Origin of the sequence: Streptomyces sp. NPDC051569, from assembly GCF_044454085.1 — a bacterium.
In the GTDB taxonomy this organism is placed as follows: domain Bacteria; phylum Actinomycetota; class Actinomycetes; order Streptomycetales; family Streptomycetaceae; genus Streptomyces.
Window position 1 is genome coordinate 1 of the sequence record NZ_JBITDJ010000031.1, and the last position, 46040, is coordinate 46040.

Genomic DNA, 46040 nt, shown 5'->3' on the forward strand with positions numbered 1-46040 from the left:
GAGCTGTCGGCGCGTCACACCGGCGTTCTACCGTGATCCGTCCCGGCACGGCAGCGGAACGCAGATATTGATCACGACCTCACACAGGCCCTAGGTTGGCGCCGTACGGCGTGTCCGGCCGAGTGGCGCGGAACGTCCCCGACGTAGCGCGGTCCGTCCGGGGCCCGCCGGCAGGCAAGACTTCCAGAACCCGCCCAGGGAGCCCAGAGATGGCCTGCGATCCCGAGGAAGCCCGACAAGAGCTGCGCCAGGTGCTGGCCCGCTCGCGGCTCATGACAGAGGCCGGCGCCGCTCTCGCCAGCAGCCTTGAGGGCGAAGAGGGACTGCGCCGGCTCGCCCACCTGGTCGTCCCGCAATTGGGCGACGCGTGCGTCGTGGACATCCGCGAGGACGACCGGGTGCGGCGGGTGGCAGTCACTCATGCCATGGCGTCCCGCCGTGCCGCCGCCACATTCTCGGAGACGGCGTTTCCCCTCCCGGAGCTGTCCTCGTCCATCCTCGGCCGTGTCCTGCGGGGAGCGGGCCCTCAGCTGGTCCATGACGTCTCGCCGGTCACCGAACCGGTTGGGGAGCAGCGCCGCCTCTACCGTGAGCTGGGCGCGGGGCAGGTGCTCGTCGTACCTCTTCAGGCGCGCCGGCAGGTGCTGGGAGCGCTCAGCTTCCTGCGTCCGGCCGCAGGGCCCCTCTTCGACGAGGGGGAGCGGGCGCTGGCCGCCGAACTCGGCCACCGCGCGGCCCTGACCCTGGACAACACCCGCTTGTACCGTCTGCAGCGGCGTACGGCCGAGGAACTGCAGCGCTCCCTCCTGCCCGACCTCGGAGGCGGTGGTCCCTGGCAGCTGACCGCCCGGTACGTGCCGGCTCGGGAGCGTGCGGAGGTCGGCGGTGACTGGTACGACGCCTTCCGGCTCCGCGACGGTTCGACGACGCTGGCGATCGGTGACGTGATCGGCCACGACCTGACGGCGGCGGTACGGATGTCGGAGCTGCGCAACATGCTCCGGGCTCTCGCCTACGACAGCGATGACACGCCGGCCGCCGTGATGAGCCGCCTGGACCGGGTCATGCAGGGGCTGACGGACATCGAGCTGGTGACGGCCGTGGTCGGCAGGATCCGCGAACTGCCGGGTCGGGGGTGCGAGATGCGGTGGGCCAACGCGGGCCACCCGCCTCCGCTGCTCGTCCCCCGTGACGGTGAGGCGCGGTTGCTGGAACACGACCCCGATCCGGTGCTGGGGACGGATCTGCGTATCCCGCGCGTGGACCGCGTCGACGTGCTGCCTCCCGGGTCGACCCTGCTTCTCTACACCGACGGGCTCATCGAAAGGCCGGGCGAGGACATCGGCAGAGGTTTCGTCCGGCTGCGTCAGCAGGCTGACGCCTTGGCCCGGGAGCCGCTCGAAACGTTCTTCGATGAGCTGCTCGCCCGCATGCTGAGCGACTACCAGGACGACGTCGCGCTGCTCGCCCTCAGGGTTCCGCTGATGTGAAGGGGTGCCGGTCCGCTTCGGCGCCCGGCTCGTCCGGCCCGGAGCGTGGCGGGCGGCCGCCGGGGCGGGGAAGGCGTGGCCCGGAGCGGTCGAGGCCCGGTCCGCCCTTGCCCTCCGGCAGCGGCGGAGGCGCGATGTCGCCCTTCCGACCGGATCGCGACACGCGCGACGTTCGGCGCGGTCCGTCAGGCTTCGACGCAAGGCCGGGTGTCGCCCGCCCGAAGCCACGGAGAGCCGTCACGTCCTCGGCCGCAGCGCCTGACAACCCGGCCGGGCACGCGTGAACGTGCCGCCGCGCCGACCGCCGGAGTGCCGGATCAGCCACCCCCGGTCGTCCTCGGACCCGAACCTCACGCCTGCTCAGCGGCTCCCGCGATCGCCTGACCAGCACGAATGGGCGACTGCGCGAACACGGGAATCCAGTTCGTCGGGAGAAACCGTTGATCAGTCAACTGCCTTACTCTAAGGTCGCGTTCATCGAACGACCGCCCCCGGTCGGGAGTGCACCACCAGGAACCCAGCCGTCCCCGGGCGGCGCGGAACGAGGGAGATCCATCATGGTCAAGCACTACGTCAAGTACGCGTTCAGCACGCTCACCGCGGCGATGTTCGCCAGCATGGTCTGACGCTCGCTCCCGGCCTGGACCGGGAAGACAACCCGGTCCAGGCATCAGGAGATCCCTTGTTCGGCACCGCCCTCAGTCAGCTCCGCTACGGCACGGCGATCCTGCGCAACCGTCGCATCCGCCCGCAGGACCTGGAACGCATAGCCCGCGACCTGATCGCGACCCTGGCCGAGTTCGGCGAGCCCGGGGCGGACTCGGCTCTGCTCCCCGGTCAGGCAGGGGCCATCGACCCCGCCGTACGACGGACCGTCACGGAGCGCAGCCTGCGGGCCACGGCACGGGCCGCCGCCCAGCACACGGCCCACTACCGGCGGACCTTCGATGTCCTGGGACTCGACCCGGGCACCCTCACCCCGGAGACCTGGGACCGCATACCGGTCACACCCAAAGAGGCCCTGCGCGGTCTGCCGGCCGCCTTCGTGTCCGCCGCCTCCACTCCCGCGCTGATGGCACTCACCACAGGGACCAGCGGCACCCCCACCACCGTCTGGTACTCCAGGGCCGAGGTGGAGATCGCGGTTGCCATGAGTACCGTCTCGGCCGTGCTCGGCATGGGCCTGCGGCCCCGCCACACCATGGCGTACGCGGGCTGCTCCCGGGCGACCCTGCCGCTGCTCAACGTGGAGGAGTCGGTGACCCGGATCGGTGCCTCGTTCGTCCAGATCGGCACCGTGGACCCGGCCGTGGCGCTGGACCGGCTGGCCACCCCGCTCGGTCTGCGGGGCAAGGCCCCGCAGATCACCCATCTGACGGTCTCCGCGTCCTACCTCTCCGCCCTCGTCGAAGAGGCGGAGAGAAGCGGCTGGCACGCGTCGGACTTCGGCCTGGAATCCATCGGTGTCGGCGGTGAAGTGCTCTCCGACCCGCTGAGGGAGCGGGCCGCAGCGGCCCTGGGCGCCCGGATCTCCACGGCGTACATGATGACCGAGACCGTCCCCTCGGGCGGTACGCCGTGCACCGAGGGACATCTGCACCACACCACCGAGTTCGGGCACATGGAGATACTCGACCCCGTGACACACGAACCGACGCCACCGGGCTCCGTCGGCATCATCGTGCAGACGCCGTACGTCCCCTACCGGGACTGCACCCTGCTGCTGCGCTACGCGACCGGCGACCTGGTCGGGCGCCCCGAGGCCGAGCCCACGTGCGAGCTGGCCCATCTGCCCGCGACCTCGCCCATACTCGGCCGCTGGTCGGGTCCGCGGAGCATCGCGGTACCCACCCGGTCGGTGCTGAACCTGCTGGAGGCCGAGCCGGACATCCCGCTGCCGGCGCGCTACGCCCTGGTCGACCGGCCCGGGGGCCCTGTCCTCCACGTCCTGGTCCGCCGACTGCCCGCCGTCGCCCTGCTCGGCAGGCTGCAGGAGCGGGCCACAGCGGCCGGCCTCGCGCTGGACGGCATCGTGCTGCACGACGATCCGGCCACGCTGCCGCCGACCGGCCCGGTCCGCGCCGATCTGCGCGAGCACACCTTCGAGTCGGCCCGCCCCGCCGCCGTACGCGTGGCGAGCCCGGCATGAGTACCGCCCTCGCCCTCGTGGGCCTCAACTGCGCCGTCGCCGCGATCACGGTGGCAGGTGCCGGCTACTTCGCGCGGGTCCGGATGCCCCGCCCCCCGGTCGGCAGGTACGAACTGCCCGACGTCGCCGTGATGACCGCCGTCGTGGTGGCGGCTCCCCTGGTGTATCTGGCACTGCCCCGGACCGTGGTGGCCGTCGTCTTCGGCCTGGTCCTCTGCGCGGCGCTCCAGTTCACCCTCGCGCCGCTGATCGGCGGGGGGCGGGCCTGGTCTGCCGCGGCGCTCTCCGTGGCCGCCACCGCCGGATGCGCGTTCGCGGACCTGCCGGTCGCCGTGACGGTTCTGACGGACGTCCTGCTCGCCATCGCCGTGGTGGGAGTGGCCAACATGTGGGCGCAGAGCGGGATGCGCTCCGTCCACGCGGCGTGGTTCGCGGGCGTGCTCTGCTGCTACGACCTGGTGGCGACCGGACTCACCTCCGTCATGGACCGGTTCGCCGCCCAGGTCATGGGACTGCCGTTCGCGCCACTGCTGGCAGTCACCCAGGGCAGACCGCCGGTGGCGCTGGGACTGGGCGACCTGCTGCTCCTGGTGCTCTTCCCGCTGGTGGCCCTCAAGGCCTTCGGGCGGGCCGCCGGTCTTCTCGCGGCCGGGGTCGGACTGGCGGTGTCGGCGAGCGTCAGCCTGCTGTTCGGCCTGGGATCGCTGACGGGGGCCTTCCCGCTCCTGACGGCACTGGGACCGCTGATCGTGCTGCAGCACGTGCTGTGGTCACGGGCCAGGTCGGGCGAGCGGACCACCGCCGAGTGGCGCGCGGGAACACCGCGCGCGGCGGCGGCCGACACTCCCACGGACCCCGACCCGGCGCTGCTCCAGGCCCTCGAACCGACCGGCGTGGACGCGCTGCGGGCGGAGGTGTCCCGGGGCGACTGGCTCGCGGTCGTCGACGGCCGGGCGGTGGGCAGCGGGAAGTCGCCTGGTCAGGCACGCAGGGACGCCCGGCTCCGCGGCTGTGAATCGGTGCCTGTGGTACGCCAGAACTGAGCCGGGCTCGCGCTGGGGCGACGACGCGACGCGCCCGCCACCCCACCCCGGCCGGGGGCGGTCCGTCCGGGCGCGCGAGCGGCGCCATCGTCCCGGCCGGGCTCGGTGCCCCCGTTCCCGGCGGGCAGCGCCAGGCCCTGCGCGTGCCTGCCTGTCGTGCTGTACTGGCCAGATGAAGCGCAAGCACACGCGGGCGTTCGTCACGCGCGCCGGGCGGCTCGGCAAGGCGGCTTCCGATACGGTCCCCGCCGAGCGGGCCGACGAGGTGCGCACCAGGGTGCGGCTCATGATCGAGATCACCGCGCGGGCCGGATCGTACCGGAAAGGCCTGGTCAAAGCCGCCGGACGCCTCAGTCCTGAGGAAGCGGTGATTCTGTCCGATCTGGAGCGGCACGGACTGCAGGTACCGCAGTTGCGGGACGTGCTGCGCGGCGGCCATGTGCTGGTGGACGATCCGCAGTTGTACGGGAAGTGGCGGTCCGCCAAGGGCAGCCATCCCCGGCTGTCCAGCCACCACCGCGACATCGACAAGACGGTGTATCCCGACATCGGGATGCGCGGACAGGTCGTACGGGAGAAACTGCACGGCCGCACGGCGCAGGGCACCTGGGTGCAGCTGGAGAAGACCCCGGCGGCGTTCGGTGGGCCCAAACTGCCCCGTCCGAGCGACCTGCGGCACCTGGTGGACTACGTGGTGTACAAGTTCACCGACAGCAACGTCGGGCCTTGGGGGCTGTCGCGGATGACCGAGCGGCGCCCGCTGTATCTCTCGCCGGTTCTGGCGGTGCCCACGTCCCTGACGCCGCCGATCGCGCGGTCCCTGACCCAGGCGCTGCACCGGATCGAGGCGAACGACGACGTCACGGCCGTGTCCCAGGAACTGGCGGCCCGGTTCCCGCCGCCGGATCGGCCGGATCTGTCCGGCGAGCTGGGCCAGGCGCTGTCCGGCGAGGCCGGCCGGGGCCTGTTCGGCAACTCCGACGTATGGGTGACGCAGACCCCGTCCCGTACCGCCGCCGCGGTTCTCCGTGAGAGTCGCGCGACGCCCGCCGTGGGCGGGTGGCCGACAGGAGGTTCGTCATGAGCGACGATCAGCGCGGCACTCCTCCGGCGTCATCGCCGGGGCCGGGCGAGGCGTCCGTTCCCGAAGGGCTGGTCACGGCCGTGGTGGATCTGGTGGACACCGGGCCGGTGCTGCTCGGTGCGTACACCATCGCCGAACTCACCGCCGTGGACGCGATCGTGGACTTCCTGGAGGCCCGGCCGTCGGAGGACGAACTCGCCGAGGCCGTCCGCTCGTTGGCCGCACGCCAGCTGCTCATGGCGGGCTCCTCGGGCGAGGAGGTCCACGTACGGGGAGACCTGGGCATCGCGGTGGCGTTCCAGCAGCGGGCCAGGAAGGTGCTCGACGCCCGTACGACCGGAACGGCTCCGGGCGAGCCGTGGCGGATCCTGCTGCTCCCCCAGCCCGAGCGGATCTGCCTGATGGTCCGCATCGACGCGCTCGGCGTCCACCAGGTCGGCCTGTACAAGCTCGAAGAGGCGCTCCGTACGCTCACCGAGTGGCTCCCCCGGGGCCCGTCGGCGGATACCGATCCGTCGATGGACGCCGATGCCGTGCTCACCGGGTCGGAGCGTTCCGCGCTGGTCACCGTCACCCAGTACACCGCGCAGGGATCGGCCGAGACGGCGGGCACCAGCACCGACCTGATCCTGGCCCGTGACGAAGGGCGGCTGCACGTCCTTTCCCGGGACCCGCGGGACCGGGACAAGCTGGTCCCGGCGGGTGGCGGGGACGGTGTCCGCGACAGGCTGGCGGACCTCCTGGCCGCATAACCGCTCTCCGGGGCGGCCAGGGATCGCCACACATCCTTATCCATTGATCCGAAACGATAGGGGTTTTGGTTAATGGGAGTGACACTTCCCGCGCCGGTCGGAAAACGTGAACGGGGCAGGGGAAATTTGTTCCAGAAGATGTTCGAGCAGATCTCGCCGACGAGGGTGGCGGTGAGGAATTGGATGACGGTCAGGTCGTAGCGTTCTCCGTCATCTCCGGCCTCGTCGTTGATCATGATGGTGCGGTTATCGGTGTTGTCGTCGGGGCGCACGAGCCGGAAGAGGCATTCGGCGTTCTCCGTGGCACCCCGGAACCTCCTGCGGTTTCCCTCCTGTTCTCTCGGTGGGCTTTTCGGTGAATTCCCACAGCGACTGGCCGACCTCGTCCCGCTGACGGGCGACGCGCAGCCGGTCGAAGACATCGTCGACATCGCCGGGGCAGCCGGGTGCAAGCAGTCGCATGACAGGCGTCCGTACCGCCGCCGTAGGGCGGTCCTTGGCAGCTCCGGGGCCATGCGGCGTTCCCGCCGTACGGCCCCGTCCGGAAGCTCTGATGGCCACACTCTTCCATGCTCACGCCAAGGGGAACGGGTGTGTTCGCGTAGCCAGGCATGCATGGTGACGCAATTGCGGCGTCTCTTGTCGGAACCACCGATCATTGCGCGAACAGGCGGGCTCCGCCGTGACCGATGTCGGATTCCCGGCGGGGTCGACTTCCGGGGCGGTTTCGCCACCGGGCATCTCCTTGGTGATGGCTGCATTGGTGATGGTGGCGTTCGAATTCGCAGCGCGATGCGCTGGTGACGAAAACCGGCGTCGCCGGTAAACTCCGAGGACGACCAGATGATTTCCCTACGGAAGGGGAAAGTCGGGACTGTCCGCCCGGTGAAAAGGGGAGAGTTCGAGGGCCGCCCGGACATCAAAGGCACGGGTGGTGACGGCGACGCCGAAGGGGCTGTCGCGGATCTCGCGGGCCGGGACGGCGACGGCGACGCATGGCGAGGAGGTTGACGTACTTGGTGGGCTTCCCGAGCCGCTTGTCGACAGCGGGCAGACAGGCGTTCCCGATCAGCGGCCGACGACCTGGCAAGCGGCCACAAGAGGGAATCGGCCTACGGCTTGCTCTGGTGGTATGTCGCATGCGGTGCCACTCGGCCGGATTCGATCGATACTGGGAACGGACGGCAACCCGCCGCGCCAGACCTCCCCACAGAGAACTGACCATGTGTCAGAAAAGTCGGCATCGGGTCGGCGTCAGTACCGTCGGCCCCGCTTCGAACCGCCGGGCAACGCCGGGATCACAACGTGCCCACATGTGATCTGACCTGCAAAACGCTGGTCAGAGGCACAGCTGCTACCCCACCTAGGAGACAGCGTTGAAGATGCTCATCAATGTGCCGGAGACCGTGGTCGCGGACGCCCTGCGGGGGATGGCCGCAGCGTATCCCGGGCTTTCCGTCGACGTGGAGAACCGGGTGGTGGTACGGGGTGACGCCCCCGTCGCCGGGAAGGTGGGGCTCGTTTCCGGGGGTGGTTCCGGGCATGAGCCGCTGCACGGGGGCTTCGTGGGGCCCGGCATGCTGTCCGCCGCGTGCCCGGGCGAGGTCTTCACCTCCCCCGTGCCCGACCAGATGGTGCGGGCCGCCGCCGCGGTCGACAGCGGGGCCGGGGTGCTCTTCGTCGTCAAGAACTACACGGGCGACGTCCTGAACTTCGACATGGCCGCCGAGCTGGCCGAGGACGAGGGCATCCAGGTCGCGAAGGTGCTGGTCAACGACGACGTGGCGGTGACCGACAGCCTCTTCACCGCCGGGCGGCGCGGTACGGGCGCCACGCTGTTCGTCGAGAAGCTGGCCGGCGCGGCGGCCGAGGAGGGGGCGCCGCTGGAGCGGGTCGAGGCCATCGGGCGGCGGGTGAACGAGAGCTCGCGCAGTTTCGGTGTCGCTCTCAGCGCCGTCACCACGCCCGCGAAGGGCACCCCCACCTTCGATCTGCCCGCGGGTGAGCTGGAGCTGGGCATCGGGATCCACGGCGAGCCGGGGCGCGAACGGCGCGCGATGATGACCTCACGCGAGATCGCCGACTTCGCCGTGAACGCGGTACTGGAGGACCTGCGGCCCTCGGGACCGGTGCTCGCGCTGGTGAACGGCATGGGAGGGACGCCGCTGCTGGAGCTGTACGGTTTCAACGCCGAGGTGCAGCGGGTGCTGGCCGAACGCGGGGTCGTGGTGGCCCGTACGCTCGTCGGCAATTATGTGACCTCGCTGGACATGGCAGGCTGCTCGGTGACTCTCTGCCAGGTCGACGAGGAGTTGCTGCGGCTGTGGGACGCGCCGGTGGAGACCGCCGCGCTCCGCTGGGGCCGCTGAGCCGCTGACAACGGCCGGCAGGGACGGTATGGAACGACCCACGTCGCGAGGAGCGCACATGCCCGACGAGCGGATACTCGACGCCGATTTCTTCCGCCGCTGGCTGACGGCCATGGCCGCCGCCGTGGAACGCGAGGCGGACCGGCTCACAGAACTGGACTCGGCCATCGGCGACGCCGACCACGGCAGCAATCTGCAGCGCGGTTTCCGGGCCGTCACGAGCGCTCTGGACGACGACCCGCCGGCCGGGCCGGGTGCGGTGCTGACCCTGGCGGGACGGAAACTGATCTCCACGGTGGGCGGCGCGTCCGGACCGTTGTACGGGACGCTGCTCCGCCGTACCGGAAAGGCACTCGGTGACGGCACCGAGGTGACACCCGCGGAGCTCGCCGAGGCGCTGCGGGAGGGGGTGGCGGCGGTGGCCCAGCTGGGCGGTGCCAAGGCCGGGGACAAGACGATGCTCGACGCGCTGGAACCGGCGGTCGAGGCGCTCGGCACGTCGTTCGCGGCGGGCGCGGAAGCGGCGGACGCGGGCGCGCTGGCGACCGTACCTCTGCAGGCGCGCAAGGGCAGGGCCAGCTACCTCGGTGAGCGGAGCATCGGGCACCAGGATCCGGGCGCCACATCCGCCGCGCTGCTGATCACGGCCCTGGCCCGGACCGCGGAGGCGACCGCATGAGCCTGGAGAACCCGGTCGGCATCGTGCTGGTGTCGCACAGCGGACCGGTCGCGGAGGCCGTCGCCGCCCTCGCCCAGGGGCTGGCGGCGGGCGGGACGACCGCGCCCGTGGCGGCGGCCGGGGGCACCCCGGACGGCGGGCTCGGGACCAGTTCCGAGCTGATCGCGGCCGCGGCCGCCGAGGTCGACCGGGGCGCGGGCATCGCGATCCTGGTGGATCTGGGCAGCGCCGTACTGACGGTGAAATCGATGCTCGCCGAGGGCGACGAACTGCCCGAGGGAACGCGTCTGGTGGACGCGCCCTTCGTGGAGGGCGCGGTGGCAGCACTGGTCACCGCCTCCGCGGGCGGGGGTCTGGACGCGGTGGAGGCCGCCGCGGCCGAGGCGTACACCTACCGCAAGATCTGAGCCCGGGCGGGACGGCTTCCCGGGCGACGGCCACGCCAGGGAAGCCGTCCCGCCCGCCGTCCCGCCCGCCGTCCCGCCCGCCGTCCCGCCTCCGCATCGCCCGCGTCCGTATCGCCCGCGCGGGCGTCTCCCCCGCTCGGTCGGGGCAGGGCCCGGCGGCGCCCATCCGAAGGGCCATCCGAAGGGCGCGACGATCCCGGAAAACGGCGCGCGGCCACCGCCGTCCGGGCATCCTGTCACCGGGAACCGAACCGCCGCGGACGGGTGGCGGTGGCCCGGAGGGGGACGAGCATGGTCGACTCGGCAGGCCCGGACAACGGCGCACCCGACAGGTGCGCGGACACGGACGTGAACAGAGGCGGGGGCGAGGAGGGGGACGGTGCGGACCGCTCCCACGGCCGCCGGACGCGGCATGCCGTCGTCGTCGGCGGGAGTCTCGCCGGCCTGCTGGTGGCCCATGTGCTCACCGGTCACGCGGACCGGGTGACCATCGTCGAGCGCGACCGCTTACCCGACGGGCCCGAGCCACGCGCGGGTGTCCCCCAGAGCCGCCACACCCATGTCCTGCTGGAGGGCGGCCAGCGGGCGCTGGACGCCCTGCTCCCGGGGATCGTCGCCGAACTGCGTGAGCACGGCGCGCCCCGGCTCGGGATGCCCAGCGACCTCATTCAGTGGCAGGCGCGGCGCTTCTACCGGCGCACCCCCGCCCACGTCCATATCCTCACCGGTTCCCGGCCTCAGCTGGAGTGGCTGGTGCGGCGCCGGGTGGTCGCCGATCCGCGGATCACGGTGGTGGAGGGTACGGAGGTCGTGGGGCTGCTCGGCGACCGGGCCCAGGTCCGGGGCGTACGGCTCCGTGAGCGCGGCACGCGGACCCGCCAGGAGACGCGGCCGCTCACCGCCGATCTGGTGGTGGACGCGTCGGGTCGCGGCTCACGGGCACCCGAGTGGCTGTCCGCGATCGGCGCGGAACCGCCCCGCGAGGAGACGCTCGACACCGGTCTCGCCTACGCGACCCGCCTCTACCGGGCCCCGGCGGACGCCGAAGAGCAGCGGGGCCTCGGCTATTACTTCGTCGCGGGCCGCGACCACATCTACGGCGGGGTGGCCCTGCCCACCGAAAACGGCCACTGCCTCGTGACACTCTCCGGGCTGCGCGGCAGTGAACCGCCCTCGGACGAGGCCGGGTTCACGGATTTCGCGGCCAGGCTCCCCCATCCGGTGCTGCACGAATGGCTGTTGAAGGCGGAGCCGCTGTCGCCCGTCCACGCGTTCCGCGCCACGGCGAACGTCCGCCGCCGGTACGACCGGCCGGGACGCCGCCCGGCCGGCTTCCTCGCCACGGGCGACGCGCTGTGCGCCGTCAACCCGGTCTACGGGCAGGGCATGGCGGTCGCCGCGCTCGGGGCGCTCGCGCTGCGGGACGCGCTCGCCGACCGGCGCCGCGAGCCGACGACCCGACGCCTGCAGCGGGCGATGCTCGGTGCGGCGCGGCAGGCGTGGGGCATCGCCTCCGGGGCGGACCGGGAGCTGCCGGGCGCGCGGGGTGACGCGGCAAGGTCGCGCGCGGCGGACCGGATCGTGGCCCGGTATCTCGCGCGGGTGCTGGAGCGCGCTCCCGGTGATCCGGTCGTCGGTGCGGCGTTCCGTTCCGTGTTCACTCTGACGGCCCCGGTCTCCGTGCTTTTCGCGCCGCGGATCGTGCGTGCCGTGCTGTTCGGTCCGGTCCTCCCGTCGCCGCCCGGACCGCCGATGCGGCCGGAGAGCACGGAGACCGCCTAGAGAACGGCGTCGGCTCGGGCGCGGCTCGGGCGTCGGCTCGGGCGTCGTACCGCCGACGTACCGCCGCCGCGTTGCCGCGCGTCCGTTCCGGGGCCAGGCTCGGCCTGGAGACCCCCGCACGAACCCGCCCCGCCCGACACGACCGAGGAGAGGCGTATGACGACGGACATCGACGGCAGTGGGCTGCGCTGTCTGGTGACCGGGGCCACCGGCTACATCGGCGGCCGACTGGTGCCCGAGCTGCTGGACGCGGGCCACACGGTGCGCTGCCTCGCCCGGAATCCTGACAAGCTGCGCGACTACCCGTGGGTCGGCGGTACGGAGGTCGTCCGCGGTGATGTCACCGACGCCGAGTCGCTCGGCGCGGCGATGGAAGGCATCGACGTGGCGTACTACCTGGTGCACGCGCTGGGCACCGGGCGGGACTTCGCGGCCACGGACCGCCGGGCGGCCAGGACCTTCGCCGAGCGGGCGAAGGCCGCCGGCATCCGGCGCGTCGTGTACCTGGGCGGCCTCACCCCGGCCGGGGTCGCCGAGCGTGAGCTGTCGCCGCATCTGCGCTCGCGCGCCGAGGTGGGCCGTATCCTCCTGGACTCGGGTGTCCCCACGGTGATGCTGCGGGCGGCGGTCATCATCGGCTCGGGCTCGGCGTCCTTCGAGATGCTGCGCTATCTCACGGAGCGACTGCCGGTGATGGTGACGCCGAGCTGGGTGCGTACGTCCATCCAGCCGATCGCGGTCCGGGACGTGCTGCGGTACCTCGTGGGCTGCGCGCGGCTGCCCGACGACGTCAACCGGTCCTTCGACATCGGCGGCCCCGAGGTGCTGACGTACCGGGACATGATGCAGCGGTACGCGGCGGTGGCCGGGCTGCCCCGGCGGGTCATCCTCCCGGTGCCCGTCCTGACCCCGACCCTCTCCAGTCACTGGATCGGGTTGGTGACCCCGGTCCCGCGCTCGATCGCCCGGCCGCTGGCCGAGTCGCTGCGCCACGAGGTCATCTGCCACGAGCACGACATCGCCCGCTACGTTCCCGATCCGCCGGACGGCTCCCTCACCTTCGACTGCTCGGTCGGGCTGGCGCTGCGGCGTATCCAGGACGCGGAGGTGACCACCCGCTGGTCGTCCGCGTCGGTGCCCGGGGCACCGAGCGATCCGCTGCCCACCGACCCCGACTGGGCCGGCGGCAGTCTCTACACCGACCGGCGCGAGATGGTCGTGAACGCCTCGCCCGCGTCGCTGTGGCGGGTCATCGAGGGCATCGGCGGGGTGAACGGCTGGTACTCCTTCCCGCTGGCCTGGGCGGTACGGGGGTGGCTCGACCGGATGGTCGGCGGGGTGGGGCTGCGCCGGGGCAGGCGGGACGCGCAGCGGCTGCGCGTCGGCGACTCACTGGACTTCTGGCGGGTGGAGGCGATCGAACCGGGCCGGCTGCTGCGGCTGCGCGCCGAGATGCGGCTGCCGGGGCTCGCCTGGCTCGAACTGCGCGCGGACCAGGACGGCGGGGACCGGACGGTGTTCCGGCAGCGGGCGCTGTTCCATCCCCAGGGGCTGCTGGGGCACGCGTACTGGTGGAGCGTCTGGCCGTTCCACTCGGCGGTCTTCGGCGGGATGGCACGCAACATCGCGCAGGCCGCGGGAGGCGCCGTCGCCGAGCCGGCCGCACGGGCCTGACCGCTGGGCCTGGCCGCTGAGACGGATCGCCGGGACGGATCGCCGGGACAGTCGCTCGGACGGATCACGCGGACCGGATCCACGCGGGCCTCCACGCGGGCCTGGCCGCACGGACCGGCCTCAGAGCTGGGCGGCGGCCTTCAGGGCCAGGAAGAGCGTGACCGTCGCGTTCGCCGAGGACAGGGCCGAGCCGAGGGTCCCGGCGGCCGCGGCCCAGGCCGCCAGGCCCACCGCGGTGCTCACCGGCGGCCAGCTGACAGCCGGGGGCGCGGGGTCGAGCAGGGCGGCCACCCGTCGCGGTACCGGTCCCGGGGCCGCGAAGCCGGCCGGCGCCGGGGTGGGGGCGGACGTGCCCCGGGAGACCAGCGCGGCCTTGCCGATGGCCCGGGCCAGCACCACCCGCTCCCCGGTCGCCCGGGCCGCGTCCTCGTCCGCCCAGCGCTCCGTCGTGTACGCCACCGCCGAGCGCAGCGGGCGCAGCAGCGGGTTGGCCCGCGCTGCGAGCCGTACGGCCAGCAGGAAGCGGTGGTGGCGCCGGCTGAGGTGGGCGTGCTCGTGGGCGATCAGCGCCTCGCGCTCCCGGGCGTCGAGGCACGCGAGCATGGCCGTCGACACCACGATCCGCCCGCGCGCGCCCCTGCCCTGGCCCGGCAGGGCGTAGGCGTACGGCGCGTCATCGGTCAGCACGGCGAGTTCGCCGTCGGGCAGACCGGCCAGGGCGGCGTGGGCGCGGCGGCCCGTCCGGCGATGGCGCAGGGCGGTCACCGTACAGCTGAGGGCGACCACGGCGAGCGCGACGATGGCCCCCTTGCCCGCGATCTCGTCGTACGGGACGGCCTTGCGGACCTCCGGGTCCGACCAGGCGTCGGGCAGGGGGTTGCCGGGCAGCTGGGCCGTCCCGACCACCACGAGCAGCCCCAGACACAGCGTGCTGCACACCGCGAGGACGGCGGCCAGCGCCGACAGCAGCCGGGTCGCGGTGCGCGGATGGAGGTGCGGTTCGGCCAGGCGCGCGATGGGCAGGGCGGTCAGTGGCAGAACGAGCGGCAGAAAGACGAACATTCCCATCCCGTCAGTCCTCCGGCCCTGCGGGCTCGCCGTCGGCGGGCAGGCCGAGCAGTTCGCGCAGCAGCCGCTCGTCGTCCGGGGAGAGCGCGGTCACGAAGCGGGCCAGTACGGCCTCACGGTCCGTCTCCCGGTCCAGTACCTTGCGCATCCGCAGGGCTGCCAGCCCCGCCTCGTCCGAGGCGGCGCGCCATTCGAAGGAGCGTCCCGCCCGCTCGCGGGTGACCGCCCGCTTGGCCTGGAGCCTGGTCAGGATGGTCATCACCGTCGTGTACGCGAGATCTCCGCCGAGCCGGCCTTGCACCCAGGCGGCCGTGACGGGCCCGGGCGCCTGCCGGAGCGCGGCGAGCACCTGGGCCTCCAGCTCGCCCTGGCCGCGCCGGCGGGGACGCTCGTCAGGACCGTCGCAGCCCTGACCGCCGTACTCCCTCACGATGTCTCCCTCCAGCAGCGCCGCCTCACCAGGGGGCAAGCCGTACATGCTACTGAGCCCACAGGTCCGCCGCCGCCGGGGATGCGGCAGGGGGGCGACAGGGCGCGGCGGAAACGCGGCAGGGGCACAGGACGCGGGCCGCGCGTCCTGTGCCCCTTGCGGAGATCCGTGCCCCTGGTGCGGGGGCGTTCCGCCGGTTTCAGCCGTGGCTGGGCGCCGTGTCGGGCGTTCCGGCCGCGGTCACGTCCGCGGCGGTCGCGTCCGTGCCGGTCGGTCCCAGGGGCGCGGCGGACCCGGAGGGGGGCGTGGGCCCACCGAGGAAACGCTTGGCCAGGGGTTCCGTCCAGCGGGCGGCCAGCGGGCCGATGATCACGAGGATGAGGACGTATGCGGTGGCCAGCGGGCCGATCCGCGGCTCCACGGCGACCGCCAGTCCGGCGATGACGATGGAGAATTCGCCGCGCGCCACGAGCGTGCCGCCGGTGCGCCAGCGGCCCGCCTTCCCGACTCCGGCACGCCGTGCCGCGTAGTAGCCGGTGCCGATCTTCGTCGCGGTGGTGATCAGCGCCAGGATCAGGGCCGGGACCAGCACCGGCGGAATCGCGCCCGGGTCGGTGTTCAGCCCGAAGAAGACGAAGAAGACGGCGGCGAACAGGTCCCGCATCGGGGACAGGAGTCTGTGCGCGCCTTCGGCGACCTCACCCGAGAGCGCGATGCCGACCAGGAACGCGCCGACGGCGGCGGAGACCTGGAGCTGCTGGGCGACACCCGCGACCAGCACGGTGAGACCGAGGACGACCAGGAGCAGCATCTCCGGGTTGTCGGAGGAGACCGCGCGGCTGATCAGCCGGCCGTGGCGCAGGGCCAGGTAGAGCACGGCGCCCACGGTGCCGAGGGAGATCAGCAGGGTGATACTGCCGCCGGCGATGCTCAGCCCGGCGAGGAGGGCTGTGAGCAGGGGCAGATAGACGGCCATGGCGAGGTCTTCGATGACCAGGACGCCCAGGATGACCGGTGTTTCGCGGTTGCCGAGTCTGCCCAGGTCGCCGAGGACCTTCGCGATGACACCGGAGGAGGAGATCCAGGTCACACCTGCCAGCGCGACCGCGCCGACCGGTCCCCAGCCGAGGACCAGCGCGGCGACGGCGCCCGGCACGGCGTTCAGCAGGAAGTCGACGATGCCGGAGGGGTACTGGGTCTTGAGGTTGGTGACCAGTTCGGAGGCGCTGTACTCAAGGCCCAGCAGGAGCAACAGCAGGATGACGCCGATCTCGGCGCCGGTGGCGACGAACTCCTCGCTCGCGTCGAGCGGCAGCAGACCGCCGTGGCCGAAGGCGAGCCCGGCGAGCAGGTAGATCGGGATCGGGGAGAACCCCACGCGGCCGGCCAGCCGGCCGAGTATGCCCAGGCCCAGGATGATGGCGCCGAGTTCGATGAGCAGTGCTGTGGTTTCGTGCACGGGCCTATCCTCCGGAGATCAGGTCGGCGACGGCGTCCACGCCCTCCCGGGTCCCGACGACGACGAGGGTGTCCCCGATCGCGAGGCGGAAGTCCGGGGTGGGCGAGGGCACGGCGTCCGTGCGGCGCAGGACGGCCACGATGGAGGCGCCGGTGCGCGAGCGCGCATGGGTGGCACCGAGTGTCCTGCCCGCGTAGGGGGACCTCTTGGTGATCGGGATGTGCTCGGTGACCAGGTCGATCTCCAGGTGCTGCTGGAGATGCGCGACCGGGTCCGGCGTCAGGAGCTTGGAGAGGGCGGTGGCCTCGTACGGGGCGAGGGAGGCCGCGTCCGCGCAGTTGTCGTCGTCCTCCGGGTCGTGGAAGGCGATGATGCGCCGCCCGTCCTGGTGCACGACGAGGGACAGGTGCTTGCCCGCCTCGGTGTTCAGGTCGTAACGGGTACCGACCCCGGGGAGGGCGGTTTTGCTGACATGAGCTGTGGGCTCCATCGGAAACGCTCCATGGCGGCGTGCTGAGACGGTGGGTGGACAGCGGCGCCGGGTCCGGCACCGGATTGGATGTTTAAACGACCTCCGAACAGGAATTCTGCATCATTCGTCCCGGTAACCCGCAGGGTGGGCATCTCGGCGGGAGTCCACGGCTCTCCGGTTGGGCAGAGAAGTGGGTGGCGCTGGGACCGGCACGCCGTGCCGCATACCCCCGTACGGGACCGGCACCGGACCCGTACGGGGGTATGCGGCACGGGGCAGCGGACAGCACCGCGCACGGCACCGCACAGGACACCGCATCCCTACGAGCGGAACGAGGCGAGGCATGAACCCGAGCACCGACTGGGAGTTCACGGACGACCGCGGCCACCTGACCACGGCGGGCCACCACCCGATCCGGGTGGTGGCCTACATACAGGCGGGCGCGACGCTGTGGGACCACGGTCTGCGTCCAATGGGAGTCTTCGGTTCACACCATGACGGCGACACTCCCGACCCGGCGAAGGGTGGCGATCTGCCCCTCGCCGATCTGCGTTCCTTCGGCGCGGGCAGCGCGCTGGACCTGGACGCCCTCTTCGCGGCCGAGCCGGATCTGGTCGTCGCCGTCAGTTACGGCGGCGGACAGATGTACGGCATCGACCCGGGCGCGGCCGCATACCTGGAGGAGCGGGTGCCGGTGGTCGTCCTCGACGTGGGGAAGGACCGCCCGCTGGACGTCATCAGAGACCGGTTCACCGCCCTGGCCCGCTCGCTGCGCACGCCGTTCGAGCCCGCGATGGCGGACCTGGCGCGCGCGGAGGCCCGGCTGCGCGCGCTGACGGCGCCGCCCGGCGGCCCCCGGGTGCTGGCGCTGTCGGCCGCCGGTGCGGAGACGGCGTATCTGGCCCGGCCGCTGACCTGGCCCGATCTGAAGGTGCTCGCCGGGCTGGGGGTGGAGCTGATCGACCCTGACGAGGGCTCGGGGGGCAACTGGCGCACGGTCGGCTGGGCCGAGGCCGCCGCGCTGGAGCCGGACATCGTGCTCGCCGATGTGCGGGCGAACGCGGCGACGCCCGAAGAGCTGCGGGACAGCGAGCCCTGGCGTGCCATCGAGGCGCGGGCGCGGCTGGTGCCGTGGAACCCGGAGGCCCCGTCCAGCCATCGCGCGCACGCCGCGTTCCTCCACACGGTCGCGGACGCGGTGGAGAACACGGCCGAGAACACGGTCGCGGACGCGGGATAGGCGGCTGCCGCGCGCACCGCGGAGCCGCTCAGCGTCCACCTCGGCTCGCCCTCCGCGTCCCCGCCGCCGACGTCTGCTCCGCCTCGGTCTCAGCCGCTGTCCGGTTCGAACTCGCACCAGACCGCCTTGCCGTCCCCCCTCGGCTCGACCCCCCAGCGCGTGGCCACGGCGTCCACCAGCATCAGCCCTCGTCCTGAGGTCGCCGATTCGCCGGGAGTGCGGCGGCGGGGCCACACGCTGGAGCGGTCCTTGACCCAGAGCCGTACGCGCCGCACCGGCTCGGGGATGACCTCCAGCGTGAGCACCGCGCCGGCCTCGGTGTGCAGGAGGACGTTCACCAGCAGCTCGCCGGCGGCCAGCTCCACATCGTCCACGAGTTCGGCCAGGTCCCAGTCCTTCAGCGCCTGGCGCAGCACGGCGCGGGTCTCCACGAGGTCTTCGGGGTCGGCCTGGTGGACGTACTGGTGCACGCGGGGCGCGTAGTCCGTCCCCGGATCGGGCCGGCGGCGGAACACCAGCAGGGCCACGTCGTCGCCGGTACCCCAGCGCTCCCATAGGCGGTCCGAGAGGTGGTCGGCGAGCGCACTCGCGCGCTGGGGCCCGTTCCGTACGGTCGCGGCGAGCGCGTCCATCCCGGCGGAGATGTCGGCTCCGGGCTCCTCGACCAGTCCGTCGGTGCAGAGCACCAGGGTCTCCCCCGGTACGAGGTCCAGCAGGGTTTCCGGGAAATCCTCCTGCCCGAACGCGGACGCGTATCCGAGCGGGAGTCCGCCGCGCAGGTGGGGCCAGGAGGCTCTGCCGTCGGTGTGCCGGACGAGTGGTCCGAGATGCCCGGCGCGGACGGCGCGTATCTCTCCGGTGCCCAGGTCGACCTGGGCGTAGGTGCAGGTGGCGAAGCGCTCGGTGTCGAGTTCGGCGAGGAAGCGCGAGGCGCGCGCCAGTACGGTCGCGGGGGCGTGGCCCTCGCCGGCGAAGGCGCGCAGGGCGATGCGCAGCTGGCCCATGATGGCGGCGGCGTGGGTGTCGTGTCCCTGGACGTCGCCGACGACGATGCCGACCCGGTCGCGGGGCAGCGCGATGACGTCGTACCAGTCGCCGCCGACCTCTCGGCCGTTCCACGCCGCGTGGTAGCGCACCGCGATCTCCGCGCCCGGGAACTCGGGGATGTCGCGGGGCAGCATGGAGGCCTGCAGACCGGTGGCGAACTCGCGGTCCTGGTCGAAGAGGATGGCACGCTGCAGGGCCTGGGCGACGATGCCTGCCAGGCCGAGGCAGACATTGCGGTCCTGGGCCGAGAAGTCCCGGGGTTCCCGGTAGAAGAGCCCGAGGCCGCCGACGGAGCGGGCCTGGGCGACCAGCGGAAGGTAGGCCGCCGACGCGAAGTCGAGGTGCGGGACGTACGGACCGATCAGGGGATAGCGTTCGGCGAGTTCCGCCATGGAGGCGACGAAGCGCGGCTGCTGGTTGCGGACCGCGTCGCCGAGCGGCAGGGAGCCGTCCATCCGGTGCAGCTGGAGGTCGTCGAGTACGTGCATGGTGTCACCGGCGAGCACGATGAGCCGCAGGGCGCCGCCCTCCACCAGACCGAGGACCAGCCCGTCCGCGCCGAAGCGTTCGAGCCCACCCGCTCCCCTCAGCACCGCGGTGACGTCGTCCACGGTGACGGCTCCGGCCAGGGCCTCGGTGGTGCCCTGGACGAGGGAGGTCAGCCGGCGGCGGCCCGCCTCGGCGGGGCTGACGACACTGAACTCGGTGAGCTCCGCCGTCGCGTTGCGCACGATGCCGACGACGCGGTACGGGTTCCCCCGCTCGTCGCGCAGGATGCGACCGCGCACATGGGTCCACTGCCGACCGCCGCCACGGCGGGTCAGCTGGAAGTACGAGCCGTAGGACGGGCGGCCGCTGCGAACGGCCGCGTCGACCACCGCGTCCAGCCGTACGGCCTCCTCGGGGGAGATCCGCGAGCCGAGGGACTCCGCCCGGCCGTCGTACTCGCCGGGCGCCAGATCGAACACGGCGAGCCCGGCCGGGTCGAGTTCGAGTGTTCCGCTCTCCACGTCCCAGTCGAAGCTGCCCATGCGGTTGAGGGCGAGCTTTTCGTGCGTGCTGATCGGTGGCCGGTCCCGGTTCCCCTCACGTCCTGCCATGCGCCCGCTCCGGATGTGGGCCGGGATCCCGGTCGGGACGGCCGGGATCGGCGTGGTCCGTGACCCGGCCTCCGCCTCCGGCGGTCCGCTGTTCACGGCGTGCGTCCTCTCGCTGATCACAGAGATCGAACGAATGAATCCTACCTTTTGGTAGGAAGTACCGCATTTTGACGAACCGCTCTTGGCTTCGGGGCCGGATTCCGGGGTCGGGTTCCGGGGTCGGGTTCCCGGGGTCGGATTCCCGAGCCGGATTCCCGCCGGAGGCTCAGCAGGCGAGGACCGCCTGGACGGTCTTACCCGCGCCCGGTCCGCCGAGCACGGCGAACCGGTAGGAGAGCTCGCGGACCATCGCGATCCCCCTGCCGCTCTCGGCCAGCGCGTCCGGCGGACGCAGCTGCGGCCGTACCGGGCTGCTGTCGTGGACCTCGACGGTGACCTGCCCCCGGCCGACACTCAGTTGAAGCCGGCAGCCGCTGTGCCCGTGGCGCGTGGCATTGGTGACCAGTTCCGAGACGATGAGCCTGGCGTCGTCCACCTGATCCGCGGAAACCCTCTCGCCGCACCCGTGGCTGAGGTAGGCGGTCGTCAGATGCCGGGCCCAGCGGGCGGAGGTCTCCGACTGCGGCAGGATGTACATGGCGCGCGCGGCACGCCGTCGGCCCTGCCCGGACGCACGCATGACGTTCACTTCCCTTCGTCAGGGACCGGCGCCTGCCCCGAACAGGGCGCCGTCGGCGGATTCGCGCCGCGGCCGGTCCGTATCTCTGCGGGTGCCCTGTTGCGCGATCGCCAATCATGTGCATGCTCAGCCCCGCCGCCGCGCGCCCGCTGCCCGCTCGGTGCACCACGAGCGCGACCGCGACCGGAACGGCGGGATGCCTGCGGTGCGGATCATCACGGCACATCCCCCAACCTCGTCTTGTCATGCACCTGGACACGGCGAGGGGGGCGTGCTGTTATGCCAACCGAAGCTTTTTCAACGTTGTACAGCCTGGTTCGGCACGGATGGGAGTCCCCGATCATGCTCGACCGACGACGTTTCCTGCACACCGGCGCACTCGCACTCGGCGGCGCCGGCCTCCTCGGTCCTCTCGCGCCGCCGGCCGCCGCCGAGGTCCGGGCGAGCGCCTCCGTACCCGCGCCCGCCGGTCCCGCGCCCGGCCCCGGGACCGGCGGCTGGTACACGCCGAACGCCGCACCCCTCGCCCCCGCCGCCTTCCAGAAGCTGCCCCTGGGCAGCGTCACCGCCCGCGGCTGGCTCGCCGGCCAGCTGCGGCTGCTCCAGGACGGCCTGTTCGGCCGCTACGCCGAGATCTCGCACTTCCTGCGGTTCGACGACTCGGGCTGGGTCCATCCGGAGAAGGCCGGCTGGGAGGAGGTCACGTACTGGCTGCGCGGATACGTCGAGCTCGCCGCCCTCACCGGCGACGCGAGCGCCCTCGCGGCCGGCCGCCGCTGGATCGACGCGATCCTCGCCACCCAGCAGCCCGACGGCTTCTTCGGCCCCACCCGGCTCCGCACCGCCCTCAATGGCGGACCCGACTTCTGGCCCTATCTCCCGCTGCTCCAGGCGCTGCGGTCGCACGAGGAGTTCACCGGCGACCAGCGGATCATGCCCTTCCTGGTGCCCTTCCTGCGCTACATGAACGCGCAGGGACCCGGCGCGTTCAACTCCAGCTGGGTGTCGAAGCGTTGGGGGGACGGACTGGACATCGTCTTCTGGGTCCACAACCGCACCGGCGAGTCGTTCCTCCTCGACCTCGCGGACACCATGCACACGCACGGCGCGAACTGGGTCGACAGCTTCCCCGACCTCCACAACGTCAACGTCGCGCAGGGCTTCCGCGAGCCCGCCCAGTACGCGCTGCGCTCGGGCTCCGCCGATCTGACCCAGGCCACCTACCGCGCCTACGCGAGCGTCATGGGCGCGTACGGGCAGTTCCCCGGCGGTGGTTTCGCCGGGGACGAGAACGCCCGCCCCGGCTTCGGCGGGCCCCGGCAGGGCTTCGAGACCTGCGGCATCGTCGAGTTCATGGCCAGCCATGAACTGCTCACGCGCATCACCGGCGATCCGGTATGGGCCGACCGCTGCGAGGAACTGGCCTTCAACATGCTGCCGGCCGCCACCGATCCGGGCGGCAGAGGCGTCCACTACATCACCGCCGCGAACAGCGTCGACCTCGACAACACCCCCAAGACGCAAGGGCAGTTCCAGAACGGCTTCGCCATGCAGTCGTTCCAGCCGGGGGTCGACCAGTACCGCTGCTGTCCGCACAACTACGGCATGGGCTGGCCGTACTTCACCGGGGAACTGTGGCTCGCCACCCCCGACAACGGGCTGGCGGCCGCGATGTACGCGGCGAGCCAGGTGCGCGCGAAAGTCGCCGACGGTACGGAGATCACCGTCACCGAGGACACCGACTATCCCTTCAAGGAGACGGTGACCCTCACCGTCTCGACGCCGCGTGCGCTCCGGTTCCCGCTGTATCTGCGGATCCCCGGCTGGTGCTCCGGGCCGGAGCTGGCGGTCAACGGAGAGCGGGCGGCCGCCCCGGCCGGCCCCTCCTTCGCCACGGTCGACCGCGTCTGGAACGACGGGGACCGGGTGACCCTGCGGCTGCCCCAGCGCACCACCGTACTGACGTGGGACGCCGACCACCGCGCCGTCAGCATCGACCACGGCCCGCTGACCTACTCCTTGCGGATCGGGGAGCGCTACGAGCGGTACGCGGGGACCGACGACTTCCCCGAGCTCGCCGTACACCCGGCCGGGCCGTGGAACTACGGTCTCGCCCCCGACCCGGCGGCGGATCTGGAATTCTCGGCGGACACCGGACCGCTGACCGCCGATCCCTTCACCCAGGAGGGCAGCCCGGTCCGGATCACCGTACCGGCGCGCCGCATCCCGGAATGGATCGCGGATGACCAGCAGGTGGTCGCTCCCCTCCAGGACGGCCCCGCCCGCAGCACCGCCGCGCTGGAGCGGGTGACGCTGATCCCGATGGGCGCGGCGCGGCTCCGGATCACCGCCTTCCCGACCGCGGACCCCGGTGGCCGGCCGTGGACACCGGAGCCCCCGTACCGCCGTATCCAGAACAAGCACAGCGGGAAGGTGCTGGCCGTGGACGGGATGTCTCTGGCCGACAGCGCGCGGGTGGTGCAGTTCACCAGCACGGGTACGGCCGACCACGCCTGGCAGCTGGCCGACGCGGGCGGCGGCTGGTACCTGATCCGGAACGGGAACAGCGGCAAGGTACTGGGGGTCGACGGGATGTCCACCGCCGACAGCGCCCAGGTCGTGCAATTCACCGACAACGGCACCGATGACCATCTGTGGCAGCTGGTGGACAGCGGCGACGGCTGGTACCGCGTCCGCAACAAGCACAGCGGCAAGGTACTGGGCGTCGACGGGATGTCCACCGCCGACAGCGCCCAGGTCGTGCAATTCACCGACAACGGCACGGACGACCATCTGTGGAAGCCGCTCTGACCGGGGGCCCTGGAGGCGCGCCGACCGCCGGGTCCGTGGAGGAGCGCCGGCGCCTCGGGAAGCGACCGGCGCCGTAGGAGGACGCCAGGGCCGTACCGCTGTGCACGCGTACGCGATAGCAACGCTACGGCCCGGTTGATAGCATCCTTCCATGACCACGCGCGCGCGCATTCTGGAGGTGGCCGCCGATCTGCTGGCGAAGTCGCCGAACGGCGACATCTCCACGCGGGCGGTCTGCGAGGGCGCTCAGGTCGGCGCGCCGGCGCTCTACCGGCAGTTCGGCGACAAGGAAGGGCTGCTCTCCGCTGTCGTGGACCGCGGCTTCGACACCTATCTGGAGACCAAGCGGTCGCACGAGCCGGGGGCCGACCCGATCGAGGATCTGCGCGAGGGCTGGGACAGTCACGTCGCGTTCGCGGTGGCGAATCGGAATCTGTACCGGCTGATGAACTCGCCGGCGATGCGCAAGCCGCCCGCCTCGGCCGTGGAGTCCCATCAGATCCTCACCCGCGATCTGGAGCGGGCGGCGGCGCGGGGAAAGCTGCGGATCTCCCCCGACCTCGCCGCCCAGATGGTCATGGCGGCCAATATCGGCGTGGCGCTGACGCTCGCCGCCCGCCCGGCCGCCGCGGGCGACGGCGACGTGTCACGGCGGGTGCGGGACGCGGTGCACGCGGCGGTCTTCACCCCAGAGGCGATGTACGGCACGGCCGGGGCGGTCGACACGGTGACGTCCGGCGGTCCCGGCGAGGAGACTCCGGCGGCCGCGGCCCGTCTGGGGGCGCTGCTGCGGCGGTCGCCGACGACGGCGCTGAGCGCGGCCGAGGGCGCGCTGCTGACCGAATGGCTGGAGCGGGTGTCGGACGCGCCGGGGGCCGCGGCCTCCTCGTAACCGCGGGCTCGGCCGGCTCCGGTGACAGCACGCGGGGCCCCGGCGACGGCACGCCGGCGCGGCGGTGCCGGGAACGGTACGCCGGGCCCCGGCGGTCAGATGATGCCGCCGTTGATCCGCAGGATCTGACCGTTGACCCAGCGCGCGGGACCGGCCAGGAAGGCGACGACCTCGGCGATGTCCTCCGGGGTACCCAGGCGCTCCAGCGGCGGCTGGGCCGCCATCCGGGCGATGGTCTCCTCGTCCTTGCCGTCCAGGAACAGGGCGGTGGCGGTCGGCCCCGGTGCCACCGCGTTCACGGTGATGTCCCGTCCGCGCATCTCACGGGCCAGGATCAGGGTCATCGCCTCGACCGCGCCCTTGGTGGCGGCGTAGGCGGAATAGCCGGGGAGGGCGAGGGCGAGCACGGAGGAGGAGAAGTTGATGATGGCGCCGCCGTCGCGGAGCCGGCGGGCAGCCTGCTGGTCGACGACGAAGGTGCCGCGGATGTTGGTGCGGTGCATCCGGTCGAGGGCGTCCAGGTCGGTGTCGACCAGCGGCGCGAGGGTCATGGTGCCCGCGGCGTGGACGACCACGTCGACTCCGCCGTACGTCTCCGTGGCGGTGTCGAAGACGGCGGCGACGGCCGTCTCGTCGGCCACGTCCGCCTGGGCCGCGATGGCCTGGCCTCCGGCGGCGCTGATGGCCTCGACGGCGGCGTCGGCCTCCGCCTTGTTCCCCGCGTAGACGACGACCACCGCGAATCCGTCGGCCGCCAGCCGTTCGGCGCTCTGCCGGCCGATGCCCCGGGAGCCGCCCGTGACGATGGCGACCCGGCGTCCGGCGGTCGTGTTCTCCGTGCTGCTCGGCGTCATGCCCTTGCTCCGTTCCGGTGAGGGCGCTCTCCGCACCCGTTGGAGCAACGCTAACATAATAGCGTTAGCGCTGATACCCCGCCCGTGCAGCGGCGCTCCACCTCTCGCGTTCGCCGTCGAATCCTGAAGTGAATCCTGAAGCGATCCTTACCCAAGAGGCCGGACATATCAGGACGAAAGCCGCGTCGCGTCGATTATTTGTTGTTCGCCGTCGAACGGCGAACGCCCGACTCGTGCACAAGTCTTGACGCGTACGAAACACGGGAGAAGCATCTGCCCTGCCGAGAGAGCGCTCTCCGGTTTCTTTCCCGCTCCGCCTGCCCGCTGTCTGATGACTCAGGAGACCTGCCCATGCACGCTCCTCCGCTCGCTTCACGGACGTTCAGGAGATCCTCGCCGGCCCGCCGGCGAGGACTGGCCGCTTCGGTCGCGGCCACTCTGATCGCCTCCCTGCTGCTGCTCATCCCCAGCACCACAGCTCAGGCCGCACCCACCCTGCTCTCCCAGGGCAAGCCGGTCACCGCCTCCAGCCAGGAGAACGTCGGCACCCCCGCCACCGGCGCGGTCGACGGTGACAACGGGACGCGCTGGTCGAGCGCCGCGTCCGACCCGCAGTGGATCCAGGTCGACCTCGGCTCGACCCAGGCGGTCAGCCAGATCGTCCTGCGCTGGGAAGCGGCGTACGCGAAGGCGTACAAGATCGAGTTCTCCACCAACGGCACCAGCTGGACGTCCGCGTACTCCACCACGACGGGCCCCGGCGGCAACGAGACACTCAACGTCTCGGGCAGCGCACGCTACGTCCGGCTGACGGGCACGACCCGGGCCACCCAGTACGGCTACTCGCTCTGGGAGTTCCAGGTCTACGGCGGCACCACGGGCGGCGGCAGCGGTCCGATCCAGGGCGGTGGCGACCTCGGTCCCAACGTGCTGGTCTTCGACCCGTCGACGCCCAACATCCAGGGCACCCTGGACACGATCTTCCGGCAGCAGGAGTCGGCCCAGTTCGGCTCCGGCCGCTACCAGCTCCTGTTCAAGCCGGGCACGTACAACAACATCAATGCCAACCTCGGCTTCTACACCTCGATCTCGGGTCTCGGTCTCTCGCCCGACGACACCACGTTCAACGGTGATGTGACCGTGGACGCGGGCTGGTTCAACGGAAACGCCACCCAGAACTTCTGGCGCTCCGCCGAGAACCTGGCGCTCAACCCGGTGAGCGGCACCGACCGGTGGGCCGTCGCGCAGGCCGCGCCGTTCCGTCGCATGCACGTCAAGGGCGGGCTCAACCTGGCGCCCAACGGCTACGGCTGGGCCAGTGGCGGGTACATCGCCGACAGCAAGATCGACGGCACCGTGGGGCCGTACTCCCAGCAGCAGTGGTACACCCGCGACAGCTCGGTGGGCGGCTGGACCAACGGCGTCTGGAACATGGTGTTCTCAGGTGTGCAGGGTGCTCCGGCGCAGGGCTTCCCGGCCCAGCCGTACACCACGCTCGACACCACCCCGGTCTCGCGGGAGAAGCCGTTCCTCTACCTGGACGGCGCCAACTACAAGGTGTTCGTGCCCGCCAAGCGCACCAACGCGCGCGGCACCAGCTGGGGCAACGGCGCACCGCAGGGCGACTCCATCTCGCTGGACCAGTTCTACGTCGTCAAGCCGGGCGCGACCGCGTCGACCATCAACGCGGCTCTGGCGCAGGGGCTCAACCTGCTGTTCACACCGGGCATTTACCACGTCGACCAGTCGATCAACGTGACCCGTGCGAACACGGTCGTCCTCGGCCTGGGCCTCGCCACGATCGTCCCGGACAACGGCGTCACCGCGATGAAGGTCTCCGACGTGGACGGGGTGAAGCTCGCCGGATTCCTGATCGACGCCGGCACCGTGAACTCCAACACCCTGCTGGAGGTCGGTCCCTCGGGAGCGACCGCGAGCCACGCCGCCAACCCGACCACGGTCCAGGACGTCTTCGTCCGGATCGGCGGCGCGGGCGCCGGCAAGGCCACCACCAGCATGGTGATCAACAGCAAGGACACCATCATCGACCACACCTGGCTGTGGCGCGCGGACCACGGGGCCGGTATCGGCTGGGACACCAACCGGGCCGACTACGGTCTGAAGGTCAATGGTGCCAATGTGCTGGCCACCGGCCTCTTCGTCGAACACTTCAACAAGTACGACGTGCAGTGGTCCGGTGAGAACGGCAAGACGATCTTCTTCCAGAACGAGAAGGCGTACGACGCACCGAACCAGGCGTCGGTCCAGAACGGCTCCGTCAAGGGATTCGCCGCGTACAAGGTCGACGACTCCGTCAACACCCACGAGGGCTGGGGTCTGGGCAGCTACTGCAACTTCACCTCGGACCCGACGATCCAGCAGGACCACGGCTTCGAGGTACCGGTCAAGTCGGGGGTGAAGTTCCACGACCTGCTGGTCGTGTCCCTCGGCGGGATGGGCCAGTACAACCACGTGATCAACAACACCGGCTCACCCACCTCGGGCACCTCCACGGTCCCGTCGAACGTGACCTCCTTCCCGTAGTCCGCCACCCGTAGTCCGCGACCCGTAGTCCGCGACCCGTAGTCCGCGACCGGCGGCCCGTCGGCCGCCGTCCGGGGTCCGCGAACCGCATGGAGCGCAGGGCCCGGCCTCGTATCGAGGCCGGGCCCATGCGTCGTGCGGACGGCCCGGGTGACCCGGGCAACCCGATCGGCTTAATTATTCATACGATCAGACCGTTAAAACTGCCATGAATGGCGATATTAACGACTTCTGCACAGACTCAGCGGCATGTCGGGCAAGCGCAGCGCGGGGCTCCTCCTGTACCGGGTCACGGACACCGGTGCCGACGTGCTGCTCGGACACATGGGCGGGCCGTTCTGGTCGGGCCGCCACCGCGCCGCCTGGTCGATCCCCAAAGGGGAGTACGGCTCCGAGGAGCGGCCGGAAGCCGCCGCACGCCGTGAGTTCCAGGAAGAGCTGGGCCTGCCGGCGCCCGGGGGGCCGTGGACGCCGCTCGGCGAATCGCTCCAGCGGGGCGGCAAGACGGTCACCGTCTGGGCCGTAGAAGCCGATCTGGATCCCGCGCGGGCCGTGCCCGGGACTTTCACCATGGAGTGGCCGAAGGGCTCGGGGGTCCAGCGCGAGTTCCCCGAACTGGACCGGGTCAACTGGTTCCCGCTGGAGGACGCGGCGGAACCGCTGGTGGCCGGGCAACGGATCTTCCTGGAGCGGCTGAACGGGCTCATACGGACGGATCGCCGTCCGACTCAGCCCGGTCGCTAGCGAGGACACCTCCTAGCTCCTTCGCCGCCCAGGAAAGGGATCCTTCCGTGCGCCTTCGCACCCCCGTCTTCGTCACCGTCGGCACGGCGCTGCTGGCCGCCGCGGCATTTCCCAACCCGGTGCTGCCCGCCCTCCCCCTGCCCGGCGAGACGCTCGCGGCCGGCCCGCCGCCCCTCCCCCCTGGCGCGGCGGGGGCGCCCGCCGCCGGGGCGCCGGCCGCACGCGGGGCTTCCGCCCAGGAGGGTTCGGTGAGCGCGGCGGCTCTGCTGGCCAAGGTCAAGGACTGCGCACAGCTCTCGAACGGCATGTACCGGAGCGACGACGACGCCCCGGCGTCGGTCCCGGTCTGCGACGCGAAGGGCGCCGTGTTCTGGAAGGCCGACCTGGACATCGACTGCGACGGACAGGAAACCGCGCGGTGCAACCCGGCGACCGACCGCTGGTTCCAGAACCAGACAGCTTTCACCCAGTCCGACGGGCGAGCGCTGAACGCGGAGAAACTGCCGTTCATCGTCGTGCCGGCGCCGAGCTCGGTCTGGGACCACACCACGGCGGGCATCCACGGCGGGACAGTAGCGGCCGTCATCCATGGCAACCGCGTCCAGTACGGAGTCGTCGGCGACATCGGCCCGGCCGGGATCATCGGCGAGGCGTCGTACGCCACGGCGCGCGGACTGGGCATCACGGCGGATCCCGAGGGCGGGGGCGCCGCCTCGGACGTGACGTACATCCTGTTCAAGGACTCCGAGGTCTCCCCCATCGAGGACCACGGCGGCGCGGTCAGGACGGGCGACCGACTGGCGCGTCGGTTCATCGCCGAGAACTGACGCGGGCTGACGCAGGCACGGGCGAGCAGGAAAAAGGGGCGGCCCCACCGGCCGGGGGGGGTGTGCCGGTGGGGCCGCGGAGCTCCTGCGGCCGGGGGGGGAAGGGCCGCGGGCTCGTTCAGAACTGCGTCTGCCCCCTGCCCGCCGACGTATGCACACCGATTTCCGCGAGACCGCCGACGCCCTGCCGCGCCCGGGACCGGTCCGGGCGACACCGCGTCTCCTTCCCCACCCGGTGAACGCTGAGTGACGGTCACGGGGCTACCGCCCAAGGTTCCGGCGACGCTTCGTGGAGGCGGGTGATCCCTGTGTGCGGATGGAAGCCGGCCGTTGAAACCCCGTTCATACGGGGGCCACGCCCGGTACGGACCATCGAAGGGGAGCAAGGCGGCCGTCCCCGGCGCACTTGCTGATGCGTTCGCACTCAGGGAGACCGCACCATGACACGCATACGCTCCGTGGCCACCGCCGTCAACCGCCGTACCTTCATCGCCACGACCGGAGCGGTCGGCGTTTCGGCGGGTATCGGGCTGGCGCTCGGCGCGGGCAGCGGCGACCGGGCGGCGGCCGCCGCCCCCGGTACGGGCTCCGGTGCCGGTGCGCCCGGCACCGGCACCGCCACGGCCCGTACGACACTGGACACGGTCGCCACACCGCGCGGTCCGTCCGCCGCCTTCCGGCGGCTCGGCGACGGTCCCGGCTGGCCCAGGGTCGTACGGGACCAGCTCGCCGCACCCCGGTCCGGCCGGGCGGGTCGGCGCACGGTGCTCAGCTCCTTCGTACAGCTGACCGACCTGCACCTGGTGGACGTCCAGCACCCGGTGCGCACCGAGTACCTGCGCTCCCAGGGAGTCTCGGCGTGGCGGCCGCAGGAGGCGCTCACCGTGCCGGGGGCGGTGTCACTGATCGAGCGGATCAACGCGCTGACGGCCGGGCCCGCGACCGGGGCGCCGCTGTCCTTCGCCGTCACGACGGGCGACAACACCGACAACAACTCCCGGACGGAACTGGACTGGTTCCTGACCGTGATGAGCGGCGGCCGGATCTCCCCCAACACCGGGGACGGCCTGCGGTACGAGGGTGTGCAGAACTCCGGGGAGCGGCTGTTCTGGCACCCCGAGGACGCCCTCCGCGACACCGACAAGCAGTACGGCTATCCGCGCGTCGACGGATTCCTGGCGGCCGCGATCCGCTCCGTGAACAGCCCGGGGCTGCGGATCCCGTGGTACTCGACCGTCGGCAACCACGACAGCCTGGCCAGTGGTGCCATCGCCGACCGGTCCGGTTTCCTCGCGGAGTTCGCCGTCGGGGGACGGAAGCTGTACGGCGTACCCGACGCCGACGCGAAGAAGCTGACGGAGGTCCTCTCGCAGGGCGGCGACCCCGCCGGGGGTGAACTGGTCGATCTGCTGCGCCACTCGAAGCGCGCGATGCGCTCCGTCACGCCCGACCCGGGCCGGGCGCCGTTCGGCCCGCGCGAGTACCTGACCGCCCATCTCGACCCGGCGCGGGCGGGCGCCGGCCCGGCGGGCCACGGCTACACCACGGCCAATCTCGACAGCGACACGCTCTACTACACCTTCCCCATGGGCGGGAACGTCACCGGCATCAGCCTCGACACCACCGACCGCGCGGGCCACTTCACCGGCTCACTCGACACCACCCAGCTGAACTGGCTGAAGCGGACGCTCGACGAGCACCGGGACGGATACGTCGTCGTCTTCAGCCACCACAACAGCTGGACGATGACCAACACCACACCCGACCCCCGGCGGCCCGGCGAGGCCCGGCACAACGGCGACGAGGTCGTCGCGCTGCTCCGGAAGCACCGATCTGTGCTGGCCTGGGTGAACGGGCACAGCCACCGCAACGCGATCCTGCCGCACGGCACCTTCTGGGAGATATCCACCGCCTCGCACATCGACTTCCCGCAGCTCGCCCGGGTCATCGAGGTCGCCGACAACGGGGACGGCACCCTCTCGCTCTTCACCACCCTGATCGAGTCGGCCGCGCCGCACCGTACCGACTTCGGGGATCTCTCGCAGACCGGTCTCGCCGCGCTCTACCGGGAGCTGGCGGCCAACGCGCCGGGCTCCACGGCGAAACCGGCGGGCGCGTCCACCGACCGCAACACCGAGCTGCTGCTGCGCCGTTGACCACCGCCCGCCGTGCACCCGGCGGGCCCGTCAGCCGGTGACCAGGCGCTGCAGCGCGGGCGCGTAGAGGTCCGCCAGCCGCTCGGGGGTGGCGCGGGCGCCGGCGCCCGCGCGGTGCAGGCTCAGCGTGGCGCCCAGGCCGAGGAGCTGGCCGGCGATCAGCTCGGCCCGCAGCTCGCGGTCGCGGCCGGACAGCAGCCCGGTCAGCCGCTGGGTGATCTGTTCGCCGAAGCGTTCCCGCAGCAGGGTGCGCTCGTCGTCGTTGCCCAGCGAGAACACGACGCGCAGCAGCGGGTCGCCCCGCTGGTCGCGGCGACTGCCCACCAGGGTCAGCACGAGATGCCGGCCGAGCGTGTCCAGGGGCGCCGCGAAGAGCTGGTCGGCCGCCGGGCCGAAGTCGGCGATGGTGTTGAACAGCCCTTCCTTGGTGCCGAAGTACTTGACGATGAGCGAGGCACTCACCCCCGCGTCGGCCGCTATGCCCCGCATGGTCACTTCGGCGTACGGGCGGAAGGCGAACGCCCGCCGCGCGGCGCGCACGATCGCGTCCCGGCCCGTCCCGGCATCGGCACCGGCGCCGGTCCGCGCGTCAGCCGCGGTATCCGCCCGGGTGCCGGTTCCGCCATCGGCGGCGGCCTTCGCACCGGCCCCGGTGCCGGTTCTGCCATCGGTGGCTTGTCCGTTCATGCGCCCTCCTGGGCGAGCGACGTCGGTGGACGCCGCCCCTCGTCCGTGGTCAGCTTCCCCCCGACGCTACCGGCGGCCCCGGCCCGCTGACGCGGCAGACACAGCGTGACGGCCAGGGCCAGCAGCGCCGCACCGGCCGCGATGAGGAAGACCAGCAGATACGCGTGGAGGGTGGGCGCGGTACGGCCGCCGGCCTGGAAGGTGACATTGGCGAGGACGGCCGCGACGGCGGCGCTGCAGAACGCCTGCCCGACCGAGCGCATCAGCGTGTTCAGGCCGTTGGCCGCGCCCGTCTCGCTGACCGGCACGGCGCGCATCACGAGCGCGGGCAGCGCGGAGTAGGCGATGGCGGTGCCCGCGGCGACGACGGTGGCGCCGAGGATGATCGTCCAGAGCTGATGGCTGGTGAAGAAGCGCACCACATACCCGACGGCGAGGATGGCCGAGGCGAGGGCCAGCGCGGTCTTGGGGCCGTACGTGGCCGAGATCCTGGCGGACACCGGCGACAGGGCGACCATCGCGAGACCGCCGGGCAGCAGGCAGAGTCCGCTGACGACGATGGAGGCGCCGAGGCCGTATCCGGTGCTCCGGGGCTCCTGCACCATCTGCGCGGTGGACAGGGAGTTGGCGTAGAAGGCGAAGCCGATCAGCAGGGCGGCGATGTTCGTCAGGAGTACGGCGGGCCGCGCGGACACCCGCAGATCGACCATCGGGGTGGTCGCGCGCAGCTCGTAGCGCCCCCACACCAGTCCGATCAGCACGGCGAGCACGAGCAGTCCGAGGGTGCGCGTGGACGTCCAGCCCCACTGCCCGCCCTGCGTCACCGCCAGCAACAGGCTGACCAGCGCCGCCGACAGACCGAGCGCGCCCACCGCGTCGAAGCGGCCGCGCGTGCGCCGCGGTGATTCGGGGACGCAGAGCAGCACGAGCAGCATGTCGAGCAGTCCGAGCCCGGCGGACGCCCAGAACATCGTGTGCCAGTCGTAGTGCTCGACGACGAGGGCGGCGACGGGCAGTCCGACAGCCGCGCCGATGCCGAGCGTCGAGCTCATCAGCGCCACGGAGGGCAGCACCCGCTCGGGCGCCAGCTCGTCGCGCATGATGCTGATGCCCAGCGGTACGACGGCGAGCGCGGCGCCCTGGAGCGCGCGGCCCGCGATGAGCACGGCGATGTGGGAGCTGACGGCACACAGCACGGAACCGGCGACCAGGACCCCGAGCGAGGCCAGCAGGACCTGCCGCTTGCCGTACATGTCGCCGACCCGCCCGAGCACGGGGGTGCAGATGGCGCCGGTCAGCAGGGTGATCGTGACCAGCCAGCTCGCGGCGGTCGGGGTGGCGCCCGTGAGGGCCGGGATGTGTGGCAGGAGCGGTACGACGAGGGTCTGCATGACCGCCACGACCACACCGCAGAAGGCGAGGACGGCGACCAGGAACCGGGGGTGCGGTGCGGGGTGCGGTGCGGGGTGCGGTGACTCGACGGGCTCGGATATCGGTCCGGACATCTCTCTCCGTAACGGTCGGGGCGCGGCGGACGGCGGCGGACCTGGCGGAACAGCCGTGGCGCGACCGGGTGCACAGCTGTTCACCCTCAGGGTAAACGCTTGTGCACCCCTACGGACCGGCGGGGTGCACGCGTGTTCACCACCCGCCTGCCCTCGGGCGCACTTTCGCCACCCGGCACACTGTTCTAGGCGGGTCCGGGTCCGGGTCCGGCCCGACGACCGCCGTGGGAGGCACGATGGCGCTGCAGATCAGCGCGACCAATCCGGAGCAGCCGGCCCTGCTGCTGGACCTGCCCTGGCACACCCAGCTCGACCGGTGGCCGGACGAGCACCTGGTCGCGCTCCCGCGCGGTATCTCACGCCATGTGGTGCGTTTCGCGTCCGCCGGGCCCGAGGTGATGGCGGTCAAGGAGATAACCGAGCGCGCGGCGGTGCGCGAGTTCGGGCTGCTGCGCGATCTGCACCGGCTCGGCATCCCCGCCGTGGACCCGGTGGCGGTCGTCACCGGGCGCGTGGGCCCGGACGGCGAGCCCCTGGAGTCGGCACTGATCACCCGCCACCTCAAGGGGTCGCTGCCGTACCGCTCGATGTTCGAGTCGACGATGCGCCCCACCACCGTGAAGCGGCTGATGGACGCGCTGGCCGTCCTGCTCGTACGCCTGCACCTCGCCGGTTTCGCCTGGGGCGACTGCTCGCTCTCCAACGCGCTGTTCCGGCGGGACGCGGGAGCGTACGCCGCGTACCTGGTGGACGCCGAGACCGGACAGATCCAGCAGAGCCTGAGCCGGGGGCAGCGGGAGTACGACATCGAACTGGCCCGGATGAACATCGCCGGGGAGCTCATGGACCTGGAGGCCTCGGGTTCGCTCCATCCGTCCGTCGACCCCGTGCCCTTCGGCGCGGCGATCGTGCGGCGCTACGAGGACCTCTGGCACGAGGTGACACGCGAGTCGGTGTACCCGGTGGACAAGCGCCACTACATCGACCGCCGCATCCGGCGGCTCAACGAGCTCGGCTTCGACGTGGCGGAGATGCAGATCGCGCGTTCCCCCGTCGGCGACACGGTGACCTTCCTGCCGAAGGTGGTGGACGCGGGCCACCACCAGCGGCAGCTGCTGCGGCTGACCGGTCTGGACGCCGAGGAGAACCAGGCACGCCGACTGCTCAACGACCTGGAGAGCTGGATGGCCGGCGAGGAGGACTACGCGCCGGGCGACCCGCTGGGGGCCCGCCCCGAGGTACTGGCCCACCGCTGGGTCCGCGATGTCTTCCGGCCGACCGTACGGGCCGTACCACTGGCGATGCGCGGTGACATGGACGCGGCGCAGATCTACCACGAGGTGCTGGAACACCGGTGGTACCTGTCGGAGAAGGCGGGCAAGGACGTCGGCCTGGAGACGACGATCGAGGACTACATCGCCCATGTGCTGCCGGACCAGGTCAGCGCGATGACACCGTCGACGGAGGCGGAGGCCCGCTTCTCACCGTGACCGGTGGGGCGGGCGACGGACGCGTGACGGGCGCCGCAGGCACGGGCGGCCCGTCACTGCAGGGCGCGTACCGCCGCCGCGAAGAGCGCGGGCATCCGGGCCGCCGCCGGGACGATCAGGCGGGCGCCCGCCGGGTGGCCGCCGGCCCGTACCAGGGCTTCCGTCAGCAGCCGGTGGCGCCGGGACAGCTTCCGCCACTCGCCCTCGTAGTCCTGCGGCCGCCCCGCCCGCAGGCACCGTACGGCCGCCTCCGCCGACGCCAGCGCGAGCGCGACGCCCTCGCCGGTGAGGGCGTCCACATAGCCCGCCGCGTCACCCACCAGCAGCACGCGGCCGGTGCCGCGGCGGCGCACGCGCTGCCGCAGCGGTCCCGCGCCGCGTACGGTGCTCGCGGGCGGGCCCGTCAGCCGGTCGAGCAGCTGCGGAAAGCCGGCCAGATGGTCGTCGTAGCCGCGCTTGACGGTGCTCAGCACGGCCACCCCCACCAGGTCGTCGGCGACCGGCGTCACATACGCCTCGCCCGCCGCCGACCAGTGCACCTCGACGAAGTCCGTCCACGGCTTCACGCGGTAGTGCCGCCGCTGACCGTAGCGCCGGGGCCTGCGGTCGGGCAGGTCCAGGCCCAGCTGGTGCCGTACGGGTGAGTGCAGCCCGTCTGCGGCCACCAGCCAGCGGGCCCGCAGGCCGCCCGCCGTCACCGAGTCCGCGTTCTGCGTCACCTCGCCGACCCGGCCGGTGACGATCCTGACGCCGGTCTCCCCCGCCCGCCGGGCCAGCGCCGCGTGCAGCTCCGTACGGCGTATGCCGAGCCCGGGGCCGTCGTCGAACGGCGCCTCGGCGCGACGCGGGCCGCACACGTAGCGGATGCCGCGCAGCGGGTGGCCCGGAGGGAGGCCGAGGCCGAGGGCGGACAGCGCGCGCACGCCGCTCGGCATCACGCCCTCGCCGCACGCCTTGTCCACCGGGGTGGTGCGCGGTTCGATCACCACCGCTTCCAGGCCGGCCAGCGTGGCGTGGACGGCCGTGGCGAGACCGGCGGGGCCGCCGCCCACGACCAGCAGGTCGATCACGTGGCGGCGCCCGCCGCGTCCATGGCGAGCGCGCGGTTCTCACACCGTATCCGGACCGTCAGCAGCGCCGCGTTGCACCCGGTGAACAGGAGCGCGGTCAGCCAGGCGCCGTGCACGAGCGGCAGCGCGAGGCCCTCGGCCACCACCGCCACGTAGTTGGGGTGCCGCATCAGACGGTACGGCCCGCCGCTGACCAGCGGGAGGCCGGGCACGACCAGCACCCGGGTGTTCCAGCGCGGCCCCAGGGTGCGGATGCACCACCAGCGCAGCACCTGCGCGGCCGCCGCGACGGCGAACATCGGCCAACCAAGTGCCGGATCGAAGGGCCGGTCGGCCAGCCACACCTCCAGCAGACAGCCCAGCAGCAGGGCGGTGTGCAGGACGACCATCGTCGGATAGTGGCCCTGCCCCCGCTCGACGGCGCCGCGCTCCAGACTCCATCGCGCGTTGCGCCGGGCGACGACCAGTTCGGCGACCCGTTCGGCGCCGACGGCCAGCACCAGCACGGTGTACCAGATCATGACTCCCCGTCCCCCGCTACCAGCGGATCAGCACGAGCTCGGAGCAGAAACCGGGTCCCATGGCGAGCAGCAGTCCCGGGGTGCCGGCCGGCGGCCGCCGCTCGGCCAGGGTGTCCCGCAGAACGTGCAGGACGGAGGACGAGGACAGGTTCCCGACGGCGGCCAGCGAGTCCCAGGTGACGTCGAGAGCTCCGTCGGGCAGTTCGAGGACCTCCTCGACGGCTTCCAGGACCTTCGGCCCGCCGGGGTGGCACACCCACCCGGTGATGTCCGCACGTACGAGGCCGTGGTCGGCGAGGAAACCGTCCACGTCCGCTCCGAGGTTCTTGCGTACGAGGTCCGGGACGCTCGCGTCCAGGACGATGCGGAAGCCGGAGCCGGAGATGTCCCACCCCATCACCTCCTCGGTGTCCGGGTAGAGATGGCTGCGCGTGTCGACGACGACGGGGCCGTCCGTCCGGCGCCGGGCCCCGCAGGCGACGACGGCGCCGGCCCCGTCGCCGAAGAGGGCGGTGGCGACGAGATTGGCCGGCGAGACGTCGTCGCGCTGGAAGGTGAGCGAGCACAGCTCGACGGAGAGAAGGACGGCCACGTCGTCGGGCCGCCCCAGGAGATAGTCGTGCAGCCGGGCGATTCCCGCCGCTCCCGCGACGCAGCCCAGCCCGAACATCGGCACTCTTCTGACATCGGGGCGCAGACCGAGCCGCCCCACGAGGCGGGCGTCGACGGACGGCGCGGCGATGCCCGTCACCGAGGTGAACATCAGCAGGTCGACATCGCGCGGGGACAGACCCGCGGCGTCAAGGGCTCCGCCGACGGCCTCGGCGCCGAGCGGTACGGCCCCGGCGATGAAGGCGTCGTTGACCGCGCCGAAGTCCTTGAGGTCGCCGTACTCGTCGAGCGGCAGGGCCGTATGGCGCGTGGTCACCCGCGCGCCGCGGTGCATCCGGTCGAGGACGCGACGGTCGGCGCCTTCCGGCAGACACGTCTTCGCGACCATGTCGGTGATCTCGTGTTGGCTGTGCTGATACGGAGCCAGGACTCCATGGACGGCTGCGATGCGTGTCATCTGCGGTCCGAGGTCGGGGGCGATGGACGTGCAATCCCTGCCCCGGCACCGGCCCGCCACACGCGAAGTCGCCTGTACGGCCCCGGGCGACTGTGGCGGGGCGGCCTTCCGGGCCGCCCGGATCGCCACCCGGACGGGTACGGCCGTGACACACCCGCGCGGTGCGGGGGCGCCGCCTACCATGGGCGGGTGGACGCTACCGACGGGGCCCGGATCGCCGACCGCGCAGGGACCGCCGACCAGGCCGCCGACCGGGCCGCGCCGCAACGGGCGGCGGGGCGGTGGCTGCGGTGGTCGGCGGCCCTGCTGAGGGCATGTCACCCGGGGCCGACGGTCGCGGTGACGCTGCTGGTCCTCGGCCTCGCGGTGGCCGCGGGGCAGGACGCGGCGGGATGCGCGCTGGCGGCCACCGCCGTCCTCGCGGGGCAGCTGTCGGTCGGCTGGAGCAATGACGCCGTCGACGCGGCACGCGACACGGCGGTCGGACGCGCCGCCAAACCCGTGGTGGGCGGGGCCGTGGACGCGCGCGCGGTCGGGATCGCCGCCGTGGTCGCGCTGGCACTGTGCGTGCCCCTGTCCCTCGCGTACGGGGTGGCGGCCGGCGCGGTCCACCTGGTGGCCGTGGCGGCGGCGTGGACGTACAACCTCCGGCTCAAGTCGACGGTGCTGTCCTGGCTGCCGTACGCGGTCGGGTTCGCGGCCCTGCCCGCCTTCGTCACACTCGGCCTGCCGGGTCAGCCGCGGCCGGCCTGGTGGATCGTCAGCGCGGCCGCCCTGGTGGGGGTGGGCGCGCATCTCGGCAATGTGCTGCCGGACATCGAGGCGGATCTGGCCACCGGCGTCCGTGGCTGGCCGCAGCGGTTGGGGCCCCGTGCGGTACGGCTGCTGCTGCCGGTCCCGCTGACGGCGGCCACCGTCCTGCTGGCGCTCGGTGGGCCGGGCGCGGCCGGCGGGGTCGGGACGGTCGGCGGGGTCGGTATGGGGGTGGCGCTGGTGGCCGCGGTCGGCGGGGCGCTGATGGGGCGTCACCGGCCGAGGGTGCCGTTCCTGGCCGCGATCCTCGTGGCGGGGGTCGATGTCGCGCTGCTGCTGTGGCAGGGGGCGGCGCTCTCCTGACCGGAGTGTTCCGGCCGCTCCGGGGAACCCGGCCCCTGACGACAAGGCCACCGCGTTCAGCCGTCGGCCGGTCTCCGACACCCCGGGAGTAGACAGATGTTGGGCTTCGCAGCAGCCGTACTCTTCGCCATCGCCTTCATCATCAATGCCACCGCGACCTCGGTCGACGCCCTTTTCGCGCCGACGAGTCTGATGCTTCTCGGGCTGGCCCTGCTCGCGCTGCACGTGGCGGGGGTCGGGACCGGCTGGGCGGCGCGGGGCCGTCGGCGCTGACACCGGACCGGCCCGCGCGCCGGCCGAGTCCGGGGCCGGGCCTCACCACGGTGGTGAGACCCGGCCCCGGACGTTCTCGCCCCGCCGCCGGGCGGGCGTCGTCGAAGCGTCACGGACCGGCCTCCCCCTCACACGTTGCCGGTGCGAAGTGCGCCCCCGGACACTCCCAGGGGTGCCGCCGGGGCTTGTCCCCCGGTACCGGGTGAACAGGGCCGGGAGCGTTGCTTCACGACCGCAACTCAATCCCCCGATCGGGCGACTTCGCCCCTGACGGGTGATTCGAACACAGCATGACGACCGTGGGCGGCAGCCCTCGCACGGACACTGTCGGACTTCTCGAAAATCCGTCCGCCAGATCGCCCGCCTCGGCCCGTTACACCCCCTTGATCAGGTCCGTTGTCCGGGCACCTGCACCCGTTCGCCATCTGCTCAGGAGGACTCATGCATCCCGTTCCCATCCCCGCCCATGTCGGCAGCGGAGATCCCGTGTTCGAGTTCGGCCGCCCGGCACGCACCCCGCAAATGCGTCGGATTGACGCGGAAGGCGGTCCTGCGGCGTGAATCCGTTCCGTTCCGGCCGGGCGCCGTACGTCCAGAACTCGCCGCCTGAACAGCTTCTCTTCGGCGGCCGGCTCAAGGGCTCCTGGGGGTGGACCGTCCACGAGGGCGCGCGCCTCGAGGCGTCCTTCTGGACGATCCTGCGGCAGGTCCCCAGCCTCATCGCCCACACCGTCTCGCTCGCCCGGCGGGCCGACCGTCCCGCTCTGATCGTCGTGGCGCTGGCGCAGCTCGGCCAGGCCGCCGCGACCGTCTTCGGGCTGCTGGCCACCAACCGGGTCCTGATCAGTCTGTTCACCGCCGGGCCCACCGCCGAGCGCATCTCGCAGGCGCTGCCCTCCCTGCTCTGGGTCGGCGGCTCGGGTGCCCTGGCGGCCACCCTGCGGGCCGTCGGTCTCGGCGCCGCCGGCCGTCTGGAGCCGAAGGTGGAGCGGCTGGCCGCGCTGATGATGCTGACCCCCGTGATCCGGGTGGAGATGGCGCATCTGGAGCAACCGGAGTTCCACAAGATCCTCGACTCGGGGCAGCACGGCCAGACCGCCGCGCGTCGGCTCATTCAGCACACGCTCGGCGTCGTCGACTCCCTGATGGCGCTGACCGCCGTCAGCGGGGTGCTCGCCGTTCTGCATCCGGCGCTGCTGCCCCTGTTGGTCGCCGTCGTGGTGCCCAAGGCATGGGGCACGGTCCGGGCCGCCCGCCGTACCTACGAATCGGTCCAGGTGTGGATCGAGCATGTACGGCAGCAGGGCGCCCTGCGCCGGCTGCTGATCTCCCAGCAGGCCGGGCCCGAGCTGCGCGTCCATGGTGCGGGTCCCTTCCTGCTGGAGCAGTTCGACCGGATGGGCATCGAGGCGGCCGAGGAGCAGACGCAGCTCGCGCACCGGGAAGCGGGCATGGATCTGCTGACATCGGCGCTGTCGGGGCTGACGGCGGCGGTCACGTACGGGCTGCTGGCCTGGTTGCTCACGCATGGCCATATGCCGCTCGCCTCGGGCGCCACAGCGGCTCTGGCGCTGACCAACGGCACGGTGGGGCTGCGCCGCATGGTGACCCATGTACACCAGCTGTACGAGCAGTCGCTGTTCATGACCGACCTGATCAGGGCCAGGGACGAGGCGCGGCTGCGTGCCATCCCCGCCGGCGGCAGGCCGGTGCCGGGCCCGCCCGAGCTGATCGAGTTCGACCGGGTCTCCTTCACCTATCCGGGCCGGGATACCCCCGCTCTCGACGCGGTGTCCCTGACCATCCGCCGGGGCCAGACCGTGGCTCTGGTCGGGGTCAACGGCAGCGGCAAGACCACCCTCAGCAAGCTCCTCGCCGGCCTGTACCTGCCGTCCGAGGGGCAGGTTCGCTGGGACGGTACCGATGTGCGCGAACTGGACCGGGACCAGCTCTTCGACCAGGTGGCGCTGGTGCTCCAGGACTATCAGCGGTGGCCGTTCACGGTTATGCCATCTGTCAAGGTGTCCCAGACGCGAGTGTCTCATCGTTCGGGAAGCCCCCGTCCCAGGCGTGCTAGCGGGGACAGGGTCATCACTGCTGGGGACAGCATCATGCCGGCGGCCGTCACCAGGAGGCTGGTGCGCAACCCCCACTCCATCGCGAGAAGCCCCCCGAGCAGGGAGCCGAGCGGGGCCATCCCCATGCCGACAAAAGTGATCGTCGCGGCCGCGCGGCCCTGCATCCCGTCCGGAGTGACCGCCTGCCGCACAGCCATGACCGTGACGTTCACCAACTGGCCGCCGGCCCCGAACACGAAGTTGATCGCCAGCAGCACGGAAACCGTCACCGCCGAGGAGCCGTGCAGCGCGGGCACACACACGAACACGCCGTCGCCGAGTGCCGCCGCGGACACGAGCACCGCGCCGTAACCAAACCGGCGCGGCAAGCGAGCGGCCAGCAGCGAGCCCAGGAGCGCGCCCGGACCCACCGCCGCAAGCGCCAGCCCGACGGTGGTGCCGGACAAGTGCAGTTCCCGCGGCAGGAAGAGCAGATAGACGGTCATCATGGCCGCGAAGGAGAACTGGAAAGCGGCCGAGGCGAGGCACACGGTGCGCAGAGAGGTATCGCTGACGACAAAGCGGAGGCCCTCATGGATCCGTCGCCATACCCGAGGGTGACGTTCCGAGCGTTCCGGGAGCGATTCGGTCCGACGGATCCGCCGGACCGACAGGAACGACAGCGCGAAAAACACCGCGCTGGAGGCAGCAGCGATCGGCGCCGACAGCAGTGACACCAACGCACCTCCGAGGGCGGGCCCGCCGATCTGCGCCGCAGACCGACTGCCCTCGAGCGCACTGTTACCTCGCACCAACTGATCGCGTTGTACCAGCCGCACGAGAGACGCCTGATAGGCCACGTCGAAGAACACGGACAGCGCCCCAACGGCGAAGGCGACCAGGAGCAGCGCGGGCAGGCCGAGCCAACCGAGGAGACCGGCCACGGCGGCGGCGCACAGCATCAGGGTCCGGACGGCGTCCGCCACCACCAACACCGTGCGGATCCGCCACCCGTCCACCCACGCGCCGACGAAGAGCGAAAGCAACAGGAGCGGCGCCTGCCCCACCGCGCGGAGGACGCCCAACTCGCCGGCGTCGGCGTTGAGCGTCAGGACGGCGAAGAGCGGAAGAACGATCAGAGTGGTGTGTTCGCCGAGTTGGGAGGCCGTCTGACCCACCCAGAGTCTGCGGAAGTCGCGATCCCGCCACAGACATGGCGGAACAGATCGACTGGAATCGGATACAGCAGAGGAAGTGGACGGCACGGGGATCCCTTGGGCTGCCGACAACGAGGCCCGTCACCCGGCGCACGACAGCTGCACCGACGGTTCAGGCTGGGGAAGGCTCGCTGTGCCGCAACATCAAGGGCAGCACGCGATGACAGGCCGATCACGGCCTACAACGTCAACGCGCGCTCGGACGACCGGGCATGTCTTAGCTCCTCGTGGGTGACTCGCTGCGCCCAAACCCTTTCACGTCGGCCGCCCGACGTGAAAGGCGGCCTCGTTCGTCTCTCCCGCCGACCGCGCCCCGGACGGCCCTGACACCCAGGCATCCCGCCTCTGCCGCGATGTTGACGACGGTCAGGCTTCCGTCGGTGGTCTGCGGGCGCCCTTCCGTGAGTTCTTCGAACGCCCGCATGATGCGCCGATCGATGTCGGTCAGGTCCGTGTGCTCCCGGACAAGACGGGCGAAGATGGTCTGCGCGGTGCTGGTACTGGTCATGCGGGGCCGTCTCCCTCATCGTGGATCTCTGCGATCAGACGGGTCGGGCTGGATAGGTGCTCGGTGATGGCGATCTGCTGCAGATGCGGTAGAGCGTCCAGATCGGGGAAGTCCTGGCGTGCTTGGTCGCGGGCATGGAGCAACCGAGGCAGGTGGACGGCCGACCTCCGGGAGTTGGGGCACTGAAGGCACATGCTGAGCATGGACAGCGGCCGTCCAAGGGACTTCGCGCGCTTGTTGCACACCGCTGTCTCGGCCTGGTGGAAGCAGTCGTTGAGCATTCCGGGGTGCAGGGTGCGAGTCAGGTGTTTGAGCATGGCTCGCAGGCGTGTGGGGCTGGACACCACGCCGGGCAGGTCTCCGATCTCGGCCCGGATGCGGTCGAACTCTTCCTCGACCCGCTGGGCCGCGCCGCCGACGGACCTGCCGCCCTCGTTCCAGTCGTGGAAGAGGTCTTCTACGTAGTCCAGTTTGGCCACTGTCTGATCGGCGGCGACCTCGTCGGCGAAACCTGAGGCAGAGGTGCCCGCGTACCCTTCGAAGATCGCGTATGCGGCATGTTTGTACTGACGCGTGCCCGCGACGACTCCGAAGGGTTGGTGGGCGATGTGCCACGCCAGCTTGTGAACGTGGTTGAGGACTGACCGTTGACCGTTTCCGGGCCTCTGGCCCGCGGCGCCCGGGCTCTTAGCACATCTCTCTGTCGTTTCTTGCTGGAGCAATTGTCAAGATCTGTGGATGGGAGCCGCACCGACCCAGCGGTGATAGGCGTCTACGTCGACGTTGCTGCCGCACACGATGGTGACCACGTGTCGGCCGGCGAAGCGGTCACGGTCTTCGAGGATCGCTGCGATGCCGAGCGCGGCCGACGGTTCGACGACGAGGCCGGCGTGGTCGAGGAGCATTCGCATACCGGCGATGATCGACGCCTCTTGGACCAGGACGGCGTCGTCAGCGACCAGGAGGAGGTCGTCCAGGACGGCCGGGATGGGACGCCGGCCGGCGACGCCGTCAGCGATGGTGTCGGTCGAGTCAGTGGTGACGACACGCCGTGCGCGCCACGAGAGTGTCAGCGCCGGTGCGCCCAGCGGCTGGACGCAGATCACCTCGACTTCGGGTGCCAATGCCTTCACCACATGACCCACGCCGGTGGCCAGTGCCCCACCGCCGAGAGCGATCAGGACGGTGTCGAACGACGGCGCGGTGTCCACCAGTTCCAGGCCGATGGTCGCCGCGCCTTCGCAGGTCTCGATGTCCAGACTGTCCTCGACCAGCCGGATGCCGTCGTACCGCGCGATGGCCGCCGCCCGCTCGCGAGCCAGCTCGTGGTCGCCGTCCACCAGCTCCAGCCTGGCGTCCAACGCGCGGATGCGATCAAGCTTGGCCACCGTCGCAAAGCGGGATGCCACGACGGTCACGTCGAGCCCCCGGCCGCGACCGGACCAGGCGAGGGCTTGGCCAAGGTTGCCCGCGCTGGCGCACACCACGGCTCGCGAGCCGTGGTCGGCGAGCAGGCTCGCGATCACCTCGGTGCCGCGGGCCTTGAAGCTGCGGACCGGGTTCGCCGTTTCGAGCTTGATGCTCACCGTGCACCCGAGGCCGGGCTCCAGCGCCTCGCAGCGGTACAGCGGAGTGTCGAGAAAAACCGGGTCGATCACCCCGCGAGCCGCCCGGATCCGAGCAATGTCGAGACGCGTCTCCTGCACGACACGGCAGCGTAGCGCTATCGGCGCTGTTTGTTGCTTGGCTCAACGATTCTTGATCCGACTGCTGATGCTCGTGACGTTGGAGGCCGATTCCAGAGCCTCTTGGAGGCGTTCGTTGCGAAGGCTGAGGTGTTTGATCTGGGCTGCTGCGAAGGCGAGTTGAGCGTTGAGGTCACGGTTGCGGCGGCGGAGCTTCGCGTTGCGGGCGACGAGTCTGTCGTGCACGGTCGGACCGCTGCGAGGGGCGGTGGAGGCGGCTCGGTGATCAGCGATCTCTCGTGCGATGTCGGGGTAGCGGCGGCGGAAGGTGGTGTTGGTCAGGTCGAGGCGGCGGGCCAGCATGAGGACGCTGGGCTGCTTGTTGGTCTCGCGGCAGATGTCCAGCACCTCCTGGAGGTGCTTGCGGACCAGGGCCTCGGACAGGTCGGGGACGTTGCGGGTCAGGCCGGAACGTCCTCCTGTCCGTTCGCCGTCAGGAACTCGACGATCTCGGCCCGTCGGCTCTCAAGGAGCTGGCGAAGGCGAGGTGGCAACGACGGCCGCGAGGCGATGCGCTTGTCGATGCGGACGATCTCGCGTTGCCAGGCGGTGATGTTCTCGGGGGTGAGCGTGACGTTGCGGCAGGACAACGGCAGGCAGCCACCGTGTGAGGGAAGTCCTTCGCTGTTGCCTCTGCGGGCCTTCTCGCAGAGGGCCTTGGCCGGATCGTTGACGCAGGTGATGTACTCGCCGGGATAGATCGCCGGGTCGTGACGCTTCATGATCCTTCTGAGACGGTGTCTGTCCAGCGCGACCTGGCCCTGGAACTGCGCGCGCTCGCCGAACTCTGTGAGCCGACGAGCTGCCTCTTCAGCAGACGGACCGGTCAGTCCCGCGTGCTGGTGGGAGTCGATCATCTCCATGTAGACCTCGCCGCGCGCGATGGCCTGCTCGCTTTCGACCTCGGCCCGGAAGCCGGAATCGCTGGTCCCTAACCTCGCGCTTTCATGAAGCGGGGCGTCCGATGGGTGGTCAGGTAAGCGAAAAGTGCCTCTGACCAGCAAGAATGAGGATTGTCGAGGTCCTTGTT

General features: G+C 71.7%; 38 protein-coding genes and 1 pseudogene. 21 read left to right on the forward strand and 18 right to left on the reverse strand.

Annotated features, from left to right (window positions below; all coding sequences use genetic code 11):
* Nucleotides 1-209: 209 nt before the first annotated feature.
* The 10 genes from ACIBAE_RS27930 (at nucleotide 210) to ACIBAE_RS27975 (ending at nucleotide 13429) form a co-directional block, all read left to right on the forward strand.
* Nucleotides 210-1490, forward strand: a complete 1281-nt coding sequence (locus ACIBAE_RS27930; RefSeq protein ID WP_399290625.1) for a PP2C family protein-serine/threonine phosphatase — start codon at nucleotides 210-212, stop codon at nucleotides 1488-1490.
* Nucleotides 1491-2172: 682 nt separating this feature from the next.
* On the forward strand, nucleotides 2173-3639 hold the full coding sequence (locus tag ACIBAE_RS27935; protein ID WP_399290627.1) for a phenylacetate--CoA ligase family protein: 1467 nt from the start codon (nucleotides 2173-2175) through the stop codon (nucleotides 3637-3639).
* A complete protein-coding gene (locus ACIBAE_RS27940) occupies nucleotides 3636-4682 on the forward strand; it encodes a hypothetical protein (protein ID WP_399290630.1) in 1047 nt (348 codons plus the stop codon). Before ACIBAE_RS27935 ends, ACIBAE_RS27940 begins: the two co-directional genes overlap by 4 nt.
* Nucleotides 4683-4854: 172 nt before the next feature.
* Nucleotides 4855-5766 (forward strand): hypothetical protein, encoded by a 912-nt coding sequence (locus ACIBAE_RS27945; protein ID WP_399290633.1) that lies wholly within the window; start codon nucleotides 4855-4857, stop codon nucleotides 5764-5766.
* Nucleotides 5763-6518, forward strand: coding sequence for a hypothetical protein (locus ACIBAE_RS27950; protein WP_399290636.1), 756 nt, complete (start codon nucleotides 5763-5765; stop codon nucleotides 6516-6518). Before ACIBAE_RS27945 ends, ACIBAE_RS27950 begins: the two co-directional genes overlap by 4 nt.
* A gap of 1376 nt (nucleotides 6519-7894) precedes the next feature.
* Nucleotides 7895-8887, forward strand: coding sequence for a dihydroxyacetone kinase subunit DhaK (gene dhaK, locus ACIBAE_RS27955; RefSeq protein ID WP_399290639.1), 993 nt, complete (start codon nucleotides 7895-7897; stop codon nucleotides 8885-8887).
* A 73-nt stretch (nucleotides 8888-8960) separates the two neighbouring features.
* Complete coding sequence (gene dhaL / locus ACIBAE_RS27960) at nucleotides 8961-9566, forward strand: dihydroxyacetone kinase subunit DhaL (protein WP_399290725.1); 606 nt, start codon at nucleotides 8961-8963, stop codon at nucleotides 9564-9566.
* Entirely contained in the window at nucleotides 9563-9973 is a 411-nt protein-coding gene (locus tag ACIBAE_RS27965) for a PTS-dependent dihydroxyacetone kinase phosphotransferase subunit DhaM (protein ID WP_399290642.1), read from the forward strand. Before dhaL ends, ACIBAE_RS27965 begins: the two co-directional genes overlap by 4 nt.
* 291 nt (nucleotides 9974-10264) lie before the next feature.
* Nucleotides 10265-11755, forward strand: coding sequence for an FAD-dependent oxidoreductase (locus ACIBAE_RS27970; RefSeq protein ID WP_399290645.1), 1491 nt, complete (start codon nucleotides 10265-10267; stop codon nucleotides 11753-11755).
* A 156-nt stretch (nucleotides 11756-11911) separates the two neighbouring features.
* Nucleotides 11912-13429: an SDR family oxidoreductase gene (locus tag ACIBAE_RS27975; protein ID WP_399290648.1), complete on the forward strand. Its 1518-nt coding sequence runs from the start codon at nucleotides 11912-11914 to the stop codon at nucleotides 13427-13429.
* A 120-nt stretch (nucleotides 13430-13549) separates the two neighbouring features.
* Here the strand turns inward: ACIBAE_RS27975 and ACIBAE_RS27980 are convergent, their stop codons facing one another.
* The 4 genes from ACIBAE_RS27980 to ACIBAE_RS27995 form a co-directional block, all read right to left on the reverse strand.
* Nucleotides 13550-14497, reverse strand: a complete 948-nt coding sequence (locus tag ACIBAE_RS27980; RefSeq protein ID WP_399290651.1) for a M56 family metallopeptidase — start codon at nucleotides 14495-14497, stop codon at nucleotides 13550-13552.
* 4 nt (nucleotides 14498-14501) lie between these two features.
* Nucleotides 14502-14927 carry a BlaI/MecI/CopY family transcriptional regulator gene (locus ACIBAE_RS27985; RefSeq protein ID WP_399290728.1) on the reverse strand — a complete coding sequence of 142 codons (426 nt, stop codon included), beginning with the start codon at nucleotides 14925-14927 and terminating at the stop codon, nucleotides 14502-14504.
* Between the two features lie 199 nt (nucleotides 14928-15126).
* Nucleotides 15127-16386, reverse strand: coding sequence for a cation:proton antiporter (locus tag ACIBAE_RS27990; RefSeq protein ID WP_399290654.1), 1260 nt, complete (start codon nucleotides 16384-16386; stop codon nucleotides 15127-15129).
* A 4-nt stretch (nucleotides 16387-16390) separates the two neighbouring features.
* Nucleotides 16391-16876, reverse strand: a complete 486-nt coding sequence (locus tag ACIBAE_RS27995) for a cation:proton antiporter regulatory subunit (protein WP_399290657.1) — start codon at nucleotides 16874-16876, stop codon at nucleotides 16391-16393.
* A gap of 325 nt (nucleotides 16877-17201) precedes the next feature.
* Here ACIBAE_RS27995 and ACIBAE_RS28000 point away from each other — a divergent pair, with 325 nt between their 5' ends.
* Nucleotides 17202-18098 carry an ABC transporter substrate-binding protein gene (locus ACIBAE_RS28000; protein WP_399290660.1) on the forward strand — a complete coding sequence of 299 codons (897 nt, stop codon included), beginning with the start codon at nucleotides 17202-17204 and terminating at the stop codon, nucleotides 18096-18098.
* Nucleotides 18099-18187: 89 nt separating this feature from the next.
* Here ACIBAE_RS28000 and ACIBAE_RS28005 read toward each other — a convergent pair whose 3' ends face one another.
* Nucleotides 18188-20245 carry a SpoIIE family protein phosphatase gene (locus tag ACIBAE_RS28005; protein WP_399290662.1) on the reverse strand — a complete coding sequence of 686 codons (2058 nt, stop codon included), beginning with the start codon at nucleotides 20243-20245 and terminating at the stop codon, nucleotides 18188-18190.
* Between the two features lie 265 nt (nucleotides 20246-20510).
* Nucleotides 20511-20924 (reverse strand): ATP-binding protein, encoded by a 414-nt coding sequence (locus ACIBAE_RS28010; protein ID WP_399290665.1) that lies wholly within the window; start codon nucleotides 20922-20924, stop codon nucleotides 20511-20513.
* A 342-nt stretch (nucleotides 20925-21266) separates the two neighbouring features.
* Between ACIBAE_RS28010 and ACIBAE_RS28015 the strand changes: the two genes are divergently transcribed.
* Nucleotides 21267-23735, forward strand: a complete 2469-nt coding sequence (locus ACIBAE_RS28015; RefSeq protein ID WP_399290668.1) for an RICIN domain-containing protein — start codon at nucleotides 21267-21269, stop codon at nucleotides 23733-23735.
* A gap of 151 nt (nucleotides 23736-23886) precedes the next feature.
* The gene (locus tag ACIBAE_RS28020; protein ID WP_399290671.1) at nucleotides 23887-24627 is read left to right on the forward strand and encodes a TetR/AcrR family transcriptional regulator; all 741 of its coding nucleotides are present in this window, start codon (nucleotides 23887-23889) and stop codon (nucleotides 24625-24627) included.
* Nucleotides 24628-24722: 95 nt separating this feature from the next.
* Here ACIBAE_RS28020 and ACIBAE_RS28025 read toward each other — a convergent pair whose 3' ends face one another.
* Entirely contained in the window at nucleotides 24723-25481 is a 759-nt protein-coding gene (locus tag ACIBAE_RS28025; protein WP_399290673.1) for an SDR family oxidoreductase, read from the reverse strand.
* Between the two features lie 351 nt (nucleotides 25482-25832).
* Here ACIBAE_RS28025 and ACIBAE_RS28030 point away from each other — a divergent pair, with 351 nt between their 5' ends.
* The 4 genes from ACIBAE_RS28030 to ACIBAE_RS28045 all read left to right on the forward strand — a co-directional run bounded on the left by ACIBAE_RS28030 (nucleotide 25833) and on the right by ACIBAE_RS28045 (nucleotide 31752).
* The gene (locus tag ACIBAE_RS28030; RefSeq protein WP_399290675.1) at nucleotides 25833-28025 is read left to right on the forward strand and encodes a discoidin domain-containing protein; all 2193 of its coding nucleotides are present in this window, start codon (nucleotides 25833-25835) and stop codon (nucleotides 28023-28025) included.
* Between the two features lie 249 nt (nucleotides 28026-28274).
* On the forward strand, nucleotides 28275-28769 hold the full coding sequence (locus tag ACIBAE_RS28035) for an NUDIX domain-containing protein (protein WP_399290678.1): 495 nt from the start codon (nucleotides 28275-28277) through the stop codon (nucleotides 28767-28769).
* Nucleotides 28770-28816: 47 nt separating this feature from the next.
* Nucleotides 28817-29596: a glycoside hydrolase family 75 protein gene (locus ACIBAE_RS28040; protein ID WP_399290681.1), complete on the forward strand. Its 780-nt coding sequence runs from the start codon at nucleotides 28817-28819 to the stop codon at nucleotides 29594-29596.
* A 440-nt stretch (nucleotides 29597-30036) separates the two neighbouring features.
* Nucleotides 30037-31752 carry a TIGR03767 family metallophosphoesterase gene (locus tag ACIBAE_RS28045; protein WP_399290684.1) on the forward strand — a complete coding sequence of 572 codons (1716 nt, stop codon included), beginning with the start codon at nucleotides 30037-30039 and terminating at the stop codon, nucleotides 31750-31752.
* A 30-nt stretch (nucleotides 31753-31782) separates the two neighbouring features.
* Here ACIBAE_RS28045 and ACIBAE_RS28050 read toward each other — a convergent pair whose 3' ends face one another.
* Both ACIBAE_RS28050 and ACIBAE_RS28055 read right to left on the reverse strand, forming a co-directional pair.
* Entirely contained in the window at nucleotides 31783-32439 is a 657-nt protein-coding gene (locus ACIBAE_RS28050; RefSeq protein WP_399290687.1) for a TetR family transcriptional regulator, read from the reverse strand.
* On the reverse strand, nucleotides 32436-33944 hold the full coding sequence (locus ACIBAE_RS28055) for an MFS transporter (protein ID WP_399290689.1): 1509 nt from the start codon (nucleotides 33942-33944) through the stop codon (nucleotides 32436-32438). Before ACIBAE_RS28055 ends, ACIBAE_RS28050 begins: the two co-directional genes overlap by 4 nt.
* Nucleotides 33945-34180: 236 nt before the next feature.
* On the opposite strand from ACIBAE_RS28055, the gene ACIBAE_RS28060 reads away from it, so the two are divergent.
* Nucleotides 34181-35434 carry a DUF4032 domain-containing protein gene (locus ACIBAE_RS28060; protein WP_399290692.1) on the forward strand — a complete coding sequence of 418 codons (1254 nt, stop codon included), beginning with the start codon at nucleotides 34181-34183 and terminating at the stop codon, nucleotides 35432-35434.
* A 53-nt stretch (nucleotides 35435-35487) separates the two neighbouring features.
* Here ACIBAE_RS28060 and ACIBAE_RS28065 read toward each other — a convergent pair whose 3' ends face one another.
* Genes ACIBAE_RS28065 through ACIBAE_RS28075 form a run of 3 tightly spaced genes read right to left on the reverse strand, consistent with a single transcriptional unit; the run spans nucleotide 35488 to nucleotide 38094 of the window.
* Nucleotides 35488-36504, reverse strand: a complete 1017-nt coding sequence (locus tag ACIBAE_RS28065) for an NAD(P)/FAD-dependent oxidoreductase (protein WP_399290695.1) — start codon at nucleotides 36502-36504, stop codon at nucleotides 35488-35490.
* A complete protein-coding gene (locus ACIBAE_RS28070; protein WP_399290697.1) occupies nucleotides 36501-37025 on the reverse strand; it encodes an isoprenylcysteine carboxyl methyltransferase family protein in 525 nt (174 codons plus the stop codon). The genes ACIBAE_RS28065 and ACIBAE_RS28070 overlap by 4 nt, the downstream gene beginning before the upstream one ends.
* A gap of 16 nt (nucleotides 37026-37041) precedes the next feature.
* Nucleotides 37042-38094, reverse strand: coding sequence for a type III polyketide synthase (locus ACIBAE_RS28075; RefSeq protein WP_399290700.1), 1053 nt, complete (start codon nucleotides 38092-38094; stop codon nucleotides 37042-37044).
* Between the two features lie 189 nt (nucleotides 38095-38283).
* Here ACIBAE_RS28075 and ACIBAE_RS28080 point away from each other — a divergent pair, with 189 nt between their 5' ends.
* The 3 genes and pseudogenes from ACIBAE_RS28080 to ACIBAE_RS28090 all read left to right on the forward strand — a co-directional run.
* On the forward strand, nucleotides 38284-39210 hold the full coding sequence (locus tag ACIBAE_RS28080) for a UbiA family prenyltransferase (RefSeq protein WP_399290703.1): 927 nt from the start codon (nucleotides 38284-38286) through the stop codon (nucleotides 39208-39210).
* A 96-nt stretch (nucleotides 39211-39306) separates the two neighbouring features.
* Nucleotides 39307-39483 carry a hypothetical protein gene (locus tag ACIBAE_RS28085; protein WP_399290706.1) on the forward strand — a complete coding sequence of 59 codons (177 nt, stop codon included), beginning with the start codon at nucleotides 39307-39309 and terminating at the stop codon, nucleotides 39481-39483.
* A gap of 1643 nt (nucleotides 39484-41126) precedes the next feature.
* Nucleotides 41127-41474: pseudogene (locus ACIBAE_RS28090) on the forward strand (ATP-binding cassette domain-containing protein); the annotation flags it as partial.
* Nucleotides 41475-41524: 50 nt separating this feature from the next.
* Here ACIBAE_RS28090 and ACIBAE_RS28095 read toward each other — a convergent pair.
* From ACIBAE_RS28095 to ACIBAE_RS28120, 6 genes are all read right to left on the reverse strand, one after another.
* Nucleotides 41525-42805, reverse strand: a complete 1281-nt coding sequence (locus tag ACIBAE_RS28095) for an MFS transporter (protein WP_399290709.1) — start codon at nucleotides 42803-42805, stop codon at nucleotides 41525-41527.
* Between the two features lie 169 nt (nucleotides 42806-42974).
* Nucleotides 42975-43265, reverse strand: a complete 291-nt coding sequence (locus ACIBAE_RS28100; RefSeq protein ID WP_399290711.1) for a hypothetical protein — start codon at nucleotides 43263-43265, stop codon at nucleotides 42975-42977.
* Nucleotides 43262-43744 carry a hypothetical protein gene (locus tag ACIBAE_RS28105; RefSeq protein WP_399290714.1) on the reverse strand — a complete coding sequence of 161 codons (483 nt, stop codon included), beginning with the start codon at nucleotides 43742-43744 and terminating at the stop codon, nucleotides 43262-43264. The genes ACIBAE_RS28100 and ACIBAE_RS28105 overlap by 4 nt, the downstream gene beginning before the upstream one ends.
* Before the next feature lie 246 nt (nucleotides 43745-43990).
* Entirely contained in the window at nucleotides 43991-44971 is a 981-nt protein-coding gene (locus ACIBAE_RS28110; protein ID WP_399290717.1) for a threonine/serine dehydratase, read from the reverse strand.
* 42 nt (nucleotides 44972-45013) lie between these two features.
* Nucleotides 45014-45358: a hypothetical protein gene (locus ACIBAE_RS28115; protein WP_399290720.1), complete on the reverse strand. Its 345-nt coding sequence runs from the start codon at nucleotides 45356-45358 to the stop codon at nucleotides 45014-45016.
* 53 nt (nucleotides 45359-45411) lie between these two features.
* The coding region (locus tag ACIBAE_RS28120) for a hypothetical protein (RefSeq protein ID WP_399290723.1) at nucleotides 45412-46040 on the reverse strand (629 nt) is incomplete at its 5' end.

What these genes read in the sequence shown, in the direction of transcription:
- ACIBAE_RS28045 (WP_399290684.1), top strand. Translation starts at nt 30,037, where the DNA reads ATGACACGCATACGCTCCGTGGCCACCGCCGTCAACCGCCGTACCTTC.
- ACIBAE_RS27980 (WP_399290651.1), bottom strand. Translation starts at nt 14,497, where the DNA reads ATGGGAATGTTCGTCTTTCTGCCGCTCGTTCTGCCACTGACCGCCCTG.
- ACIBAE_RS28015 (WP_399290668.1), top strand. Translation starts at nt 21,267, where the DNA reads ATGCTCGACCGACGACGTTTCCTGCACACCGGCGCACTCGCACTCGGC.
- ACIBAE_RS28075 (WP_399290700.1), bottom strand. Translation starts at nt 38,094, where the DNA reads ATGACACGCATCGCAGCCGTCCATGGAGTCCTGGCTCCGTATCAGCAC.
- ACIBAE_RS27995 (WP_399290657.1), bottom strand. Translation starts at nt 16,876, where the DNA reads ATGGAGCCCACAGCTCATGTCAGCAAAACCGCCCTCCCCGGGGTCGGT.
- ACIBAE_RS28050 (WP_399290687.1), bottom strand. Translation starts at nt 32,439, where the DNA reads ATGAACGGACAAGCCACCGATGGCAGAACCGGCACCGGGGCCGGTGCG.
- ACIBAE_RS27945 (WP_399290633.1), top strand. Translation starts at nt 4,855, where the DNA reads ATGAAGCGCAAGCACACGCGGGCGTTCGTCACGCGCGCCGGGCGGCTC.
- ACIBAE_RS28030 (WP_399290675.1), top strand. Translation starts at nt 25,833, where the DNA reads ATGCACGCTCCTCCGCTCGCTTCACGGACGTTCAGGAGATCCTCGCCG.
- ACIBAE_RS28085 (WP_399290706.1), top strand. Translation starts at nt 39,307, where the DNA reads ATGTTGGGCTTCGCAGCAGCCGTACTCTTCGCCATCGCCTTCATCATC.
- ACIBAE_RS28020 (WP_399290671.1), top strand. Translation starts at nt 23,887, where the DNA reads ATGACCACGCGCGCGCGCATTCTGGAGGTGGCCGCCGATCTGCTGGCG.
- ACIBAE_RS27970 (WP_399290645.1), top strand. Translation starts at nt 10,265, where the DNA reads ATGGTCGACTCGGCAGGCCCGGACAACGGCGCACCCGACAGGTGCGCG.
- ACIBAE_RS28000 (WP_399290660.1), top strand. Translation starts at nt 17,202, where the DNA reads ATGAACCCGAGCACCGACTGGGAGTTCACGGACGACCGCGGCCACCTG.
- ACIBAE_RS27965 (WP_399290642.1), top strand. Translation starts at nt 9,563, where the DNA reads ATGAGCCTGGAGAACCCGGTCGGCATCGTGCTGGTGTCGCACAGCGGA.
- ACIBAE_RS28005 (WP_399290662.1), bottom strand. Translation starts at nt 20,245, where the DNA reads ATGGCAGGACGTGAGGGGAACCGGGACCGGCCACCGATCAGCACGCAC.
- ACIBAE_RS27975 (WP_399290648.1), top strand. Translation starts at nt 11,912, where the DNA reads ATGACGACGGACATCGACGGCAGTGGGCTGCGCTGTCTGGTGACCGGG.
- ACIBAE_RS27930 (WP_399290625.1), top strand. Translation starts at nt 210, where the DNA reads ATGGCCTGCGATCCCGAGGAAGCCCGACAAGAGCTGCGCCAGGTGCTG.
- ACIBAE_RS27940 (WP_399290630.1), top strand. Translation starts at nt 3,636, where the DNA reads ATGAGTACCGCCCTCGCCCTCGTGGGCCTCAACTGCGCCGTCGCCGCG.
- ACIBAE_RS28055 (WP_399290689.1), bottom strand. Translation starts at nt 33,944, where the DNA reads ATGTCCGGACCGATATCCGAGCCCGTCGAGTCACCGCACCCCGCACCG.
- ACIBAE_RS28060 (WP_399290692.1), top strand. Translation starts at nt 34,181, where the DNA reads ATGGCGCTGCAGATCAGCGCGACCAATCCGGAGCAGCCGGCCCTGCTG.
- ACIBAE_RS28070 (WP_399290697.1), bottom strand. Translation starts at nt 37,025, where the DNA reads ATGATCTGGTACACCGTGCTGGTGCTGGCCGTCGGCGCCGAACGGGTC.
- ACIBAE_RS28100 (WP_399290711.1), bottom strand. Translation starts at nt 43,265, where the DNA reads ATGACCAGTACCAGCACCGCGCAGACCATCTTCGCCCGTCTTGTCCGG.
- ACIBAE_RS28035 (WP_399290678.1), top strand. Translation starts at nt 28,275, where the DNA reads ATGTCGGGCAAGCGCAGCGCGGGGCTCCTCCTGTACCGGGTCACGGAC.
- ACIBAE_RS27950 (WP_399290636.1), top strand. Translation starts at nt 5,763, where the DNA reads ATGAGCGACGATCAGCGCGGCACTCCTCCGGCGTCATCGCCGGGGCCG.
- ACIBAE_RS28025 (WP_399290673.1), bottom strand. Translation starts at nt 25,481, where the DNA reads ATGACGCCGAGCAGCACGGAGAACACGACCGCCGGACGCCGGGTCGCC.
- ACIBAE_RS28010 (WP_399290665.1), bottom strand. Translation starts at nt 20,924, where the DNA reads ATGCGTGCGTCCGGGCAGGGCCGACGGCGTGCCGCGCGCGCCATGTAC.